Annotated in this window: 55 protein-coding genes, 3 tRNA genes and 2 pseudogenes; 37 read left to right on the top strand and 23 right to left on the bottom strand. The window is 71.4% G+C overall.

Translation table 11 applies throughout. The annotated features are described in order from the left end of the window. Positions 1-11: 11 nt before the first annotated feature. From ACWDR7_RS09445 to ACWDR7_RS09430, 4 genes are all read right to left on the bottom strand, one after another. Complete coding sequence (locus ACWDR7_RS09445) at positions 12-287, bottom strand: hypothetical protein (RefSeq protein ID WP_449854659.1); 276 nt, start codon at positions 285-287, stop codon at positions 12-14. Positions 288-581: 294 nt separating this feature from the next. Beyond that, positions 582-1,103 carry a Pycsar system effector family protein gene (locus tag ACWDR7_RS09440; RefSeq protein WP_449854658.1) on the bottom strand — a complete coding sequence of 174 codons (522 nt, stop codon included), beginning with the start codon at positions 1,101-1,103 and terminating at the stop codon, positions 582-584. Further along, positions 1,096-2,043 carry an adenylate/guanylate cyclase domain-containing protein gene (locus tag ACWDR7_RS09435; RefSeq protein ID WP_449854657.1) on the bottom strand — a complete coding sequence of 316 codons (948 nt, stop codon included), beginning with the start codon at positions 2,041-2,043 and terminating at the stop codon, positions 1,096-1,098. The genes ACWDR7_RS09440 and ACWDR7_RS09435 overlap by 8 nt, the downstream gene beginning before the upstream one ends. Positions 2,044-2,210: 167 nt before the next feature. Further along, positions 2,211-3,581, bottom strand: a complete 1,371-nt coding sequence (locus ACWDR7_RS09430) for a glucose-6-phosphate dehydrogenase (RefSeq protein ID WP_449854656.1) — start codon at positions 3,579-3,581, stop codon at positions 2,211-2,213. A gap of 124 nt (positions 3,582-3,705) precedes the next feature. Here ACWDR7_RS09430 and ACWDR7_RS09425 point away from each other — a divergent pair, with 124 nt between their 5' ends. Further along, positions 3,706-4,698, top strand: coding sequence for a DMT family transporter (locus ACWDR7_RS09425; protein ID WP_449854655.1), 993 nt, complete (start codon positions 3,706-3,708; stop codon positions 4,696-4,698). On the opposite strand, the gene ACWDR7_RS09420 is transcribed toward ACWDR7_RS09425, so the two are convergent. After that, a complete protein-coding gene (locus tag ACWDR7_RS09420; RefSeq protein WP_449854654.1) occupies positions 4,679-5,242 on the bottom strand; it encodes a nitroreductase family protein in 564 nt (187 codons plus the stop codon). The two genes, ACWDR7_RS09425 and ACWDR7_RS09420, sit on opposite strands and share 20 nt — an antisense overlap. Beyond that, positions 5,239-5,640, bottom strand: coding sequence for a peptide-methionine (R)-S-oxide reductase MsrB (msrB, locus tag ACWDR7_RS09415; protein ID WP_449854653.1), 402 nt, complete (start codon positions 5,638-5,640; stop codon positions 5,239-5,241). The genes ACWDR7_RS09420 and msrB overlap by 4 nt, the downstream gene beginning before the upstream one ends. Before the next feature lie 56 nt (positions 5,641-5,696). On the opposite strand from msrB, the gene ACWDR7_RS09410 reads away from it, so the two are divergent. From ACWDR7_RS09410 to groL, 5 genes are all read left to right on the top strand, one after another. Beyond that, positions 5,697-6,698 (top strand): DUF2332 family protein, encoded by a 1,002-nt coding sequence (locus ACWDR7_RS09410; RefSeq protein ID WP_449854652.1) that lies wholly within the window; start codon positions 5,697-5,699, stop codon positions 6,696-6,698. 60 nt (positions 6,699-6,758) lie between these two features. Continuing rightward, the gene (locus ACWDR7_RS09405; RefSeq protein WP_449854651.1) at positions 6,759-6,998 is read left to right on the top strand and encodes a DUF3263 domain-containing protein; all 240 of its coding nucleotides are present in this window, start codon (positions 6,759-6,761) and stop codon (positions 6,996-6,998) included. Positions 6,999-7,060: 62 nt separating this feature from the next. Continuing rightward, positions 7,061-7,600, top strand: coding sequence for a LytR C-terminal domain-containing protein (locus ACWDR7_RS09400; RefSeq protein ID WP_449854650.1), 540 nt, complete (start codon positions 7,061-7,063; stop codon positions 7,598-7,600). A gap of 107 nt (positions 7,601-7,707) precedes the next feature. Continuing rightward, complete coding sequence (locus tag ACWDR7_RS09395; protein ID WP_449854649.1) at positions 7,708-7,911, top strand: cold-shock protein; 204 nt, start codon at positions 7,708-7,710, stop codon at positions 7,909-7,911. 173 nt (positions 7,912-8,084) lie between these two features. After that, positions 8,085-9,704 (top strand): chaperonin GroEL, encoded by a 1,620-nt coding sequence (gene groL, locus ACWDR7_RS09390; protein WP_449854648.1) that lies wholly within the window; start codon positions 8,085-8,087, stop codon positions 9,702-9,704. A gap of 165 nt (positions 9,705-9,869) precedes the next feature. Here the strand turns inward: groL and ACWDR7_RS09385 are convergent, their stop codons facing one another. Next, positions 9,870-10,157 (bottom strand): WXG100 family type VII secretion target, encoded by a 288-nt coding sequence (locus ACWDR7_RS09385; protein ID WP_449854647.1) that lies wholly within the window; start codon positions 10,155-10,157, stop codon positions 9,870-9,872. A gap of 236 nt (positions 10,158-10,393) precedes the next feature. On the opposite strand from ACWDR7_RS09385, the gene ACWDR7_RS09380 reads away from it, so the two are divergent. Next, positions 10,394-11,053: a thymidine kinase gene (locus ACWDR7_RS09380; RefSeq protein ID WP_449854646.1), complete on the top strand. Its 660-nt coding sequence runs from the start codon at positions 10,394-10,396 to the stop codon at positions 11,051-11,053. Between the two features lie 39 nt (positions 11,054-11,092). Further along, positions 11,093-12,112 (top strand): UDP-glucose 4-epimerase GalE, encoded by a 1,020-nt coding sequence (galE, locus tag ACWDR7_RS09375; protein WP_449854645.1) that lies wholly within the window; start codon positions 11,093-11,095, stop codon positions 12,110-12,112. 38 nt (positions 12,113-12,150) lie between these two features. Here galE and ACWDR7_RS09370 read toward each other — a convergent pair whose 3' ends face one another. Further along, positions 12,151-12,924: an HAD-IIB family hydrolase gene (locus ACWDR7_RS09370; RefSeq protein ID WP_449854644.1), complete on the bottom strand. Its 774-nt coding sequence runs from the start codon at positions 12,922-12,924 to the stop codon at positions 12,151-12,153. A gap of 87 nt (positions 12,925-13,011) precedes the next feature. On the opposite strand from ACWDR7_RS09370, the gene ACWDR7_RS09365 reads away from it, so the two are divergent. The 4 genes and pseudogenes from ACWDR7_RS09365 (at position 13,012) to ACWDR7_RS09350 (ending at position 16,999) form a co-directional block, all read left to right on the top strand. Next, positions 13,012-13,085: transfer RNA gene (locus ACWDR7_RS09365), tRNA-Pro, on the top strand. 691 nt (positions 13,086-13,776) lie between these two features. Then, the gene (locus ACWDR7_RS09360; RefSeq protein WP_287271205.1) at positions 13,777-14,511 is read left to right on the top strand and encodes an NYN domain-containing protein; all 735 of its coding nucleotides are present in this window, start codon (positions 13,777-13,779) and stop codon (positions 14,509-14,511) included. Positions 14,512-14,514: 3 nt separating this feature from the next. After that, a pseudogene (locus ACWDR7_RS09355) lies at positions 14,515-14,922 on the top strand (TOTE conflict system archaeo-eukaryotic primase domain-containing protein); the annotation flags it as partial. Between the two features lie 22 nt (positions 14,923-14,944). Beyond that, complete coding sequence (locus ACWDR7_RS09350; RefSeq protein ID WP_449854643.1) at positions 14,945-16,999, top strand: TOTE conflict system archaeo-eukaryotic primase domain-containing protein; 2,055 nt, start codon at positions 14,945-14,947, stop codon at positions 16,997-16,999. 7 nt (positions 17,000-17,006) lie between these two features. Here ACWDR7_RS09350 and ACWDR7_RS09345 read toward each other — a convergent pair whose 3' ends face one another. The 3 genes from ACWDR7_RS09345 to ACWDR7_RS09335 form a co-directional block, all read right to left on the bottom strand. After that, entirely contained in the window at positions 17,007-17,207 is a 201-nt protein-coding gene (locus tag ACWDR7_RS09345) for a helix-turn-helix domain-containing protein (RefSeq protein ID WP_449854642.1), read from the bottom strand. A 362-nt stretch (positions 17,208-17,569) separates the two neighbouring features. Then, positions 17,570-18,493, bottom strand: a complete 924-nt coding sequence (locus ACWDR7_RS09340; RefSeq protein ID WP_449854641.1) for a metallophosphoesterase — start codon at positions 18,491-18,493, stop codon at positions 17,570-17,572. 17 nt (positions 18,494-18,510) lie between these two features. Beyond that, entirely contained in the window at positions 18,511-21,150 is a 2,640-nt protein-coding gene (locus ACWDR7_RS09335; protein WP_449854640.1) for a transglycosylase domain-containing protein, read from the bottom strand. Positions 21,151-21,274: 124 nt separating this feature from the next. Here ACWDR7_RS09335 and ACWDR7_RS09330 point away from each other — a divergent pair, with 124 nt between their 5' ends. Both ACWDR7_RS09330 and ACWDR7_RS09325 read left to right on the top strand, forming a co-directional pair. Then, positions 21,275-21,493, top strand: coding sequence for a hypothetical protein (locus ACWDR7_RS09330; protein WP_449854639.1), 219 nt, complete (start codon positions 21,275-21,277; stop codon positions 21,491-21,493). Next, positions 21,490-21,957, top strand: coding sequence for a RidA family protein (locus ACWDR7_RS09325; protein ID WP_449854638.1), 468 nt, complete (start codon positions 21,490-21,492; stop codon positions 21,955-21,957). The genes ACWDR7_RS09330 and ACWDR7_RS09325 overlap by 4 nt, the downstream gene beginning before the upstream one ends. Positions 21,958-22,035: 78 nt before the next feature. Here the strand turns inward: ACWDR7_RS09325 and ACWDR7_RS09320 are convergent. Further along, positions 22,036-22,320, bottom strand: a pseudogene (locus ACWDR7_RS09320) (AMP-binding enzyme); the annotation flags it as partial. A 206-nt stretch (positions 22,321-22,526) separates the two neighbouring features. Next, positions 22,527-24,512, bottom strand: coding sequence for a hypothetical protein (locus ACWDR7_RS09315; RefSeq protein WP_449854637.1), 1,986 nt, complete (start codon positions 24,510-24,512; stop codon positions 22,527-22,529). A gap of 106 nt (positions 24,513-24,618) precedes the next feature. Here ACWDR7_RS09315 and ACWDR7_RS09310 point away from each other — a divergent pair, with 106 nt between their 5' ends. After that, on the top strand, positions 24,619-25,236 hold the full coding sequence (locus ACWDR7_RS09310) for a TetR family transcriptional regulator (RefSeq protein ID WP_449854636.1): 618 nt from the start codon (positions 24,619-24,621) through the stop codon (positions 25,234-25,236). A gap of 45 nt (positions 25,237-25,281) precedes the next feature. On the opposite strand, the gene acs is transcribed toward ACWDR7_RS09310, so the two are convergent. Next, positions 25,282-27,252 carry an acetate--CoA ligase gene (acs, locus tag ACWDR7_RS09305; protein ID WP_449854635.1) on the bottom strand — a complete coding sequence of 657 codons (1,971 nt, stop codon included), beginning with the start codon at positions 27,250-27,252 and terminating at the stop codon, positions 25,282-25,284. A 210-nt stretch (positions 27,253-27,462) separates the two neighbouring features. On the opposite strand from acs, the gene ACWDR7_RS09300 reads away from it, so the two are divergent. The 12 genes from ACWDR7_RS09300 to ACWDR7_RS09245 all read left to right on the top strand — a co-directional run bounded on the left by ACWDR7_RS09300 (position 27,463) and on the right by ACWDR7_RS09245 (position 38,973). Then, positions 27,463-28,464, top strand: coding sequence for a TadA family conjugal transfer-associated ATPase (locus tag ACWDR7_RS09300; protein ID WP_449854634.1), 1,002 nt, complete (start codon positions 27,463-27,465; stop codon positions 28,462-28,464). After that, positions 28,452-29,426 (top strand): type II secretion system F family protein, encoded by a 975-nt coding sequence (locus tag ACWDR7_RS09295; protein WP_449854633.1) that lies wholly within the window; start codon positions 28,452-28,454, stop codon positions 29,424-29,426. Before ACWDR7_RS09300 ends, ACWDR7_RS09295 begins: the two co-directional genes overlap by 13 nt. 39 nt (positions 29,427-29,465) lie before the next feature. Then, positions 29,466-29,726 (top strand): DUF4244 domain-containing protein, encoded by a 261-nt coding sequence (locus ACWDR7_RS09290; protein ID WP_449854632.1) that lies wholly within the window; start codon positions 29,466-29,468, stop codon positions 29,724-29,726. 13 nt (positions 29,727-29,739) lie between these two features. Continuing rightward, complete coding sequence (locus ACWDR7_RS09285) at positions 29,740-30,147, top strand: TadE family type IV pilus minor pilin (RefSeq protein WP_449854631.1); 408 nt, start codon at positions 29,740-29,742, stop codon at positions 30,145-30,147. Next, on the top strand, positions 30,147-30,464 hold the full coding sequence (locus ACWDR7_RS09280; RefSeq protein ID WP_449854630.1) for an Rv3654c family TadE-like protein: 318 nt from the start codon (positions 30,147-30,149) through the stop codon (positions 30,462-30,464). The genes ACWDR7_RS09285 and ACWDR7_RS09280 overlap by 1 nt, the downstream gene beginning before the upstream one ends. Before the next feature lie 139 nt (positions 30,465-30,603). Then, positions 30,604-33,348 carry a type I DNA topoisomerase gene (gene topA, locus ACWDR7_RS09275; protein ID WP_449854629.1) on the top strand — a complete coding sequence of 915 codons (2,745 nt, stop codon included), beginning with the start codon at positions 30,604-30,606 and terminating at the stop codon, positions 33,346-33,348. Next, on the top strand, positions 33,345-33,992 hold the full coding sequence (gene tmk / locus ACWDR7_RS09270; protein ID WP_449854628.1) for a dTMP kinase: 648 nt from the start codon (positions 33,345-33,347) through the stop codon (positions 33,990-33,992). Before topA ends, tmk begins: the two co-directional genes overlap by 4 nt. Before the next feature lie 98 nt (positions 33,993-34,090). Beyond that, entirely contained in the window at positions 34,091-35,248 is a 1,158-nt protein-coding gene (locus ACWDR7_RS09265; RefSeq protein WP_449854627.1) for a DNA polymerase III subunit delta', read from the top strand. Continuing rightward, positions 35,245-36,783, top strand: a complete 1,539-nt coding sequence (locus ACWDR7_RS09260) for an alpha/beta hydrolase (RefSeq protein ID WP_449854626.1) — start codon at positions 35,245-35,247, stop codon at positions 36,781-36,783. Before ACWDR7_RS09265 ends, ACWDR7_RS09260 begins: the two co-directional genes overlap by 4 nt. A 102-nt stretch (positions 36,784-36,885) precedes the next feature. Continuing rightward, a tRNA-Thr gene (locus ACWDR7_RS09255) sits at positions 36,886-36,958 on the top strand. Between the two features lie 158 nt (positions 36,959-37,116). Further along, complete coding sequence (locus tag ACWDR7_RS09250; protein WP_449854625.1) at positions 37,117-38,241, top strand: fatty acid desaturase family protein; 1,125 nt, start codon at positions 37,117-37,119, stop codon at positions 38,239-38,241. Between the two features lie 87 nt (positions 38,242-38,328). Beyond that, on the top strand, positions 38,329-38,973 hold the full coding sequence (locus ACWDR7_RS09245; RefSeq protein WP_449854624.1) for an NAD(P)H-binding protein: 645 nt from the start codon (positions 38,329-38,331) through the stop codon (positions 38,971-38,973). Positions 38,974-38,996: 23 nt separating this feature from the next. Here ACWDR7_RS09245 and ACWDR7_RS09240 read toward each other — a convergent pair whose 3' ends face one another. Together ACWDR7_RS09240 and ACWDR7_RS09235 are read right to left on the bottom strand one after the other, a co-directional pair. Beyond that, the gene (locus ACWDR7_RS09240; protein WP_449854623.1) at positions 38,997-39,485 is read right to left on the bottom strand and encodes an FBP domain-containing protein; all 489 of its coding nucleotides are present in this window, start codon (positions 39,483-39,485) and stop codon (positions 38,997-38,999) included. A gap of 273 nt (positions 39,486-39,758) precedes the next feature. After that, entirely contained in the window at positions 39,759-40,613 is an 855-nt protein-coding gene (locus ACWDR7_RS09235; RefSeq protein ID WP_449854622.1) for an EamA family transporter, read from the bottom strand. An 81-nt stretch (positions 40,614-40,694) separates the two neighbouring features. Between ACWDR7_RS09235 and ACWDR7_RS09230 the strand changes: the two genes are divergently transcribed. Together ACWDR7_RS09230 and ACWDR7_RS09225 are read left to right on the top strand one after the other, a co-directional pair. Beyond that, complete coding sequence (locus ACWDR7_RS09230) at positions 40,695-41,273, top strand: isochorismatase family protein (protein WP_449854621.1); 579 nt, start codon at positions 40,695-40,697, stop codon at positions 41,271-41,273. A 61-nt stretch (positions 41,274-41,334) separates the two neighbouring features. After that, a tRNA-Lys gene (locus ACWDR7_RS09225) sits at positions 41,335-41,407 on the top strand. 247 nt (positions 41,408-41,654) lie between these two features. Here the strand turns inward: ACWDR7_RS09225 and ACWDR7_RS09220 are convergent. From ACWDR7_RS09220 to ACWDR7_RS09205, 4 genes are all read right to left on the bottom strand, one after another. Then, positions 41,655-42,383 carry a VIT1/CCC1 transporter family protein gene (locus ACWDR7_RS09220; RefSeq protein ID WP_449854620.1) on the bottom strand — a complete coding sequence of 243 codons (729 nt, stop codon included), beginning with the start codon at positions 42,381-42,383 and terminating at the stop codon, positions 41,655-41,657. Positions 42,384-42,407: 24 nt separating this feature from the next. Then, positions 42,408-44,336, bottom strand: a complete 1,929-nt coding sequence (locus tag ACWDR7_RS09215; RefSeq protein WP_449854619.1) for a heavy metal translocating P-type ATPase — start codon at positions 44,334-44,336, stop codon at positions 42,408-42,410. Positions 44,337-44,460: 124 nt separating this feature from the next. Next, positions 44,461-44,709, bottom strand: a complete 249-nt coding sequence (locus ACWDR7_RS09210; protein WP_449854661.1) for a chromate transporter — start codon at positions 44,707-44,709, stop codon at positions 44,461-44,463. Continuing rightward, a complete protein-coding gene (locus ACWDR7_RS09205) occupies positions 44,649-44,918 on the bottom strand; it encodes a chromate transporter (RefSeq protein WP_449854660.1) in 270 nt (89 codons plus the stop codon). Before ACWDR7_RS09205 ends, ACWDR7_RS09210 begins: the two co-directional genes overlap by 61 nt. A gap of 155 nt (positions 44,919-45,073) precedes the next feature. Between ACWDR7_RS09205 and ACWDR7_RS09200 the strand changes: the two genes are divergently transcribed. The 6 genes from ACWDR7_RS09200 to ACWDR7_RS09175 all read left to right on the top strand — a co-directional run bounded on the left by ACWDR7_RS09200 (position 45,074) and on the right by ACWDR7_RS09175 (position 49,023). Then, the gene (locus tag ACWDR7_RS09200; protein ID WP_449854618.1) at positions 45,074-45,370 is read left to right on the top strand and encodes a hypothetical protein; all 297 of its coding nucleotides are present in this window, start codon (positions 45,074-45,076) and stop codon (positions 45,368-45,370) included. Positions 45,371-45,499: 129 nt separating this feature from the next. Beyond that, complete coding sequence (locus ACWDR7_RS09195; RefSeq protein ID WP_449854617.1) at positions 45,500-46,228, top strand: hypothetical protein; 729 nt, start codon at positions 45,500-45,502, stop codon at positions 46,226-46,228. Positions 46,229-46,230: 2 nt separating this feature from the next. Then, complete coding sequence (locus tag ACWDR7_RS09190; RefSeq protein ID WP_449854616.1) at positions 46,231-46,644, top strand: phage holin family protein; 414 nt, start codon at positions 46,231-46,233, stop codon at positions 46,642-46,644. Beyond that, positions 46,641-47,204, top strand: coding sequence for a DUF3618 domain-containing protein (locus ACWDR7_RS09185; RefSeq protein ID WP_449854615.1), 564 nt, complete (start codon positions 46,641-46,643; stop codon positions 47,202-47,204). The genes ACWDR7_RS09190 and ACWDR7_RS09185 overlap by 4 nt, the downstream gene beginning before the upstream one ends. A 65-nt stretch (positions 47,205-47,269) precedes the next feature. Continuing rightward, on the top strand, positions 47,270-48,376 hold the full coding sequence (locus ACWDR7_RS09180) for a YihY/virulence factor BrkB family protein (RefSeq protein ID WP_449854614.1): 1,107 nt from the start codon (positions 47,270-47,272) through the stop codon (positions 48,374-48,376). Positions 48,377-48,414: 38 nt separating this feature from the next. After that, positions 48,415-49,023 carry a GyrI-like domain-containing protein gene (locus ACWDR7_RS09175; protein WP_449854613.1) on the top strand — a complete coding sequence of 203 codons (609 nt, stop codon included), beginning with the start codon at positions 48,415-48,417 and terminating at the stop codon, positions 49,021-49,023. Positions 49,024-49,106: 83 nt separating this feature from the next. Here ACWDR7_RS09175 and ACWDR7_RS09170 read toward each other — a convergent pair whose 3' ends face one another. From ACWDR7_RS09170 to ACWDR7_RS09160, 3 genes are read right to left on the bottom strand one after another with little or no spacing between them, the layout of a single operon-like run. Next, entirely contained in the window at positions 49,107-49,958 is an 852-nt protein-coding gene (locus ACWDR7_RS09170; protein WP_449854612.1) for an endo alpha-1,4 polygalactosaminidase, read from the bottom strand. Continuing rightward, complete coding sequence (locus ACWDR7_RS09165) at positions 49,955-50,581, bottom strand: rhomboid family intramembrane serine protease (protein ID WP_449854611.1); 627 nt, start codon at positions 50,579-50,581, stop codon at positions 49,955-49,957. Before ACWDR7_RS09165 ends, ACWDR7_RS09170 begins: the two co-directional genes overlap by 4 nt. A 4-nt stretch (positions 50,582-50,585) precedes the next feature. Further along, on the bottom strand, positions 50,586-52,235 hold the full coding sequence (locus ACWDR7_RS09160; RefSeq protein ID WP_449854610.1) for an ATP-binding cassette domain-containing protein: 1,650 nt from the start codon (positions 52,233-52,235) through the stop codon (positions 50,586-50,588). 247 nt (positions 52,236-52,482) lie between these two features. Between ACWDR7_RS09160 and ACWDR7_RS09155 the strand changes: the two genes are divergently transcribed. After that, the gene (locus ACWDR7_RS09155) at positions 52,483-53,586 is read left to right on the top strand and encodes a mechanosensitive ion channel family protein (RefSeq protein WP_449854609.1); all 1,104 of its coding nucleotides are present in this window, start codon (positions 52,483-52,485) and stop codon (positions 53,584-53,586) included. 41 nt (positions 53,587-53,627) lie between these two features. After that, positions 53,628-54,260 carry a DNA-directed RNA polymerase subunit beta gene (locus ACWDR7_RS09150; RefSeq protein ID WP_449854608.1) on the top strand — a complete coding sequence of 211 codons (633 nt, stop codon included), beginning with the start codon at positions 53,628-53,630 and terminating at the stop codon, positions 54,258-54,260. Positions 54,261-54,418 lie beyond the last annotated feature (158 nt).

Raw genomic sequence — 54,418 nt, 5'->3', positions numbered from 1 at the left:
CCTTGAACTCCTCAGTGAACTTCCTGCGATTCGTAGACATCTCTGCCTGTCGTTCCTTCCTGGTAACGACCGTCTACAAGAAGTGTCACACCCCACTCGTCGTATTCGTACGACCAGTGCGAACGGGTGTTGGCGAACAGCAGGCGGTCGTTGGTGGCCGCGAACCAGACGGACGGGGCGAGGAAACCACCGGTGTTCTGCAGAACGCCCCGCGTCGACGCCAGCACAGTCTCGCCTGGGAGGAGGTGATGCTCGAGCGATGCGCGCAAACGGGCGTCTGAGACCATGTGCTGAATATAGCGGCGCGAACGTAGTTTCTATCGGCACGTAGCGGCCCGCTCGGGCGCAGTGCGGCGCTGGGGCACTGCTCTGCGCGGTCCGCTGATCCCGTTACGGCAGCCCGGCATCCAGTCAAGATCGACCAGGACAGCGGTCCGGTGCTGCCCGCAATGCACGCAACGTGTCCAAAGCATGTAGAGCACTCCTTGCAATGCACCCGCGACTACGCTCGCCTTCGCGTTCGAGGCTGGGTGGTCTTCGACTCGAAGCGCGCCCGCGAGAAGGGCGTCGGCCCACAGATGTCAGACCCCGATGAGGGTCGCGAACAGCAGACTCGCGGCGCCGACGGCAGCCAGCCACATGCCGATCTTGATCCAGCGGTATTTCCTCCTGGCGATGCGGGCCGTGATTGGCACCTGGTCGTTCAGGAGGTCAGCGAGTGTGAGATGGCCGTTCCCGCTGGTGCGCTTGGTGTCACCGAAGAACGCCGGACCGTACGGCTTCGTGCCGCGCTTGCGCTTGGTGCTCGGGTAGATGGACACGGCCAGGGCAACAATCGACGCGAGCCCGACGAGGGCCCCGAACCACCAGGCGAACCCGGCAAGTGGTGGCAGAATCGCGGGGGTCCAGTCCCCAGCGATGAGCGCGGCCAGCACAGCACCGGCGACAATTCCCTCGGCGGCGAGGAGGGTGGAGGCTTTCGAGTCAGCCCGGCCGATCTCTTCGCGATTGGTTGCAAGAATCGCACGCAACGCCTCTACGTCAAAAGCTGCGGCGAGACCCTCGACTGCCCCTTCTGGGCCGGCAGGCTCGGTGTTAGCCACGGATGCCTCCAGGGCGCAGCGCTTCCCTGGCCTCGATGCGGTAACCCTCACGAGCTTTTGCCGCTCCGATCGCCTCGACCGAGCCGCTCGCGAGAAGGTTCCGTTTGCTGCGTTCCTGGTAAGCGATCTCGGTGCGGCGCCGTTCGCCGGCGAGGATTGTATTCAGGAACTGTTCGCCGTGGACATCGCACCAGTTGCTGCTCACCATCTGGCCGAATTTCTCGTCGTCCGGGATCTTGTCGATCGTCGCCGACGACCACAACATCTGTGGTCCGTTCTCGCTAGGCAAGCCATCATCGCAGCCGCATGAGAACGTGAGGTAGTCGTTGTCCTCGATCATGTCCCAGACGCTGCCGGTGACGAGGATTCGTCCGGGGACGGTCTGCTGCGCCGCTTTTGCAGCGTAGTTGACGGGCCGGCCGGCCCACACCGGCTCCTGGAAGTTCAGCTTTCTGGGCAGTCCGACGCGCTTGGCGAGTACGGGACCGCTGGCGACACCGACCTTGAACCCAGTGTCCGGAGCCTCAGGCCACTTGCTCCTGAGCTGCTCGGTGAAGTCGTCGGAGAACGTGCGGATAGTGATCGCCGCGCACAGGGCACGTTCGTAGGGGAGTCGTCCCCAGAACAGCCCGAAGCCACCGTCGCCCTGGATATCGACGAAGTCCGCCCCGATGCCGGTCAGAACCTTGACGACGCCGCTGACGCCTGCGTCGTAGATGCTGGCTGTGCTCGCTGGTGTGCGTCCTTTCTCGAGGTTCGTGGAAGATTTCAGATCGAACACGACCGCAACTACGTCACTCAACCTGTGCCAGGTCGGGCCAATCGGAAGCTTTTCGACGTCAAACGAGCCATCCTTGTCGACGACGGCAGGTTGCCTACTGAATGTTTCGGTGGTGCGAGCGTGCAGCGATTCCAGCAGTCCGAATAGTTCCACGACCATGTGCCCTCCCGTTCCCTGCCGTATCCCGGCACTCGATCATAGAGTCGGGTGCCGACATCTTCGGGGGGTAAGGAGGGCAGGACGTGGGTGACGACAAGACGTGGGACAGCGCGAGGGTCACCTGGACAGGAGGAGGGGTACGTCCGGCGCTCCCGCAGTCGGCACCGTCAGTCCCTGCTCGAGTCGGTGTCCCAGCCGGGGCCGGCTGAGCCCGCCGGGTACTCCTCGAGGGGCACGCGGCCGTCGCGCCAGGCCTTCAGGATCGGCTCGACGATCCGCCACGACTCCTCGGCCACGTCGCCGCGCACCGACAGCAGGGGGTCGCCGTCGAGGATGCCCTTGAGCACCTGGCCGTAGGGGAGCAGGTCGCCGGGCTTCTTCTCGGTCTCGAGCACGCTCTGCTCGAGCGTGAACGCGTCGCCGCTGCCGTTCATCGTCACCGCCAGCGCGACGTCGCCGGTCATGAGGTCCATCGTGATCTCGTCCGGGCGCGGCGTGCCCGTCAGGCCCTCGATCGGCTCGACGGGGCGCATCCGCACCGTCACGGTCGTGCGGTCCGCGGCGATCGCCTTGCCCGAGCGGAGGACGAAGGGCACGCCGCGCCACCGGGGCGTGTCGATCTCGCACGTGATCTGGGCGAGCGTCTCGGTCTCGCGGCTCGCGTCGACGCCCTCCTCGTCGGCGTACGACGGCAGCTCGCGCGATCCGACCTTCCCGGCGGTGTACCGCGCCCGCCGGCTGTCGGCGACCGGATCCGCGACGCGCGTGCTGCGCAGCACCTGCGCGATGTTCGAGCGCAGCTCTACCTCGTCCAGGCGGGGGATCGGCTCCATCGCGACGAGCGCCATCACCTCCAGCAGGTGGCTCTGCAGCATGTCGATGAGTGCGCCGGCCGCGTCGTAGTAGCCGCCGCGGCCCTCGAGGCCCAGCGTCTCGTCGAAGACGATCTCCACCCGCTCCACGCTCTCGCGCTGCCAGGCGCCCTCGAACATCCGGTTCGCGAAGCGCATGCCGAGGATGTTCAGCACCATCGACATGCCGAGGAAGTGGTCGATGCGGTAGATCTGCGTCTCCGGCACGAGCTGCGCCAGCAGCCGGTTGAGCCGGCGGGCGGAGGCCTGGTCCGTGCCGAACGGCTTCTCGAGCGCGAGCCTCGTGTCATCGGGCAGATCGACCTCGCGCAGCGCCTCGCAGGCGGAGATCGTCACGCTCGGCGGCAGCGCGAAGTAGATCACGGGGGTGTGGCGGCACTCCGCGAGCACGCGCCGCAGATCGTCGGCGCTCGTCGCGTCGGCGCGGATGTAGGTGGCCGACTCGAGGATGTCGGGCGGGCCGTCGCCGCCGCCCTCGACCTTCGCGAAGCTGTCGGCGATCAGCCGGCGCCAGTCGTCGTCGCTGCTCTCGCCGGTGCTCGCGCCGATCACCTGCACCTCGTAGTCGTGGCGCACCAGCAGGCTCGCCAGTCCCGGCAGCAGCAGCCGCTCGGTCAGATCGCCCCCGGCTCCCAGGATCACCATGCTCGCGCTCGGCCCGCCCATGCCCCGAGGCTAACCGCCGCCCGGTGCGCGCGTCGAGGGGTTGCCGGGGCGAGGGCCGAGGGGTTGCCGGGGCGAGGGTCGCCGACGCGGCAGGCGGGGCGGGATGCGGGCGTAGGCTTGATCGGTGACCGTCGCTCCTCCCGCCGCCCGCTCCTGGATGCCGGCGGTGCTCGCGATCGGAGGCGCCGTCGCGGTCGGCATGCTCGCCGCCCTGCAGGCGCGCATCAACGCGCAGCTGGGCGTCGCGCTCGACGACGGACTCGTCGCCGCCGTCATCTCCTTCGGCAGCGGGCTGGCGATCCTGCTCGTGCTCAGCGCGCTGCTGCCCGCCGGGCGCGCGGGCATCCGCTCGCTCCTCGCGGCCGTCCGATCGGGCGCCGCGCCGTGGTGGATGCTCATCGGCGGCGCCGCCGGCGCCCTCACCGTCGCGACGCAGGGCCTCACGGTCGCGATCATCGGCGTCTCGCTGTTCACGGTCGGCATGGTCGCGGGGCAGACGCTCATCGGGATCGTCGTGGACCGCATCGGCTACGGGCCCGCGGGCGTCACGGCGGTGACGATGCCGCGCGTGATCGGCGCGGCGCTCGCCCTCGTGGCCGTCGCGTTCTCGCTCGGCGGCGACGCGGTCTCGCGCGCCCCGCTGTGGATGCTCGTGCTGCCGCTGCTCGTGGGATTCGCCGTGGCATGGCAGCAGGCGACGAACGGCCGGCTGCGCGCGGCGGTCGGCTCGGCGCTCGCGGCCACGACCGTGAACTTCGTCGGGGGCACGGCGGTGCTGGCCGTGGCCGCCCTCGTGCACGTCGGGGTGGTGGGCGCCCCGGAGCCGCTGCCCGCCGCGCCGTGGCTCTATCTCGGCGGCGCGATCGGCTGCGTGTACATCTTCATGAGCGCCGCGCTCGTCGCGCGCACGGGGGTGCTGCTGTTCGGGCTCGCCTCGGTGCTGGGCCAGCTGCTGGGATCGGTCGTGCTCGACGCGATCTGGCCGCCCGAGGCGCCCGCCGCGGCGTGGCAGTCCGCCACGACCGTCGCGCTCGCGTCGATCGGCGTCGTGACCGCGGCGGTGCGCTGGCGCCGGCGCCACGCGGCCGGCGCGCCGGCTACTCCGGCAGCCGAGTGAGGAACGCCTCGGCGTCGATCGTCTTGCGGTGGCCGCCGCGCTCGCCCTCGGGCTTGCCGCCCACGTAGAGCCAGCCCAGCAGGCGCTCGTGCTTCTCGAGGCGATGCGCCTTCGCCACGGCCTTGCTGCGCGTGTAGTGGCCGGTGCGCCAGATGACGCCCCATCCGGCCTCGTCGAGCAGCAGGCTGAGCGTGTGGGCGACGCCGGAGGCCACGGCCTCCTGCTCCCACGCCGGCACCTTCTCGCTCGGGCGGATGCACGCGACGATCGCGATCAGCAGCGGCGCGCGCAGCGGCTTGGTCGAGGGCTCCCGCTCGTCCTGCGCCTTCGCGATCGCGCGGCCCAGTCGCTCGCGATCCGCGCCGCGCAGCTCGATGAGCCGCCACGGGCGCAGGCCGGAGTGATCCGCCACGCGCGAGGCCGCGGCCACGAGCTCCAGCAGCTCCGCGCGGGTGGGCGCCTCGTCCGTCACCTTGGAGTACGAGCGCCGGGCGCGCACCGCGTCGCGGGCGGGATGCGCCGAGTCGGCGCTGGCGGCGCTCACGACTCGGGCGTGAAGTCCAGGGCGATCGAGTTCATGCAGTAGCGGTCGCCGGTGGGGGTGCCGAAGCCGTCGGGGAAGACGTGCCCCAGGTGCGATCCGCACTTCGCGCAGCGCACCTCGGTGCGCACCATGCCGTGGCTCGTGTCCTCGAGCAGCTCCACGGCCTCGGGGCGCACCGACTCGTAGAAGCTCGGCCAGCCGCAGTGGGAGTCGAACTTCGTGCCGCTGACGAACAGCTCGTTGCCGCACGCCGCGCACGCGTAGATGCCCGCGCGCTCCTCATCCAGCAGCTCGCCCGTCCACGGGCGCTCGGTCGCCGCCCCGCGGAGCACCGCGTACTGCTCCTCGCCGAGCTCGGCGCGCCACTCGTCCTCGGACTTCTGCACTTCGTAGGCCATGCCTCAAGGGTACGCGGATCGGGGGTGCCGGGCGCGTGAGAGGCAGACTGTGACGCATGGATCCCGAGGTCGCCGCCGTGCAGGAGCGCTACGCCCGTTTCGCGCGGGATGAGGCCCCCGGCCGCAGCGCGCTGTACGCGCAGTGGGCGGCGGGCGTGGCCGCCGACGAGGCCGTGGCCGCGGTGCTCGCGCGGCTGGACCCGCCCCACCGCCAGCCGCCGCTCGTCTTCGCCGTGACGCGCATGCTCGGCGCCGCCGAGGGTGACTATGACGCGTGGGCGCGCTTCGTCCTCTCGCACGCGGATCGCGTGGTCGCCGAGTGCGCGACGCGCGGCATCCAGACGAACGAGCCGGGGCGGTGCGCGCCGCTGCTGTACGCGTTGCAGCGCGTACCGGGGCCGATCGCGCTGCTCGAGATCGGCGCGTCGGCCGGGCTGTGCCTCTACCCGGATCGCTACGCGTACCGCTTCCGCAGCGACGACGGATCGGTGCGCGAGGTGGGCAGCGGAGCCTCGGTCGTGCTCGACTGCGTGCTGCGCGGTGGGACGCCCGTGCCCGGGGCACTGCCGGAGATCGTGTGGCGGGCGGGCATCGACCCCGCGCCGCGCGATGCGGCCGACCCCGTCGACCGCGACTGGATGACCGGGCTCGTCTGGCCGGGCGAGCGCGGCAGGGCCGCGCGCATCGCGGCGGCCCTCGACATCGCGGCCGCCGACCCGCCCCTGCTCGTCGCGGGCGACGCCAGTGCGCCGGGCGCGCTCGAGGCGCTCGCGGCTCGGGCGCCCGCCGGCGCGACCCTCGTCGTGACGACCCCCGGCGTGCTGCCGCACGTGCCGCGCGCCGCGCGGGAGCGCCTCATCCGGCAGATCCGCGCGCTCGATGCCCGCTGGATCACGCTCGACGCTCCCGGCCTGCACGACGCGTGGACGCGCCGGCCCGATCCCGACGGCTGGGACGGGTTCGCGCTCGCTCTGGACGGGGAGATCCTCGCCGCCGCCGACCCGCTGGGCGCGTGGATCGAACGGCGCGCGATCCCGGAGGGCGCCCCGGCCGCCTGATCCGCGGGCCCGCCGGTGCGCCTCCCGGGCGATCCGAGCGCGCCGCCTAGCGTGGATGACGTGGCACTGACCGAGACCGACCGCGCGATCCTCGCCTTCGAGGCGGAGTGGACGAGGCATGCGGGTGCCAAGGAGGAGGCGATCCGCGCCACCCTCGGCATGACGCCCGCTCGCTACTACCAGCTGCTGGGTCGGCTCATCGACACCGCCGAGGCTCTCGAGCACGATCCGCTGCTCGTGAAGCGCCTGCGCCGCGTGCGCGACGAGCGGCTCGCGCGCCGCGCCGCCCTGCACGCCTGACGCGCGGAACCGGAGACCGCGGCACTCAGAACCGGCGTCGCGGCGCCGGGTAGCATCGTCGGGTGCCGAACGAGACGTACCCCCGTGATCGCTTCGACGACGTGCCGCGACAGCGCGACCGCGTCGGCGCGCACCGCGCGGAGAACCCGCGCCTGCGGGTGGGCGTGGCGCTGCTCTGGGCCGGTGTCAGCGCGGTCGTGCTCTTCTGCGTGGGGGTGGTGACGTTCCTCGCGCTGTCACAGCAGCAGCCGGACGTCGTGGCGGGCCCAGACCCCGTGCCCACGGTCGAAGCCGTCGTAGACCCCTCCTACCAGGTGCTCATCCTGAACGGGACGGCGTCGCAGGGCATCGAGGTGCGGGCCGAGGAGCAGCTCGTCGCGGCCGGCTGGAACGGCGACGACGTCTCGGCGAGCGCCTCCAGCGCGACGGACATCCCCGAGACCGTCGTGTACTACGCCGCGCCGGAGCACGAGGCGGCCGCGGCCGGCGTCGCGGAGGCGCTGGGCGGCGGACGCCTCGAGGAGAGCACCGCGTACGTCGCCGACGCGGAGACGAAGGTCGTCACGGTGGTGCTCGGCCTGGATCGTGTTTCCGCCGGGTAAACGTTCGGCATCGCGCATGTCAAACCTGCTCTGAACCCTCTCGCCCGCGTGTGGCGCGTGGCTACGCTGTCGCTGTCGATCCCCCGCAGCACCAGGAGAGTTCCAGCATGACCCAGGGCACCGTCAAGTGGTTCAACGCCGAGAAGGGGTACGGGTTCATCACCGTCGCCGACGGCAGCCAGGACGTCTTCGTCCACTACTCCAACATCGAGATGGGCGGTTTCCGCGTGCTCGAGGAGGGGCAGGCCGTCGAGTTCACCGTCGGAACCGGCCAGAAGGGCCCGCAGGCGGAGGCCGTCCGCCCCGTCTGACCCTCCCTCATCCCGCAACGCCCCGGACCCCTCGGTTCCGGGGCGTTCCCGCGCGCCGGGAGCCCGCGCCACGCGGCTTGCACTCCCTGGGGTCGAGTGCCAGAATGGCGTTAGCACTCGCAGGATTTGAGTGCTAAACCCATACGCCTACGTCCGGGAGGGACGACACACACATGGCAAAGATGATCGCTTTCGACGAGGAGGCCCGGCGCGGCCTCGAGCGCGGCCTCAACCAGCTGGCCGACGCCGTCAAGGTGACGCTCGGCCCGCGCGGTCGCAACGTCGTGCTCGAGAAGAAGTGGGGCGCTCCCACCATCACGAACGACGGCGTCTCGATCGCCAAGGAGATCGAGCTCGACGACCCGTACGAGAAGATCGGCGCGGAGCTCGTCAAGGAGGTCGCGAAGAAGACCGACGACGTCGCCGGTGACGGCACGACGACGGCGACCGTCCTCGCCCAGGCGCTCGTGCGCGAGGGCCTGCGCAACGTCGCGGCCGGTGCCGACCCGATCAGCCTGAAGCGCGGCATCGAGAAGGCCGTCAAGGCCGTCACGGACGAGCTGCTCGCGAACGCCAAGGAGGTCGAGTCGAAGGACCAGATCGCCGCCACCGCGTCGATCTCGGCCGCCGACCCGGAGATCGGCGCGCTCATCGCCGAGGCCATCGACAAGGTGGGCAAGGAGGGCGTCGTCACGGTCGAGGAGGCCCAGGCGTTCGGCACCGAGCTCGAGCTCACCGAGGGCATGCGCTTCGACAAGGGCTACCTGAACCCCTACTTCGTCACGGACCCGGAGCGCCAGGAGGCCGTCTTCGAGGACCCGTACATCCTCATCGCCAACCAGAAGATCTCGAACATCAAGGATCTGCTGCCGGTCGTCGACAAGGTGATCCAGTCGGGCAAGGAGCTCGTCATCATCGCCGAGGACGTCGAGGGCGAGGCCCTGGCCACGCTCGTGCTGAACAAGATCCGCGGCATCTTCAAGTCGGTCGCCGTGAAGGCCCCCGGCTTCGGCGACCGTCGCAAGGCCCAGCTGCAGGACATCGCGATCCTCACCGGCGGCCAGGTCATCACCGAGGAGGTCGGCCTCAAGCTCGAGAACACCGAGCTCGACCTGCTCGGCCGCGCGCGCAAGGTCATCGTCACGAAGGACGAGACGACCATCGTCGAGGGCGCGGGCGACGCGGGCCAGATCGAGGGCCGCGTGACCCAGATCCGTCGCGAGATCGAGAACACCGACAGCGACTACGACCGCGAGAAGCTGCAGGAGCGCCTCGCCAAGCTCGCCGGCGGCGTGGCCGTCATCAAGGCGGGTGCGGCCACCGAGGTGGAGCTCAAGGAGCGCAAGCACCGCATCGAGGACGCCGTGCGCAACGCGAAGGCGGCCGTCGAGGAGGGCATCGTCCCCGGTGGTGGCGTGGCCCTCATCCAGGCCGGCGCGACCGCGTTCGACAAGCTGCAGCTCCAGGGCGACGAGGCGACCGGTGCGGGCATCGTGCGCATCGCCATCGAGGCGCCGCTGAAGCAGATCGCGCTCAACGCCGGCCTCGAGCCGGGCGTCGTGGCCGCCAAGGTCGCCGAGCTCCCCGCCGGCCAGGGCCTCAACGCCGCCACGGGTGAGTACGTCGACATGTTCGGCGCGGGCATCATCGACCCGGCGAAGGTGACGCGCTCGGCGCTGCAGAACGCGGCGTCGATCGCCGGCCTGTTCCTCACCACCGAGGCCGTCGTCGCCGACAAGCCGGAGAAGAACCAGCCGGCGCCGGCCGACGCCGCGGGCGGCATGGACTTCTGATGCGACGGGACTCAATGCCGCGCAGCGGCGTTGAGTCCCGGCGGATCAACGCTGAGAGAAGGTGCCGCCAGGCGCCGGAGTCGAAGCGAGGTCCATCGGCTCGCCAGAGCTGACGTACACGAACGGCCCCTCCTCGGAGGGGCCGTTCGTCGTCTTCGGCGCGGGTCAGCGGAACATGGCCATCGCCGCGTGCTCGGTGTCGGCGTAGTGCGTGCCGGCGGCGCGCAGCGACTCGCCGAGCGCCGCGAGCGCCTGCTCCACCTGCGCCTGCACGGCGCGCCACTCCTCGGCGCTGGACTGGAAGGCCCCCGCGGCCATGCCGGTCCACGAGCCCTGCAGGTCGCGCAGCTGGGCCTGCAGGGTGGCGGTCTCTGCCTGCAGGCGGCCGACCGTGCCGCCGACGGCGGCGGCCTTCTCCATGACGATGTCGCTGTCGACGGTGTAGACGGGCATCCGATCCTCCTCGGGTCTTCGGTGATTCTGTGGGGCTCGTCGGTGGTGACGGGTCGGCATCGACGCTACGGGCGCGGGTCGCGACGCGGAGCGCGCGTGCCGGATCCGTGGACGGATGGCGCCCGACCGCCGCCTGTGGACGAGCCCGGTCGGTCGTCGCCGTGCACGCGGGGGAGTGAGCGCCTCCGCGGCGGCGGAGTGCCCGGCGGCGCGCCCCGCGCGCGTAGGCTTGTGCGGTGGCCAAACTGTACTTCCGATACGGCGCGATGAACTCCGGGAAGTCCACCGCGCTGCTGCAGGCGGCCTACAACTACGAGGAGCGCGGCCAGGCGGTGCTGCTGGCGAAGCCGGCGATCGACACGAAGGGCGCGGATCAGATCGAGTCTCGCCTGGGCGTGACGCGCACGGTCGACTTCCTGATCGCGCCGGACGCCGACGCGCGCGCCCTCTTCCGCACGCACCGCGAGCGGGTCCGCGCGGGGGTGGACGACGCGCTCATCCCCGGCCGCCCGCGTGACGTCGCGTGCCTCCTCGTGGACGAGGCGCAGTTCCTCACCTCGCCGCAGGTGGACGACCTGTTCCGCATCGCGGTGGAGGACGGCATCCCCGTCATGGCCTACGGGATCCGCACGGACTTCCGCACCGCCGCCTTCCCGGGATCCGCTCGCCTGCTGGAGATCGCGCACTCGCTGGAGGAGTTGAAGACGATCTGCCGCTGCGGACGCAAGGCGCTGTTCAACGGCCGCGTCGTGGGCGGGCGGTTCGTGTTCGACGGCGATCAGGTGGCGATCGACGCGGCCACGGCCGCCGTGCGCGACGACCACTTCGTCACCTACGAGTCGCTGTGCGGCGCCTGCTACCTGGAGGAGTCCGGGGGAGCGCTCGGCGCGCGCTGACGCGCGGGCGCACGCCGGCGACGGCCGTAGGCTGGGGGCATGCGAGTACTCCTTGCCGGCGGCGCCGGATACGTCGGGACCCACACTGCGATCGCCCTCCTCGAGGCCGGCCACGAGGCCGTGCTGCTCGACGACCTGACGAACACGAGCGGGATCGTCACGGACCGGATCCATCAGATCACGGGAAAGCGCGCACCGCTCGTGGCTGGCAGCGCCGCGCACGCGGACGACGTCGAGCGCGCCTTCGACGAACACGGTCCGTTCGACGCGATCATGCACTTCGCGGCCAAGAAGGCCGTGGGCGAGTCGGTGCAGAAGCCGCTGCTGTACTACCGCAACAACCTCGACACGACGTACACGCTCATGAAGGTGGGCCTCGAGCGCGGCATCACCTCGTTCATCTTCTCGAGCACCGGCACGGTCTACTCCGATCCGGCGGACCTGCCGTTCACCGAGGAGGCCACGCGCGACCTCGTGCACCTGTCGAACCCGTACTCGAAGTCGAAGCTCATGAACGAGGTCGTGCTCGCCGACGTGCAGCGCGTCAACCCCGAGCTGAACGTCACGCTGCTGCGCTACTTCAACCCGGTCGGCGCGCACGAGTCGGGCCTGGTGGGCGAGGACCCGAAGGGCATCCCCAACAACCTCATGCCGTTCGTGGCGCGCGTGGCCGTGGGATCGCTGCCCGAGATCAACGTGTACGGCAGCGATTACGACACCCCCGACGGCACGGGTCTGCGTGACTACATCCACGTGGTCGACCTGGCCGAGGGGCACGTCGCGGCGCTCGAGAAGGCGCAGCCCGGGCTGGTGGCCTACAACCTCGGCACGGGCAGGCCCGTGAGCGTGCTCGAGCTGATCGCCTCGTTCGAGAAGGCCGTGGGGCGCGAGCTGCCGAAGGTCATGGCCGAGCGCCGGGCGGGCGACCTCGCCGCCACCTACTGCGACCCGTCGAAGGCGCAGCGGGAGCTGGGCTGGGCGGCCACCCGCACGATCGACGACATGACGCGCGACGTGTGGAACTGGCAGCAGCGCAATCCGCGCGGCTACGACGGCTGACCCGTCGGGGCGGGCGCGGGACCCGGTGCCCCCCCGCGTCAGGCGCGCGGCGGCAGGGTCGGGATCAGGGCGTCCAGCTTGTCGGCGGTGTCCTGCCAGCCGGTGACCGAGACGCACGCGACCTCGCCCATCGCGAGCACGGGGTAGTCGTTGCCGTCCGGATCGAGGCGGTCGCCGTAGAAGAGCATGTCGGACAGCGCCACGCCGGTCTGCTCGGCGAGGCGGCGCATCCCGTATGCCTTGTCGATGCCCTTGCGCGTGATGTCGACCGACGTCGATCCGCCCGAGCGCACCTCCAGGTCGGGCACGCGGGCCGCGACGGCGTCGCGCAGGGCGGACTTCTTCGCGCCCGTCGGGTCCCACGCGCGCTTGGCGTCGACCGGCGCGGCCTGGCCGAGGGCCGAGAACGTGATCTGCGAGCCGCGATCCTCCAGGATCGGGCCCCACGTGTCGCTCTCCCAGTAGGCCAGGCGCCGGGCCTCCTCCTCGACGGCGACGAGCGCCCGCTGCTTCTCGTCCTCGGTGAGGTCCTGCGCGTACAGCACGGCGAAGTCGGTGCCGTCGTACCGGAAGTACTGCGTGCCGCAGGTCGGCAGCAGGTGGACGTGCTCGAGCGCGCCCGGCGCGTGCGGCAGGCGCTCGACCAGCTGCGAGCGGAACTGCCCGATCTGTCCGCCGGAGATCACGGCGACCTCGACGCGGTCTGCGAGCCGGATGAGCAGCTCGCCGATGCGCGCGTCGATGGGGCTCTTGGAGGGGGCCAGGGTGTCGTCGAGGTCGAAGGCGACGACCAGCGGGGTCTTCTCTGTCACCCCCCAAGCCTACGTGTCCGTTCGCGCCGGTTCGGGCACCGGTTCGTCGCAGCCCGCGGCATCAGGTAGACTTGCAGGGTTGCAAAACGGGGTGTGGCGCAGCTTGGTAGCGCGCTTCGTTCGGGACGAAGAGGCCGCAGGTTCAAATCCTGTCACCCCGACGGATACACGAGGAAGTCTCTCATCGGACGTCAGATAATGCCTGATGAGGGGCTTCTTCTTGCAACCTTGACTCTTGTGTTGAGGGTGAAGGACTCGTCGCCATCTCGGCAACAGTTCGGAGAGAAATACCTGGCTACGCCGTGAATTCAGGGTTCGTCTTGTTTTCTTTCCCGTGAGGTACCTTGTGGGAAGTCAACCAGGCGGATCGTCGTCGGGTTTCCCCGAGGTGCTTTCTGTCCAGGCGAGCAACAGCGCCTGCGCGAGAAGCTTCGCGTCGGGTTCGGGGCGGACGAGACTTCGGAGGCGGATCTCGTCTCGGCCGCGTCTGCCGCGCGTCGGCCCGCGCCGCGGGGACACGGGAGGCGCCGTTCGCCTGTCGTGATCGACGGCTTCCTGCGCGTCGAGGAACTCCTGGAAGGCGACGCTCGCTCGCCTCGGCAGGTCTCGATCGCGTGTGACGATTCGGCGGCGGTGTTCGGCCACGGCGCTCCTGCGCAGCGGCTTCGATGGGAGATAGAACGCGTGGAGTAGCCACTGCTTCGTCGGGGTCAGACGGGATAGCGCGGGCCCTCCTGTCGCCCAGTCGGAGCATAGAAGCAGGCGCCTTTCCCAGTAGGTGTCGTCATCGAGGTGTGGCATGTCGCACCGGTTCGCGTCTCGACGTCAGTGGTCGCTTCTATGCTCGTCCGTATGAGGGTCGGCGTCTACATCGACGGGTACAACCTGTACTACGGTGCGCGCGGGCTCTGCGGGCGGTCGACGCCGGGATGGCGCTGGCTGGATCTGCGAGGCATGGTCGAGAGTGTGATCGCCACCCGTTCGCACTGGGGAGAGGTGACGATCGAGAACGTCACCTACTGCACGGCCCGGATCAGCGGTGCGAGCAACCCCGAGGGGCAGCGGGAGCAGGACGTGTACCTGCGGGCTCTGGCGCACACGGGCTCGGCGACGAGGATCAGCTTCGGAACGTACGTCGCGCGCGTGTCGACGGCGCCGCTGGCCGTCAAAGGACGCAACAGCAAACCTGTTCTCGTCGAACCGGACTGGCCGATCATGATCCAGGACCACAGCGGCCAGGACGTCCCGGGCGCGACGTTCATGGCCTCCGTCGCCCGGCGCGAGGAGAAGGGCAGCGACGTGAACATCGCCTCCCATCTGCTGATCGACGTGCTCACCCGTAGGGTGGATGCGGCCGTCGTCATCAGCAATGACAGCGACCTCGCCTACCCGATCGGCGTCGCGCGCGAGCACGTTCCCGTCGGCCTGATCAACCCGACGAAAGGGGTCCGCGCGGGCAAGCTCGCAGGGACGCCGACCGAAGGCGCAGGCAACCACTGGTGGTACCGTCTTGAGCCCGATGACCTCTACGCGCATCAGCTCCCGAACGTGATCTCGTCCCGGATCACGAAGCCCGCACCATGGTGACGAGTGCTAACATGGGGTCATACCACCCGGCGCCTCTGGCGCCGGGTCTTTTCTTTGCGCATCACCGACGGTCCGGGGGCGCTCGGTAGCCTGGGAGCCGTGCGCCGTCCGGAGACCACCGCTGAGATCGATGCCCTGCGGACACGGATCGCGAGACTGGAGCGGGAACTTGCAGAAGCCCGCGAACAGCTGAGGGAGCTTCAGCGAGAGGAGCCGGTCGGCGCGCGCCCTCGCTCCGATCTGCTTCCTACCGTCACGGCGGCCTCGTCGAGCGCCGAGAAGCTCGCCTTGTTCCGAGCGCGCTTCACCGGCAGGAACGACGTCTACGCAACGCGCTGGACCAGCGCGCGCACGGGGAAGTCCGGCTGGAGCCCTGCCGTGCGCGGCGGCTTCTACACCGGCTCCGAGACCGCTGCTGACTACCGGCCACTCGATGAGCGCACGATCGAACGGCATCTGCGGGGCGCGGCTGCTCCCGGGGGAACGCGAGTTCCATATCGGTCTCTACCCGATGCTCGAAGGCGACCAGTGCAGGCTTCTCGTCTGCGATTTCGACGACGCAGAGTGGCGGCACGATGCCGCGGCCTTCGTCGCAGAGTGCGAGCAGGTTGGGATCCACGCGCTCACCGAGGTCTCCCGTTCCGGCGAAGGCGCGCATGTCTGGATCTTCTTCGAGGATGTGCTCCCCGCCATGACGGCTCGCGCAGCCGGGATGCGGCTCCTGCGCGCTGCGATGACCCGCAGGCCGGCGATGGACTTCCGCAGCTACGACCGCTTCTTTCCCTCGCAGGACACGCTGCCCGAACGATCCTCAGGGCGGGCGCGCCTGGGCAACCTCATCGCGTTGCCCTTGCAAGGCGACTGCCGCCGACGCGGGACGACCGTGTTCGTCGACCCCGACACATGGCGTCCGCACGAGGACCAATTCGCGGCACTCGCGTCGACGACGCCCGTCTCCGCAGAACGAATCAGGGAACTTGGAGCGACGAGCCACGCAGAGGCGCGCGTGGGGCCCGCCGAGTCGTTGGGCGCCAGGCCACGGCGAGCGAGCATTCGAGCGGCCGCGCGCGGAACCGCGCATAGGTCGCTGAAGCTTCGCCGCGATGCTCTGTTGCACGTCCCGACGGCACACCTTCCGGGCATTGTGATCACCGAGCTCAAGCACATGGCATCGGTGCCCAACCCCGAGTTCTATCGCAGGCAAGCACAGCGGTTCAGCACCTTCGGGACGCCACGCCTGGTCACCAGCTTCGAGCACGACGAGCACGAGCTGCGGCTACCACGGGGGCTTACCGACGAAACCGTGGCGCTCCTCGCGGATGCGGGATTCCAGGCAGCGATCGAGGCAACAGCGACGGCGCAGACACGTCTGGAGCTGACATTCACGGGGCAGCTGCGAGAGAAGCAACAGGAAGCCGTCGACGCGCTCCTCGCACATGACACCGGAGTGCTCGTTGCACCGCCCGGGGCGGGCAAGACGGTCATGGCCTGCGCGCTCATCGCCGAGCGCGCCAGGCCGACGGCGATCCTCGTGAACCGGGCCGAACTGCTCACACAGTGGCGTGAGCGTCTTCAGCAGTTCCTCGGCCTCACCGACAAGCAGATCGGACAGCTGGGAGCCGGGCGTCGGAAGCGGCGAGGTGTCGTGGACCTGATCACGATGCAGTCCGTCTCGCACCGGAACGCCGACCCTGCGGTGCTGGAAGAGTACGGGCAGATCATCGTCGACGAGTGCCATGCCGTCGCCGCTCCCGCGACCGAGGCCGCCCTGCGCAATGTCAGCGCACGCTACTGGGTCGGGCTGACAGCGACCCCCTACCGTGCCGATCAGATGAACGGCCTGATCACGATGCAGTGCGGGCCGGTGCGGCACGTGCTCGACTCTCAGGAGCGAGCGGAGCGCAAGCTGATCGTCCACGAGACGACCTTCCGCACGGACGAGCCCGGGACAGACGGACCGTCTATCCAAGCGATCTACTCGGAGCTCGCCGCCGATCCCGAACGCAACGCGATGATCGCCCGGCACATCAGTGAGGCGGTCGCCCAGGGGCGGACGTGCCTCGTCCTGACGAACAGGCTCGAGCATCTCGACGCGCTCGCAGATGCATTGAAGGGATGCGCGGCGCCAGTGGTCGGGCTCCATGGGCGCCTCCCCACCGCGGAACGCCGAAGCATTAGAGCGTCTCTCAACGAGATGGAAGCACGGCAGCAGCCATACGTGCTCCTCGCCATCGACAAGGTCGCCGGCGAAGGGCTCGATCTCCCGGCGCTCAACACGCTGTTCCTGGGAGTTCCGGTCTCCTTCAAGGGGCGAGTGATCCAGCAGATCGGACGCATCACCCGCGGGCATGATGCCAGTCACCTCCCCGCCACCGTTCATGACTACCGCGACATGTACGTACCGCTTCTGGAGCGCATGTACTCGCGACGACGGCGCATCATGGCGAAGGAGGGCTTCGTGACGGCCGGGCCCTCCGAAGAGGAGTAGGTGCCGTTCATCGACGAGGACGCAGTACCCGTCTGATCGTGGATTCGCTCACTCCGTACATCTCGATCAGCTCGCGTCGGGTCGCCCCGCTGGCGAACAGACGCCGAGCCTCGGCCTTCTGCTCCTCGCTCAGGGCTGCGCGCTTCGACTTGGCGGTGAGGTCGAACCCGGTGCGGCGGAGCGTGTCGCGGACGGTGTTGCGGCGCACGTTGTACCGATTGGCAAGCTCATGCGTGGATGCTCCGGCCGCATAGTCATCGATGATGAGCCTTGGGGCCGATCGATGCAGTGCGTTTTGCTGGGGGATTGGCCGGTCATCCGCTTCCCGCGTCGAGCCTCGCGCAGTGGCCAGGAGTTCGGCCAGTTCCGCGGTTCTCCGCCCTTGTTGGCAGTAGTTTCGCAGCAGCCCGACGTAAACGACTGAGGGACCCGCCGAAAGGCGGGTCCCTCAGTCGTTTGATCGCGGTGATGAAGGCGGGCCCCGCTCGCCGGAGGCTCCGCGCGATGCGAAGCAGCGCGTGGAGTGGCGAGTGGGCGCACCCCGAGGCTCCGCGCAGCGTGAAGCGGTGATCAGACGCGCGGAGCGAGGGTGAGGAGCGAGGCCTCCGGGCGGCACGCGAAGCGCACCGGCGCGTAGATCGAGTGGCCGAGCCCGGCGCTGACGTTCAGCGGGACGGAGCGCCCGTCGTGCGTCCACGTCGACAGCCCGCGCACCTGCGAGAGCGGCAGATCGCAGTTTCCCACGAGGGCGCCCACGAACGGCACACGCACCTGGCCGCCGTGCGTGTGGCCGGCGAACAGCATGTCGGCTCCCGCACCGGCCAGGGCGCTCAGGATGCGGCGGTAGGGCGCGTGCGTCACGCCGATGGTCGGACCGTCCCCGCCGAGGGCGGCGAGCGCGGCGAGGGTGTCGTCGACGCGATCGCTGCCGTGGTGGGCGTCGTCCGTTCCGGCGAACCGCAGGTCCGATCCGGCCACGGTCATGCGGACCGCGGTGTTGTCGATCCGCCGCCAGCCCAGCTCATCCGACAGATACGCGTCGAGCGCATCCGTGTCGAGCCGCGTGGGCTCGCTGTGCCGCCGCGACGGCCCGGCGAGGTACTGGAACGGGTTCTTCGGCGTGGGCGCATAGAGATCGTTCGAGCCGTGGACGAAGACGCCTGGCACGCCCGCGAACGGCGCGAACGCCGCTCGGATGCCGCGGAGACCGTCGGGGTGTCCCAGGTTGTCTCCGGTGTTGACGATCAGGTCCGGCCGCAGCCCGGCGAGCCGGGCGATCCAGTCCTGCTTGCGGCGCTGCCACGGCGCCATGTGCGCATCCGAGAGGTGCAGGACGCGGATGGGGCGGGCGTCGGGCTCCAGAATGCGCACGACGTGGTGACGCACCGTGTACAGGTGGCGCTCGATCCCGACGCCCCACGCGGCGGCGAGGGCGCCGGCGGCGGCACCGGCGCCCACGACGCCGGCGACGCCGCGGGTGAGGCGGCCGATCATGCGAGGAGTCCGATCATTCAATCGTCGTCGTTGCCGCCGCCGTTGTTGCCGCCGCCGTTGTTGCCGCCGCCGCAGTCGTCGGCCTGGTAGTCGACGGTCACGCGCGTGCCCGGTGCGACGAGCTCGTCCGCCGCGGGCGCGGTGCCGGTGGCCTTGCCGCTGCCGGCGCCCTTGGCCTCCGAGCAGGAACCCCGCGCGGGGTCGAGGCCGGCCGACTGCAGGGCGCCCAGCGCCGCCGCCATGGCCGCGCCCGCCACGTTCGGCACGCGCACGCCCTGCCCGTTGCTGGGGCTGATGGTCACGACGGTCCCCACGGCGACGCGTCCGGCGCCCGGCTCCTGCGTCTGCACGGTGCCGTCGGGCTGGTCGCCCGTGACGGGCTCGCCGACGTTCGCGTCGAAACCGGCGGCGCTCAGGATGCGCGTGGCCTCCTCGACCGTCTTGCCCGTGACATCGGGGAGGTCGGCCATCGGCGTCACGAGCAGGTTGCGGTCGGCCTCGGGGAACGGGTCGCCGCCGTACTTCGCGTTGGCCGCCGACTGCAGCGCCGGCGCGATCCTGTGGCGGATGTCCGACAGCCTGATGCCGTTCGCCCACTGGCGCGACATGCTCTTGCGCACCCACTGGCCGTTCTCCTGCACGGAGTCGACGTTGCCCACCCAGACGGCGGTCGCGACCTTGGTCGAGGACTCCACCATGAAGGTCTGGTCGTCCTCGTGCGTGCCGGTCTTGCCGATGAGCGGGACGCCGTCGCGGGTGTTCGATGTGTAGCCGGTGCCTCCGGGCTGCATGACGCCCTGCAGCACGTGCGCCGCCGTGGCGGCGACGTTCGGCTCGATGACCTTCTCGCAGTTGGGCTCGGGCACGGGCTGCTCGACGCCCCCGGAGTCGACGACGCGGTCGATCGCGATGGGCTCGCAGAGCACGCCGCCGTTGGCGACGGCGGCGTAGGCGGCCGCCATGTCCATCGGGGCGATGTTCTTCGACCCGAGCACGTCGTAGGGCACGTTCGTCTTGGTCACCGACTCGCCGTTCGCCAGCGTCACGCCCATCCGCTCGGCGACCTTGTTGATGTCGCAGATGTCGAGCTGCTCGGCCATCGCGAGGTAGCCCGTGTTGAGCGAGTCGCGCGTGAACGTCATGGGCGTGCCGTAGTACCCGCCGCTGCCGCCGTAGTTGCCGATCTGGCCCGTGTCCTTCGCGGACGGCGAGATCTGGCCGCAGGCCTTCATCCTCGAGAACGTGTGCTTGGTGCCGTTGAGGCGCTGGTTGACGGACTTGCCCTTCTCGAGCCAGTCGATCAGCGTGAAGAGCTTGTAGGACGACCCGACCTCGAAGCCGGTGGACGCCCCGTGCGCCGCGTCCGCGGCGTAGATGATGGACGTCTTGCCCGGCTCCTGGCTGTTCTCGGTGAACTCCGTGTTCTGCACCATCGCCAGGATCCGACCCGTCTGCGCCTCCATGGAGACGCCGGTCGCACCGAAGTTCATGCCGTCGATGTGGCTGGGCGCCCAGTCGCGCATCGCGTCCTCGCCGGCGCGCTGCACGCCCAGGTCGAGCGTCGTGTAGATGTCGAGGCCGCCGCGCTGCAGCTTCTGCGCGCGCTCCGTCGGCGACGCGCCGAAGGCCTCGTCGGTCAGGATGATCGACCGCACGTACTGGCAGAAGTAGGCGGATCCGCCGGCCGTCCGGCACCCCTGGTCGGTGGGCGTGATGGCGGGCACGATCGGCTCGGCCGCCGCCTGGTCGTGCTGCTCCTGCGTGATCTTGCCGTCCTCGAGGAGGCGCTTGAGCACATACAGCTGGCGGCCCTTGGTGAGCGAGTAGCCGTCGGCCTCGCTGTTGATCGGGTTGCCGTCCTCGTCGACGGTCGACCCGTCGCGCATGTCGATGCGGTAGATGTTCGGGTTCTGGACGATGCCGGCGAGCACCGCCGCCTGGCCGACCGTGACATCCTTGGCGCTCGTGTTGAAGTAGTAGCGCGCGGCGGCCTCGATCCCGTACGTCTGGCCGCCGAAGTTCGCGATGTTCAGGTACCCGAGCAGGATGTCGTCCTTCGAGTACTCCTTCTCGATCGCGATGGCGTAGCGCATCTCCTGCAGCTTGCGCTCATAGCCCTCCACGCCCTCGGAGTTGGTGTGCTTCATGAAGCACTCCCGCAGCTCCTCGTCGTCCGCGGCCTCCTGCTCGCACTGCTGGATGAGCACGTTCTTCACGTACTGCTGGCTGATGGACGATCCGCCCTGTGTGGTGCCGCCGGAGGCGTTGTTGAGCAGGGCGCGCGTGGTGCCGATGAGGTCGACGCCGCCGTGCTCGTAGTAGCGCGGGTCCTCGCTCGAGAGGATCGCGTCGTAGATGTGGCGCGAGACCTGGTCGTACTCGACCGGCTGGCGGTTCTGGTCGTAGAACGTCGCCAGCTGCACATCGTTGCCGGCCTCGTCCTTCGCGTAGATGGTGCTCGGCTCCATCGGACGATCCACCTTGAGGATGCCCGGCAGGTTCTCGAACAGGCTGATCGCGCTCGAGGCGGCGGCACCGCTCATCGCGATGGCGGGGGTGACGGCCGCGGTGACCAGCAGGCCCGCGACGGCGCTCAGGCCGACGAGGCCGAGCACGCCGCTGAGCACGCCGCTCGGCGTCCTTTTCGCGTTGGGCATATGGTGATGGTAAGCGAGTTCCCTGGGGGACGCCTCACATGCGGCGGCGGCACGCGGAGGGCCGCGCACATGGTTCGCGCGGACGCCGGGGACTCGCGATGCGCCGCTCGATGACGGGAGAGTCATGACCACGTGGGAGTACCTCACGACGCCGCTGCTGATCCACAACACGGCAGCGATCCTGAACAACTGGGGCAAGCAGGGCTGGGAGCTCGTGCAGGTCGTCCAGGGCCCGGAGGGCGGCCTCGTCGCCTATCTGAAGCGCCCGGTCGGATCGGGCGAGGCCAACGCCGGCCTCGGCGCGGCCGCGGAGGCGGCCAAGCAGTTCGAGGACGAGCGGTGACCGTCTCCGCGCGCCTGCGCGAGCTGGGCCTCGAGCTGCCCTCGGTCGTGCCGCCGGTGGCCGCCTACATCCCGGCCAGGGTGCACGGTGACCTCGCTTGGACCTCGGGTCAGCTGCCGATGGTGGCGGGCAGCCTGCCGGCCACGGGCAAGGTGGGCGAGGGCGACGGGCTCGTGCCCGCCGCCGAGGCGAAGGACCTGGCCCGTACCTGCGCGCTGAACGCGATCGCGGCCGCCGCGGCGGCCGTGGGCGGCGTCGACCGCCTGACCGGCGTGTTCAAGGTGACCGGCTTCGTCGCCTCCGATCCCGCGTTCACCGGTCAGCCCGGCGTCGTCAACGGCGCGAGCGAGCTGCTCGGCGAGATCTTCGGCGAGGCCGGGGCGCACAGCCGCTCCGCGGTCGGCGTCGCGGTGCTGCCGCTCGACGCGCCCGTCGAGGTCGAGGTGGCCTTCACCTTCGCGTGAGCGGTTAGTCCGCAAGTCTGTGCCAAGTCCGCGTGCTCGCCCGCCCGGAGTTGGCACAGACTTGCGGATATAGCGACGTCAGCGCACCTGGGCGCTGATGACGCTCATGACGGCGGTGTCGGCCAGCGTCGTCGTGTCGCCGACCTCGCGGCCCTCGGCGACGTCGCGCAGCAGGCGCCGCATGATCTTGCCGGAGCGGGTCTTGGGCAGCTCGCCCACGATGTAGACGTCGCGCGGCCGGGCGATCGGCCCGATCTGCTCGCCCACCCAGGCGCGCAGGTCGTTCGCCAGCCCCTCGGCGCTGTGCGCGCGCAGGAAGCTCTCCTTGAGGATGACGAAGGCCACCACCGCCTGGCCGGTTGTTGTCAAAGTACGCGTCAGCGATCGGTTCGTTGGGGTTGAGCGGAGAGGGGCGACGTTGTCATTCTCGTCGTCAGTCCCGATGCCCGGTCCGGTGAGGAGACCGCGACACGTCTCGCGGACGATGGGGAGCAACGCCAGCTCGAGCTCGAGCTCGCCCGAGACCGCCCGCGCCGATGGCGCCGGCGGCCTCCGCCCGTGTCACCGCATCAGACGCGCGTACGGCGCCGCGTCCGGAGCGATGAGCCGATCAGTGCGCCCGCTCCGAGCACGAGCAGTGCTGCCCCGACCCAGAGCGCCGGGCTCAACTCGCCTCCGGTCGCGGCGAGTTCATTGCGCTGCACGGTCACCGCGGCAACGACGGTGAGGCCGATGTCGTCGAAGCTGAGGATGAGGTGGTGCTCCCCGTTCGTGACGCCGGTGAGGTTGAAGCCGCCGGTGATGGCGGCGCGGTCCCACTGGACAGTGCCGAGCGATACCGGGGTCGATCGCATGTTGCCGATGATCGACGACCGCGAACCCTGCATCTTCGTCAGGAATGAGGACATCAGGTCGAACGCTTCACTGCGCTTGTCGGTCAAGCCGGCCAGTCGCAGCACATCCATCTGCTGAGTGTTCGTGACGGCGTCGAGTTCGATGCGCAGCGTTGCGACGAGGTCGGCAGCGGCCGTTCTCACCTCGGTGGAGTCCGACGTCGCCGAAAGGAGAACGTGCGACTCCACGGCCGGGCGTGCGGCCGCGATCGCAGTGGCCAGCGACTCATCAGTCGGCCCGGCGACGTATGCGTTCAGGGCCGTGATGGCCGCGTTGAGCGTGACCACGCGGGCGTTGCGTTTCTGCACATCCGTCACCTGAGAGGAAAGCTGCTGGTCGAGCAGCGGGACGCGCTGATCCTGGACAGCGCGCAGAGCCCCTTCGAGATCGAACGCGGTGAGCGAGATCTCGTTCACGGTCACGCCCGGCAGCCTGGAGACCACCGGCGACAGTAGCTGGGATGCGGCGGCCGCCTCGTTCGTAGACGGCCGCTCCGCGAGGCCGAGCGCGCGTCCCGAGCCGTTGAGGAGAGGGAATGTGACATTCGGCGTGCCCGCCGCGGCCGCGAGCAGGTCGGCAAGCTCGGGCTCTGAGATGCCGCTGAAAGCGCCGGTGAGGCCGACATCGTCCGGGCGCTGGAAGACCGCGATGTAGGCCTGCTGTACCGGGTCGGTGGAGGGCGTGGGTGTGGGTGTCGGGGTGTCTGTGGGGGTGGGTGTCGGTGTCGGGGTGTCTGTGGGGGTGGGCGTCGGTGTCGGGGTGGCGGTGGGCGTCGGTGTCGGGGTGGCGGTGGGCGTCGGTGTCGGGGTGGGCGTGGGCGTCGGTGTCGGGGTGGCGGTGGGCGTCGGTGTCGGGGTGGCGGTGGGCGTCGGTGTCGGGGTGGCGGTGGGTGTGGGTGTGGGTGTGGCTGTGGGTGAGGGGGTCGGTGCCGCGGTATCCGAGATGAGCGCGAAGGAGCGGGCCACATCGATGAGGCTGGGGCTCTCTTCGCCTCGGGGAAGCGCGAAGGCGGGATTGTCCGACGGCTGCGCATCCGCGAGCGTGAATCCCGTGGCCGGCTCGAAGCGGATGCTGTAATCGTCGGTGGATGTCGTCGGCAATGAGCCTGATCGGAATGTGCCGTCTGCGGCGACGGCGACGCGCTGCACTGCCGTGCCGCCACTGAGGATGGTGACGCTCGCGCCCGAGAGGTCGGCGAGAGGGGAGGCATCCGACGTCGCGGTCACCGCGCCGCTGATCTCACCGAAGGAGCCCTCCAGCGGGACGGTGACGGCATCTCCCCGCGTGGGGTTGAACTCCCTCCTCGCCGCGGGTTCGACGAGGTCGCCGACAGCACCGGGCCAGGATGCCTCGGCGATGAAGCTGGTGTCCGTCGCGGGTATGCGCACGGACACGGTTCCGTCTGCCGAGGTGGTGCCGGTGGCGATGACCTGGTCGAGCTCGTCGGTGGAGAGCACGGTCACGGTCGCGCCGCCGAGCGGAGCGGATGCCGTCCCGTCGGAGAGAGTCGTCGTGATGAGTATGTGGCCTGCTTCGGACTCCGCGGCGCTGGCGATCGCAGGCAGCCCCACCAAGACAAGGCCGGTGGCTACGGACAGCACACCTGCGGTGCGTAGCGGGGAGACCAGATTCCGACGTCGTCGTGCGACGTTGTGAGGCATGGCGATCCTTTCTGATGGTTCGTGGCTAAGTATGGACTCAGTCCAAACTTTTACGCAACCCAGGGAGATCGACCTAGGGTGGGATGAAGGGAGAGGAGGGACGGCGATGACGGAAGGGCTCCGCGAGAAGAAGATGCGCGTCGCGCGTCGGGCCATGGAGGAGGCCGCGGTCGGAATCGCCTATGAGGAAGGCGTTCACGCCGTGACGGTCGACCGCATCTGCGAAGTGGCGATGGTGTCGCGCAGCACGTTCTTCAACTACTTCCCCTCGCTCGAGCATGCGATCTTCGGATCCGCCCTGGTCTACGACCCTGTGCTCACCGAGCGCATTTTGAGCGCGCACCGAGACGACCTCGTGATCGCCGCCTCGCGGATCGTGATGGAGACCGTCCGCGGGCAGGGCGACGACGAACTCCTGCGCAAGCGGTTCGCGCTTTTCGCCCGGGAGCCGGGCACGACGACGACGGTGTCGTGGGCGGCCGGGACGAGCCGCGCCGGACTGCAGGACGTGATCGAGAACTGGCTCGATGCGCATCCGGCATCGGCTCGCCTGGCGGACGCCGATCACGCCACCGAGGCGCGGATGATCGTGAACTTCTCCATCACGCTCGGCGACGAGGTTATGCGGCTGGTGGGTGAGGACGGCGGGGACTTCCCGTTCGACCCCGCCGTGTTTCGCACGGTGCGCGAGCGGATGAGGGAGCTGAGCATACCCGCACGGTGAACGCCCCGCACCGCGATCAGCGGTGCGAGGCGTTCGGGACCGCCGCTACTTGACCTGCGCCGAGATGATGCTCATGACCGCGGTGTCGGCGAGCGTGGTGGTGTCTCCCACTTCACGGCCCTCGGCGACGTCGCGCAGCAGGCGTCGCATGATCTTGCCGGAGCGGGTCTTGGGCAGCTCGCCCACGATGTAGACGTCGCGCGGCCGGGCGATCGGCCCGATCTGCTCGCCCACCCAGGCGCGCAGGTCGTTCGCCAGCCCCTCGGCGCTGTGCGCGCGCAGGAAGCTCTCCTTGAGGATGACGAACGCCACCACCGCCTGGCCGGTCGTCGCGTCCGAGGCGCCCACGACCGCGGCCTCGGCCGTGGCCTCGTGCGCCACGAGCGCCGACTCGATCTCGGCGGTCGAGAGGCGGTGTCCCGAGACGTTCATGACGTCGTCGACGCGGCCCAGCAGCCAGATGTCCCCGTCGTCGTCGAGGCGCGCCCCGTCGCCGGCGAAGTAGTAGCCCTTGTCCTGGAACATCTTCCAGTACGTCTCGACGAAGCGATCCGGGTCGCCCCAGATGCCGCGCAGCATGCTGGGCCACGGCTCGGTGATGACGAGCAGCCCGCCGTTGCCCTCGCCGACCGGCTCGCCCTTCTCGTCGACGACGGCGGCCGAGATGCCGGGGAGGGGCACCTGCGCGGACCCGGGCTTGGTCTCCGTGATGCCGGGCAGCGCCGACACCATGATGGCGCCCGTCTCGGTCTGCCACCACGTGTCGACGATGGGCGTCTTGCCCGCGCCGATCACCTCGCGGTACCAGATCCACGCCTCGGGGTTGATGGGCTCGCCCACCGAGCCGAGCAGGCGCAGGCTCGACAGGTCGCGCGCCTGCGGGATCTGCCGGCCCTGCTTCATGAAGCCGCGGATCGCGGTGGGGGCGGTGTAGAAGATGGTCACCTTGTACTTCTCGATGACGTCCCACCACCGGCCGGGCTCCGGGAACTCGGGCGTGCCCTCGTAGAGCACCTGCGTGGCGCCGTTGGCCAGCGGGCCGTACACGACGTAGGAGTGACCCGTGATCCAGCCGATGTCGGCCGTGCACCAGTACACGTCGCTCTCGGGGTGCAGGTCGAACACGTTCCGGTGCGTGAACGCCGCCTGGGTGAGGTAGCCGCCCGAGGTGTGCAGGATGCCCTTCGGCTTCCCGGTGGTGCCCGAGGTGTAGAGGATGAACAGCGGCGACTCGGCGGGGAACGCCTGCGGCTCGTGCTCGGCGGCCGCCTGCGGCACGACGTCGTGGTACCAGATGTCGCGGCCCTCGACCCAGTCGACCTCGTTCTCGCCGCGGCGCACGACGAGCACGTGCTCGACGGTGGCCTGCGGGCCGAGACCGCCGCGATCCTCGAGGGCCTGATCGACGGCCGGCTTCAGGGGCGAGACCTTGCCCTTGCGCCAGCCGCCGTCGGCGGTGATGACGAGCTTCGCGCCCGCGTCGTCGATGCGCGAGCGCAGGCTGTCGGCGCTGAAGCCGCCGAAGACGACGGAGTGCACGGCGCCGATGCGGGCCACGGCGAGCATCGAGGCGACCGCCTCGGGGATCATCGGCAGGTAGAGCGCGACGCGGTCGCCCTCGCCGATGCCCAGGTCGGTGAGCACGTTCGCGAGGCGCTTGACCTCGTCGGTGAGCTCCGCGTAGGTGACGGCGCGGGAATCACCGGGCTCGCCCTCGAAGTGCAGGGCGACGCGGTCGCCGTTGCCCGCCTCCACGTGGCGGTCGAGGCAGTTGTAGGCGACGTTCAGCGCGCCGTCGGCGAACCACCTCGCGAACGGCGGGTTCGACCAGTCGAGCACCTGCGTGAACGGCGTGCTCCAGTGCAGCAGCTCGCGCGACTGCTCGGCCCAGAAGCCCTCGCGGTCGGTCTTGGCCCGCTCGTAGAGCTCGGGCTTCGCCACGGCGTTCGCGGCGAAGGCCGGATCGGGGGCGAAGCGGCGGTCCTCGTCGAGGAGGTGGTCGATCTGACTGCTCATGCAGCGCGCTCCTTTGCGGATATCGATCGCCGGCGGACGAAGCGCCGGGCGTGCGTCGTCGCACGTTGCTCCCGAATCTACGTCGGGCGTCGGACAGGGGCTACCTCCGAAAGTCGGTGGGCTCGCTCACAGGGCGCTTTCTCGCGCCGGCGGCGGATCGGCGCTGTGGAATCGGGGCGCGCGCGGGGCGGGCAGACCTAGCGTCGGGGCATGCCCGATCCGTTCGTCGTCCGCCCCCGTCGCCCCGCGGCCGCGGGGTCACGCCGCCTCCCGCCCGTCCCGGGAATCGGCGCGCTCGCGCCCTACCTCGAGGACCCGCGGGTCACCGATCTGTTCGTCAACGGCGCCCACGGTCTCTTCGCCGACCGCGGCGCCGGCGCGGAGCACGATCCGTCGTGGCGCGCCTCGGAGCGGGAGGTGCGCGACCTCGCGACGGCGCTGATCGCCGCGGGCGGCCGCCACGTCGACGACGGCACGCCGTGCGTCGACGTGCGGCTGTCCGGCGGCATCCGCGTGCACGCCGTGCTCCCGCCGGTCGCCCGCCGCGGGACCGCGCTGTCGATCCGGATCCCCGCGCTCGGCGAGGCGACGCTCGACGCGCTGAGCGCCGGGGGCGCGTTCCCCGACACCGTGCGGGCGTGGCTGGTGCGCATGGTGCACGCGCGCGAGAACCTGCTCGTGACCGGCGCGACGGGCACGGGCAAGACGACCCTGCTGGGCGCGCTGCTCTCGCACGCGCCCGAGCGCGAGCGCATCGTCACGATCGAGGACGTCGCGGAGCTGCGGATCGACCACCCGCATCACGTGTCCCTCGAGGCCCGCCAGGCGAATCTCGAGGGCGCGGGAGGGATCGGACTCGCGCGGCTCGTGCGCGAGTCGCTGCGGATGCGCCCCGACCGGATCGTCGTGGGGGAGTGCCGGGGCGAGGAGGTGCGGGAGCTGCTCACCGCGCTCAACACCGGGCACGACGGCGGGGCGGGCACCCTGCACGCGAGCGGTCTGGCCGAGGTGCCCGCGCGGCTGGAGGCCCTCGGCGCGCTCGCCGGGATGGACGACCACGCCGTCGCGAGGCAGGTCGCCAGCGCGATCGCCTGGGTGCTGCACCTGGAGCGCGGCCCGGACGGCGGCCGCCGCCTCGCGAGCGCCGGCCGCTTCCGCGTGGGCGGCGACGGGCGGCTCGCGATCGAGGAGGTGCGGCCGTGGCACGCGTGAGCGCGCAGGCGCCGGCCGCCGTCGCGGCGACGCTGCTGAAGGTGGCGGTCCTGCTCGAGGCCGGCACCGCTCCCGCTGCCGCCTGGCGGCACGTCGGCGAGGCGGGCGACGAGGCGGCGCGCCGCATCCACGAGCGGCTCGAGGCCGGAACGCCCGCGCCGCAGGCGATCGAGGAGCAGGGCGCCGACGCGCCGCGGGCGGGCCAGGCGCGCGGAGGCGAGGCGGCGGCCTGGCGGCAGGTGGCGGCCGCGTGGGAGATCGCCTCCACAGTCGGCGCGCCGCTGGCTCCCTCGCTGCGCGGGACGGCGCTCGCGCTGCGCGACGCCCAGGAGGCGATGGACGACGTGAGGATCGCGCTCGCCGAGCCGGCGGCGACCGCACGTCTCATGACGTGGCTCCCGCTGTTCGGCGTGGCGGTGGGCGCCGCGCTCGGCTTCGACACCCTCGGCGTGCTCGTCACGCATCCCATCGGCATCGCCTGCCTCGTCGCGGGTGTCGGCCTGCTGGTGCTCGCCCGCCTGTGGACCGCGCGCCTCGTGCGCGCGGCGCAGCCGCCGGCCGCCGTCCCCGGCATGCACGCGGAGCTCACGGCCATCGCGCTGGGCGGCGGGGCGTCGGTCGACCGCGCTCGCGGCCTCGTGCGCACGACCGCGGAGGAGACGGGAGCGCCAGCACCAGAGGAGGGCATCGGGGGCGACGGCGAGGGCGCCGCCGAGCGCGAGATCGACGGGGTGCTGGAGCTGTCGCGTCGCGCCGGCGTGCCCGCGGTCGATCTGCTGCGCGCCACGGCCGTGCAGCAGCGGCACGACGCGCGCACCGAGGGGCGGCTGCGCGCCGCCCGGCTCGGCGGGCGGCTGCTGCTGCCGCTGGGCGTGTGCACGCTGCCGGCCTTCCTCTGCCTCGGCGTGGCGCCGATGCTGCTGGCCGTGCTGTCGACCTCACCGCTTCCCGACCTCCCGTGAGCGTCCATCCATCCACCCCCATAAGAAGAAGGAGTCACCATGAACACCGCATCACCGCACACCGCCTCCGCACAGGGCGCCGAGATCCTCGCGTTCCCCGGCGGCGGCCCCCTGGCCCGCGGCGGAACCCGCGGTCTCGCCGCACTCGCCGCCGACGAGCGCGGAGCGTCCACGGCGGAGTACGCCATCGTCACCCTCGCCGCGGTGGCCTTCGCCGGGCTGCTCGTCGCCGTGCTCCGCTCCGGCGAGGTGCAGAGCATGCTCAGCGACATCATCCGCCGCGCCCTGAGCTCGGCCTGACCGGAGCCGGGCGATGAATCGGACGCAGCGGCGGCGCGCACGGGGCGCGTGGCGCGTTCTCCCGTGCCGCGACGCACCCGCGGTCCGGACGGGAGGGGAGGGCGAGCGCGGTTCGGTCACGGCCGAGCTCGCCCTCGCCCTTCCGGCGGTCGCGCTCATCGTGGCGCTCGGCATGACGGGGCTGCTCGCGGCCTCCACGCACGTGCGGCTGCAGGACGGCGCGGCCGATGCCGCCCGGCTCGTGTCCCGCGGGGAGCCGGGCCGCGCGGGCGAGGCGGTGGCGGCCGCCGTGCCGGGCGGCGGCAGCTCGGTCACGCACCGCGGCGACCTCGTGTGCGTCACGGCCTCGGCCGGCGTGCGCATCGCCTCGATCGAGGTGCCGCTGCGCGCGACGAGCTGCGCGCTCGCGGGAGGCCTGTGATGGCCGGGTCGATCGTCGCGGCCGCCGCGGTGGCCGGCACCTCCGCGCTCATGGTGGGGCTGCTGGCCGTCGGCGGCGCGGGCGTGGCGAGCCAGCGGATCGCGGGGGTCGCCGACGCGGCGGCCCTCGCCGCGGCGGATGCCGCCAGCGGCGCGGTCTCCGGCGACCCGTGCGGCCGCGCCGCAGAGGTGGCCGAGGCGCAGGGCGCGGCCGTGGCGGAGTGCGCCGTCGACGACATGGTCGTGACCGTCGCCGTCGAGGGTCGCTACGCGGGGCTGGTGGTGGCCGGGCGGGCGCGGGCGGGGCCTCCGCCGTGAGTCGCGCGGCGCGGCGCGTCGACGCCCGGCCGGGCCGGGCCGCGCCCGAGCGGTGGCGGGCCATGCCGGAAGCGGCGGGCGGCCGAAAGTGTTGCACAGATGGCGGTGTGTATGGTGTGCAACGAAGAAAGGACGCCCCTTGGCATCAGGCAAGAAGCTCGTCATCGTCGAGTCGCCGACGAAGATGAAGTCGATCCAGAGCTACCTCGGCGACGACTACGAGGTGCTCAGCTCCGTCGGTCACATCCGCGACCTCGCGGACAAGCGCGACATCCCCGAGAAGGATCGCGCCGCCTACGGCAAGTACTCGATCGACATCGAGAACGGCTTCGAGCCCTACTACGTCGTCAGCGACCGGAAGACGAAGACCGTCGCCGAGCTCAAGCGCGCCGTGAAGGGCGCGTCCGAGGTCCTGCTCGCCACCGATGAGGACCGCGAGGGCGAGGCCATCGCGTGGCACCTGCTCGAGACGCTCAAGCCCAAGGTGCCCGTCAAGCGCATGGTCTTCCACGAGATCACGAAGGAGGCCATCCAGAAGGCCGTCGAGAACACCCGCGAGCTCGACACCGCGCTCGTCGACGCGCAGGAGACCCGCCGCGTGCTCGACCGCCTCTACGGCTGGGACGTCTCGCCGGTGCTGTGGCGCAAGGTCGGCAGCGGCCGCGACGGCCAGACTCTCAGCGCTGGGCGCGTGCAGTCCGCCGCCATGCGCATGGTCGTGGACCGCGAGCGCGAGCGCATGGCGTTCGTCGCCGCCGACTACTGGAGCATCCAGGCCATCGCCGCGCGCGCAGCCGAGGGCTTCGCCGTGAAGGTCGTGCGCATCGACGGCTCGCCCATCGCCGTCGGCCGCGACTTCGACGACCTCGGTGCCCTCAAGCGCGCCGTCGTCGTGCTCGGCGAGAAGGAGGCCACCGAGCTGGCCGCCGCGCTCGACAGCGCCGGCTCGGCCACCGTGACCAAGGTCGAGGCCAAGCCCGGCACCCGCCGACCCTACGCGCCGTTCACGACGTCGACGCTGCAGCAGGAGGCCGGCCGCAAGCTCGGCATGACCGCGAAGACCACGATGTCGGTCGCGCAGAGCCTGTACGAGCGCGGATACATCACCTATATGCGCACCGACTCGACCAACCTCAGCGCGCAGGCCGTGCAGGCGGCGCGCGAGCAGGCCGTGAGCCTGTACGGCGACAAGGCCGTGCCGCTCAAGCCGCGCGTGTACGCGTCGAAGAGCCGCAACGCCCAGGAGGCGCACGAGGCCATCCGCCCGTCTGGCGACCGGTTCCGCACCCCGAGCGAGGTGTCCGGGCAGCTCGGACGCGATGAGCAGCGCATGTACGACCTCATCTGGAAGCGCACGATCGCCAGCCAGATGTCCGACGCGAAGTTCGAGACGACGACCGTCACTCTCGAGGCCCAGGCCGACGGCAAGCGCGTCGAGCTGACCGCGGCCGGCACCGTGTACACCTTCAAGGGCTTCCTGGAGGCGTACGAGGAGGGTCGCGACGAGAAGCGCGGCGACGCCGACCAGGTCGAGGACCAGTCGCTGCCGCAGGTGGCGGAGGGCGACGCGCTCGACCTGCGCGAGGCCACGCCGAAGGGGCACCAGACGAGCCCCAAGCCGCGCTACACCGAGGCGAGCCTCGTCAAGGCGCTCGAGGAGCGCGGCATCGGCCGTCCCTCCACCTTCGCGAGCATCATCGGCGTGATCCTCGACCGCGGCTACGTGGTCAAGCGCGGTCAGGCGCTCGTGCCCACGTGGCTCGCCTTCAGCGTCACGCGCCTGCTCGAGCAGCACTTCGCCGAGCTCGTCGACTACGACTTCACGGCCGAGCTCGAGGACGACCTCGACGCTATCGCCCGCGGCGAGCAGCGCCGCGCCGACTGGCTCAAGGCGTTCTACTTCGGCGGCGACGGCCACCCCGGCCTGCGCAACATCGTCGACGACCTCGGCGAGATCGACGCACGCGAGATCAACGCCACCAAGCTCACCGACACCGCCACGCTGCGCTTCGGCCGCTACGGGCCGTACCTCGAGGTCGTCGATCCCGAGAACCCCGAGGCCAAGCCCCGCATCATCAACGTGCCCGAGGAGCTCGCGCCGGATGAGCTGACGCCCGCCAAGGTGCAGGAGCTGATCGACGCCCCCGTCGCCGGCAACCGCGTGCTCGGCGAGAACCCGGTAGGCGGCAAGCTCGTCGTCGTGAAGGACGGCCGCTTCGGTCCCTACCTCGAGGAGGAGGACCCGGTCGATCCGGACGCCGCCGACGCCGAGACGGGCGAGGTCGCGGATGAGAAGCCGAAGAAGCGCACGGCCAAGAAGGACGAGCCCAAGCCGCGCCGCGCGTCGCTGTTCAAGAGCATGTCGCCCGAGACGATCGACCTCGACACGGCGCTCAAGCTGCTCGACCTGCCGCGCGTGGTGGGCACCGATCCCGAGTCGGGCGAGCCCATCACGGCGCAGAACGGCCGCTACGGCCCGTACCTGAAGAAGGGCTCCGACTCGCGCTCGCTCGAGACCGAGGATCAGATCTTCGACATCACGCTCGAGCAGGCCCTCGAGATCTACGAGAAGCCGAAGTACGGCGCCCGCCGCGCGGCCAGCGCGCTCAAGGAGTTCGACGCCGACCCCGTCAGCGGCAAGCCGCTGCGGGTGCGCGACGGCCGGTTCGGCCCGTACGTGACCGACGGCGAGACGAACGCCACGATCCCGCGGGGCGAGTCGGTGGACGACATCACGTTCGAGCGGGCGGTCGAGCTGATCGCCGAGAAGCGCGCGAAGGGACCGGCGAAGAAGCGCACGACCGGCAGGTCGAGCACGACCGCCAAGTCGACCCCCACCCGCAAGACGACCACGACGCGCAAGAGCGCCCCCAAGAAGAAGTGAGCGCGACCGAGGCGTCCGGCTCGCGGAAGCGGGGCCTGTGGATCACGCTCGAGGGCGGCGACGGCTCGGGCAAGACCACCCAGGCGGCGCTGCTGCAGGAGTGGCTCGAGCATCGCGGGCGCACCGTCGTGCGCACCCGCGAGCCCGGGGGCACCGAGGTGGGGCGGCTGATCCGCGAGATCGTGCTGCACCACAGGGGTGAGGTCGGCGCGCGGGCCGAGGCGCTGCTGTTCGCGGCGGATCGCGCACACCACGTCGCCGCGCTCGTGCGGCCGGCGCTCGAGCGCGGCGATGACGTCATCCAGGATCGCTACCTCGACTCCTCGGTGGCCTACCAGGGCGCGGGGCGCGTGCTCGGCGCCGACGAGGTGCGCGACCTGTCGCTGTGGGCGACCGAAGGTGCCCTGCCCGACCTCACGGTGCTGCTCGACCTCGACCCGGCCGCCGCGCGTGCCCGGCTCGACGCCGACGACAAGCCGTTCGACCGGCTCGAGGCCGAGAAGGACGAGTTCCACGCGAGGGTGCGGGAGGCGTACCTCGCGCTCGCCGCGGCCGAGCCGGAGCGCTTCCTCGTGCTCGACGCCTCCCTGCCGGCGGAGGAGCTGGCGGCGCGCATCCGCGAGCGCGTGGAGCGCGCCCTCTGATCCACCGGGCAGGGCCGATCCGCACGGCACCCCATCCGTCCGGCGGCGTCGCACCCCATCCGTCCGGCGGCGTCGCACCCCGCCGTTAGGCTGAGAGCATGACCGCCGTCGCCGCCCCCGCGCTGCCCTGGGGGGATGTGTGGGGCCAGGACGACGCGGTCGCGACCCTCTCCGCCGCGGCGCACGATCCGTCGAGCCTCGCCCATGCGTGGCTGCTCACCGGCCCGCCCGGATCCGGCCGCTCCACGCTCGCGCACGCGTTCGCGGCCGCGCTCATCGCCGAGGGGCCCGACGACACGGCGACCATGCGGCAGGTGATCGCGGGCACGCACCCCGACCTCCTCGCGCTGCGCACCGAGGGCGTCATCATCACGATCGCGCAGGCGCGCGCACTCGTGGAGCGCTCCTACTTCGCGCCCTCGCTCGGGCGCTACCGCGTCATCGTCATGGAGGACGCGGATCGCATGACGGAGCGCACCTCGAACGTGCTGCTGAAGGCGCTCGAGGAACCGCCCGAGCGCACCATCTGGATCCTGTGCGCCCCGAGCGACGCCGACCTGCTGCCCACGATCCGCTCGCGCGTGCGCACGCTGCGGCTGCGCGAGCCCGATGTCGACGACGTCGCCCGGCTGCTCGTCGCGCGCACGGGCGTGGACGAGGCGGCCGCCGAGCAGGCGGCGCGGCACGCGCAGCGGCACATCGGCATGGCGCAGCGACTGGCCACCGACGAGGCCTCCCGCCGTCGCCGCGAGGAGACGCTGCGCGCGGTGCTGCGGGTGCGCAGCATCGGCGACGTCGTCGAGGTCGCCGGCGAGATCGTGCATGCGGCGACGGACGACGCCAAGGCGCTGACAGCCGAGCGCGACGAGGCCGAGCGGGCCTCGCTGCTGCGCACGGTGGGCGTGCCGGAGGGATCGCGCGTGCCGCCGGCCGTGCGGTCGCAGCTGTCCGCGCTCGAGGACGAGCAGAAGCGGCGCGCCACGCGCAGCCTGCGCGACGGGCTCGACCGCGTGCTCACCGACCTGCAATCCCTCTTCCGCGACGTGATCATGCTGCAGTTCGGTCGCCACGACGGGATCATCAACGTCGAGCTGCTCGACGAGCTCCGCGCGCTCGCCGAGGCGTGGCAGCCCGAGCGCACCCTTCTCGTGCTCGACCACCTGGCCGAGACGCGCGCGGCGATCGAGCAGAACGCGCAGCCGGCCCTCGCCCTCGAGAGCCTGCTCGTCACCGTCGTGAGCGGGGCGCGGGCATGACCCGTCGGCACCGCGGCACGGGTCGCGCGCGGGCCGCCCTCGCCGGCCTCGCCCTCGCCGCCCTCGCGCTCGCGGGGTGCACGGCGCTCGAGCCGCGCCCGGAGGATCCCGCGCCGGTGACGGACGGCGTGCCCGACGAGCTGCTGCCGTTCTACGACCAGCCCCCGCAGTGGGAGTCGTGCGGCGAGCGCCTCCAGTGCGCCACGGTGAGCGCGCCGCTGGACTGGCACGATCCGGATCGCGGAGAGATCGAGCTCGCGCTCGTCCGCCACCTCGCCACCCAGGGCGGCGCGCCGGAGGGGGCGCTGCTGGCGAACCCGGGCGGACCGGGCGCGAGCGGCGTCGACCTCGTGCGCACCGGCCTCGAGTCGTCCTTCGGCGAGGCGCTCGTGGAGGCCTACGACATCGTCGGCTTCGACCCGCGCGGCGTGGGCGAGTCGACCGCCGTGCGCTGCTACGACGACGCGCAGATGGACGAGTTCCTCTACGGCATCCCCGAGGCGCCCCGCGGCACGGCGGAGTGGGAGGCCGAGCTGACGGCGCGCTCGGCGGACTACGCCGAGGCCTGCGCGGCGAACTCGGGCGAGCTGCTGCCGTTCGTGACGACGGAGCAGGCGGCGCGCGATCTCGACCTGCTGCGGGCGGTGCTGGGGCAGGAGCAGCTGACGTACCTCGGATTCTCGTACGGCACCTTCCTGGGCGCCACGTACGCCGAGCTGTTCCCCGAGCGCGCCGGGCGCCTCGTGCTCGACGGCGCCATCGATCCGTCGGTCTCGGGCGATGAGGTCGGCACGGTGCAGGCGGTCGGCTTCGAGGCCGCGCTGCGCACCTACCTGGAGTGGTGCCTCGACAGTAGGCAGTGCCCGTTCGCGGGCTCGGTCGACAACGCCCTCGCCGATCTGGCGGCGCTGCTCGCCGAGGTCGACGCGCGCCCCCTGCCTGCGCAGGACGGGCGCCTGCTCGGCGCCGACACCCTCGTGACGGCGATCGTGGCGGCGCTGTACGCCGAGGCGAACTGGCCGTACCTGGACGACGCCCTCGTCGGCGTGCTCGAGGGCGACCCGACCGACGCGTTCTTCCTCGCCGACTTCTACAACGGACGCGGCGAGGACGGGCGGTACCTCGACAACAGCACCGACGCCTTCAACGCCTACAACTGCATGGACTACCCCGCCACGACGCCCGAGCAGCAGGAGGCGGGGCAGGCGCGTCTGGAGGAGCTGGCGCCCACGATCGCCCCGTACTGGACGGGCCCCGACCTGTGCGCGCAGTGGCCGTACCCGCCCACCGGCACCCGGACCGCGCTGACGGCGGAGGGCGCCGATCCGATCCTCGTCGTCGGCACGACGGGCGACCCCGCCACGCCGTACGAGTGGGCGCAGTCGCTGGCGGATCAGCTCTCCAGCGGCGTGCTCGTCACGTACGAGGGGGAGGGGCACACGGCCTACAACGGCACGAGCGCGTGCGTCAACGACGCCGTGGAGCAGTTCCTGCTCGAGGGCGCGGTGCCCGAGGGCGGGCTCACCTGCGAGTGAGTTCCGCGCGCGGCCGGGCCGGCGACTCGTGACGGCGGGGCCGATTCGTCGCCGCCTCGCCGATCCGGTATGCTTGTTCCTCGTGCCGCGCAGCGCGCACACGCCGCCTTAGCTCAGTCGGCAGAGCGATTCACTCGTAATGAATAGGTCGTCGGTTCGATTCCGACAGGCGGCTCGGCAGGACCCCCGGACTCCACTCCGGGGGTCTTTTCCATTTGCCGTGAGTATGCCCCGCCCCGTATGCCTCGTCGCGTAGCGTGGCACGCAGCGATCGGCGACCGCCTTTGGCTCAACAGGTCGCCGTGCGGCCGCCCGAACGATGGGAAGCCGATCATGGCCACCACCGCTCCGTTCATCTCGACCTCCTCGCAGGCCCGGCTCGGCCCCGTCCGCCAGACCTATGCCGGGCCCGAGAGCTTCCCGCCGATCACGCACTCCTATTCCAAGGTGTCGCAGGTCGTGCGCGAGACCGGCCTGCTGCGCCGCGCGCGCTGGTTCTACGCGCTCGTCGGCTCCGCCCTCGCCGTCGGCTTCGGCGGCGCCATCACCGGATTCGTGCTGCTGGGCGACAGCTGGTTCCAGCTGCTCATCGCCGCCGCGCTCGGCATCCTCTTCACCCAGGTCGCGTTCATCGCGCACGAGGCTGCGCACCGGCAGGTGTTCACGAGCGGCAAGGCGAACGACCGGCTCGCCCGCGTGCTCGCCGCCGGCGTCGTCGGCATCAGCCTCTCGTGGTGGGACAACAAGCACTCCCGCCACCACGCCAACCCGAACCGCGTCGGCAAGGACCCCGACATCGACGTCGACACCGTGTCGTTCCTCGACGAGGACGCCGCGCAGGCGCGCGGCCTGCGCCGCGCGATCACCCGCCGTCAGGGCTGGCTCTTCTTCCCCCTGCTCACGCTCGAGGGGCTCAACCTGCACTGGCTCGGCCTGCGGCACCTGCTCTCGCGCGGCCCCGTCAAGGGCCGCTGGATCGAGCTCGGCCTCATCACCCTGCGCTTCGCCGTCGTGCTCGTGCCGCTGTTCCTCATGCTGCCGCTGGGCATGGCATTCGCCTTCCTCGGCGTGCAGCTGGCCGTGTTCGGCGTCTACATGGGCGCCTCGTTCGCGCCCAACCACAAGGGCATGCCGGTGATCGCGCCCGACGCGAAGCTCGACTTCCTCTCCAAGCAGGTGCGCACCTCGCGGAACATCCGCGGCGGCTGGTGGGCCACGGCGCTCATGGGCGGCCTGAACTACCAGGTGGAGCATCACCTGTTCCCCAACATGGCGCGCCCGTACCTGGCCCGGGCCAGCGAGATCGTGCGCGACTACTGCGCCACGCACGGCGTGCCCTACACCGAGACGAGCCTGCTGCGCTCGTACGCGATCGTCGTGGAGTACCTCAACCGCGTGGGTCTCGCGGCGCGCGATCCCTTCGACTGCCCCGCCGCCGCGCAGCTGCGTCGCGCCTGACCCGCTCGCGCGCCTGACACCTCCGGCGCCGGGGGCGTGGATCCGACGTAGCGTGGAGGGACGGATCCCGTCGAGCAGGAGGCACACATGGCACGCATCGTCGTCATCGGAGGGCACGGGAAGGTCGCGCTGCGCCTGGCCCCGCTGCTGAGCGCGCGCGGGGACGCGGTGACGGGCGTCATCCGCAATCCCGATCACGTTGCCGAGGTCGCCGCCGCCGGCGCCGCGCCGCTCGTCGCCGACATCGAGACCATGGACGTCGACGCCATCGCCGAGGTGCTCGCCGGGCACGACGCCGTCGTGTGGTCGGCCGGCGCCGGCGGGGGAGACCCCGAGCGCACCTACGCGGTCGACCGCGACGCCGCGATCCGCTCGATGGAGGCGGCGGCGCAGGCGGGCGTGCGTCGCTACGTGATGGTGTCGTACCTGGGCGCGGGGCCCGATCACGGCACCCCGCCCGACAGCTCGTTCTTCGCCTACGCCGAGGCGAAGGCCGCCGCCGACGAGCACCTGCGCGGCACCGACCTGGACTGGACGATCCTCGGCCCCGGGCCGCTCACGCTCGACGAGCCCACCGGGCGCATCGAGGTGCGCGAGCCCGGCAGCGGCAGGGTCAGCCGCGCCGATGTGGCGGCGGTGATCGCCGCGGCGCTCGCCGAGCCCGCGACGATCCGCCGCACCATCGGGTTCGGGAACGGCGACGTGCCGATCGCCGGGGCGCTCCGGGCCTGAGCCGCGGAGCGCCCCGGCGCCGGTCACGCGCCCGCGGCGGCCTCGCGCACGAAGCGCGCGACGTTGGCGCGCAGCGCCTCGATCCGCGCCTGCCGTGCGGCCTCGACGTCGAAGCCGACGTAGGCCAGGGGCGGGCGCTTGCGCGCGTTGACGTTGCACTCGAACGCGGCGCACACGAGGGTGCCGATCGCGTCGCCGCGGCGGCCGGCGGCACCCGCCCGGCGCGTGCTGAAGAGCACGACGTCGTTGGGCAGGTGCACGTCGGCGCACCACGAGCACTGCGTGCGCTGGCGCGGGGTGGCCTCGGCCTGCTTCAGCAGCAGGCCGACCGGCTCGTCGTCGACGATCGCGACGACGTAGCCGACGAGGGGCAGCTTGGGGTCGCGCCAGCCGAGGAAGTCGATCCGGTCCCAGTCGATGCGGTCGAGGTCGGGCAGGGTGATGCTCTTGCGCTCGCGGACGGTGACGTTCGCGAACGACGCCCGGATGCGGGCGGCGTCGAGGGGAAGCATGAGACAGCTCTCTTCGTGTGTGAGGAGGATGAGGACGCGCGGAACCGGAGGGATCGCGCGGATGAGGCGGGCGGGCGCGGCGAAAGCCGGCGCCGCACCGTGAAGGAACGGGCCGTCAGACTCTCGCGGTCGCCGACGCAGAGCGCGTCGACGGCCTCCTCACTCCCCGAGGGGATCCTGTCTCGAACACGCGTCCATCCTACGCCGCCCGTCGTGGGCACCGGTGGGCGGACGCTCAGCCGCGCGGCGGCCGGTCAGGCGAGCGGCGGCCGGTCAGGCGAGCGCGAACAGGGCCGCGGCACCCAGCGCGAGCACGAGGCCGATGCCCTGCGCGGGCGAGAGGCGCTCGCGCAGCACGAGGGCGGCCAGCAGCACCGTGCCGGCCGGGTAGAGGGCCTGCAGCACCCCGACGACGGCGAGGTCGCCCGTGCGCAGCGCGACGAGGATGAGCACGTTCGCCGCCGCGTCGCACACGCCGGCCGCCAGCGCGATCCTGACCCCGTGGCCGCCGGGCGCGGCCCCGCCGCCGCGGCGGCGCAGCGCGAGCACGCCGATCCCCGCGGCGCACAGCGCGGCCAGCACGACGCGGCTGGCGACGAGCGGCGTGAGCCCCGAGGCGGCGGAGGTCTGATCGAGCGCGATGACGAAGGCGCCGAACGCGACGCCGGCGACGATCGTGAGCGCGAGCGGCACCGGGCGGGGACGCGCGGCGTGCTCCCCGCGGGCGCGCGCGATGAGCACGACGGCCGCCAGGGCGCACGCGGCGCCGACCCAGGCGAGCGGCCCGGGCGACTCGCCCTCCACGAGCACCGCCCACGCCGACGGCACGACGGCCGAGAGCACGGCCGCGAGGGGCGAGAGGATGATCATGGGCCCGGCCGCGAACGCGGCGTACAGGCACACGAGGCCGACGGCGTAGAGCGCGCCGACGGCCGCGCCCAGGGCGGTGTCTCGCGCCGACCACGCGCCGCCGATGAGCAGCTGGGCGGGCAGCAGCACGACGAGCGCCGCCACGCCGGTGAGGAACGTCACGCGCACGGCGGCCGTGCGCTTGGCCGCGAGGCCGCCGAGGAAGTCCGCGCCGCCCCAGATCATGGCGCCGACGAGGGCGAGGGCGGCGGCGATCACGACGCTCAGTCTCCCACGCGGTGCGGGTGGCGCCGGCCCGGCGTACGCTGGCGGGAAAGCGGATCGAGGAGGCGGATCGGGATGAGCAGGGCGCTGCTGGTCGTGGACGTGCAGAACGACTTCACCGAGGGCGGTGCGCTCGGCGTGGACGGCGGCGACGCCGTGGCCGAGGGCATCACGCGGCTGCTCGCCGAGCGGGCGGAGGAGTACGCGCTGATCATCGCCTCGCGCGACTGGCACGACGCCGACAGCGACAACGGCGGGCACATCGCCGAGCAGCCCGACTTCGTCGACACGTGGCCCGTGCACTGCGTCGCCGGCACGCCCGGCGCGGAGTACGACCCGCTGCTCGAGACGGCGGCCGTCACTCACCACGTCAAGAAGGGCCAGGGCAAGCCCGCGTACTCGATGTTCGAGGGGGTCACCGACGAGGGCGCCACGGTCGGCGATCTGCTCACGGAGCACGGCATCGTCGAGGTCGACGTCGTCGGCATCGCCACCGACCACTGTGTGCGCGCCTCGGCCCTCGACGCGATCTCGCACGGCCAGCGCGTGCGCATCCTCACCGACCTCGTCGCGGGCGTCGCGCCCGAGCCGAGCGAGGCGGCGCTCGCCGAGATCGTGCACGCCGGCGGCGAGCTCGCCGCCGCGCGCGGCTGACGACGGGCCCCGTCCCGCCCGACCCCGCGGAGGGCCGCCCGCCACCGCGTAGAGTTGAGGCGGGCCTATAGCTCAGTCGGTAGAGCAGCGGACTTTTAATCCGTAGGTCGAGGGTTCGAGCCCCTCTGGGCCCACCGCACGCACAAGGCTCGAACCCTTGCCAATGGAAACGTTGGCAGAGGTTCGGGCCTTGTTCATGTCTGCGGCCCAGGTCAGCGCGTTAGCGTTGACCTGCGGATCGAGGAGCATTTCGAAGGGCCGGTGCGCGTGACGGGCGCCGACGACGGCTACAGGAATCTACTGCACCCCGTGGGCCTGATGATGCTGGCCGGAGCTTGAACGCCACCTTCACGGTCAGCTGGGTTCAGCGGTCGTCTCCGCTCAGCCAACAGCGACGCCGAAGAGCAGGCCGATGAGGTAAGTCGCAATCATCGTCGCTGAGCCCATCACCACGTTCCGGAGGATGGCCCGGCCGCGCGGGGCCCCGCCGAGCGCGGCGCTGATCCAGCCGGTGAGGAACAAGCCGATCACCACTGCAACCGCGGCGATCCAGACGCGATTCTCGCCGAATGGCAAAAGGATCATTACGAGCGGGATGAGCGCTCCCAGCGCGAACGAGACGAATGACGAGACAGCCGCCGCCCAGGGGCTGGTGAACTCTTCGGGGTCGATTCCAAGTTCAACCTCTGCATGGGCTGCGAGGGCGTCCTTCGCGGTGAGCTCGACCGCGACCTGATGCGCGAGGTCGTCCGAGAGCCCACGCTGACGGTAGAAGCCGGCGAGTTCTTCGAGTTCTTCCTGAGGTATGGTCTCGAGTTCCCATTTCTCCTTGGCGATCAGCGCCTTCTCGGTATCGCGCTGGGTGCTCACCGAAACGTACTCGCCTCCGGCCATCGAGAATGCGCCAGCGACCAATGCGGCGATTCCTGCCGTGGCGATCGCGAGAACGTTGTTCGGGGTAGCCGCTGCGACACCGATCACGACGCCAGCGGTCGAGACGATGCCGTCGTTCGCTCCCAGTACCCCGGCGCGCAGCCAGTTGAGTCGCTGGCCGGTGCCCCGGTCGTGAGGTTCGCCGGGATGGGCTTGGGGTGCTGTTTTTCTAGCCATGGCTCGGTGCCTCCATAGTGATTCTCAGTGGGTTCGCTGGCTCTCTCGGCCTGTCAGCGGTGTGCGCTGTGCGCCGTCTGCGTTGGCTCGCGACGCCTTGAGTTTGCGCTCGGCGCGCGGGCCGACGGCGCGCAGCGCGCCCAGGATCGCGACGAGGTCGACGACTTCTTGGAGCCAGGCCCCGATCAACGCGGGAAGGAACCCGAACGCTGCGACGAGCATGAGACCCACGCTGATGATGATGCCGAGCCAGATGCTCTGGAGAGCGATCCGCACCGTGTCCTTTCCCACGCGTACCGCCAGGGGGAGGGAAGCGAGGGTGTCGTACCGGTTCACAATGTCGGCGGACTCGCTCGCGGCGGTCGCGCCCCGAGCCCCCATCGCGAAACCGATATCGGCAGCGGCGAGCACCGGGGCGTCGTTGAGGCCGTCGCCGACCATGATGAGCGGCCTGGGCTGCACCGTGCTCACGATGCGTACTTTGTCGGAGGGCCGGCACTCGGCGTGCACCTCGTCGATGCCGAGGCTCGCGGCGATCGGCTCGGCAGTGGTCGCCACGTCGCCGGTGACCATGAGCGTGCGTTCGATCCCGAGCCCGTGCAGCTCGTGGAGCGCCTGCGCAGCCTCGTCCCGCGTCTGGTCGCGCATCACGATCGCGCCCGCGAAGCGGTCGTCGACGGCGACGTAGATCGCGAGCTCCCCGGGCTCCAGCGGGGCGAGCGCGAGGGTCGGGGCGAACTCGCGGAGCCAGGAGGGCTTGCCTACCCGTACCGTCGCCACCGCACCGTTTGTGCTGTCGGACGCGAACTGCGCGGCGACGCCGTTGGTGGCGATCTCCTCGGCTCCGAGCATTTCCAGCAGCGGATATCCGTGCTGCTTGGCCGCCGCGACGACCGATTCTGCGAGCACGTGGGACGAGTGCACCTCGGCCGATGCGGCGAACCGGAGCACGCTCATCTCGTCGAAGCCGGGCTCAGCAAGGATGCGTTCGAGCACGGGCCGCCCGGTCGTGATGGTGCCGGTCTTGTCGAACGCCGCGGAGCGTACCCGCGAGAGCTGTTCGAGAGTGCCGCCGCCCTTCACGATAAGCCCGAAGCGCGCAGCCCGGCTCATGCCGCCGAGGAACGCGACCGGTGCGGCGATCAGCAGGGGGCACGGCGTTGCGACCACCAGCACCTCGGCGAATCTGACCGCCTCCCCGCTGGCCACCCATGCAACGCCCGCGATGACGAGCGAGAGTACCGTGAACGGCACCGCATAGCGATCGGCGAGCCGCACCACTTTCGCCTTGCTGCCCGCGGCCTGCTCGACCAGACGCACGATCTGCTGGTACTCGCTGTCTGAGGCGAGCGCGACAGCCCGCATCGTGACCGCACTCGCACCGTTCACCACTCCGCTGGAGACGCGCTCGCCCGCCACGCGCTCGACCGGCAGGCTCTCACCCGTGAGCGAGGATTCATCGAGCACAGCATGCTCTGACACGAGCACCGCGTCGACCGGTACGAGCGCGCCGGGCCGTACAAGCAGCAGATCGCCGACCTCGACGGCTTCGACCGGCACGTCCTCGGCGACCGCCTCGAGGGTTGAGCGGCCCGCCGGGGCGGCCTCGTCGCGCAGCAGCCTGGTGGCCTGCTGCGGGGCTTTGCGCAGCAGCGCGGTGAGCTCGCGCTTGGAGCGGTTCTCAGCGTAGTCTTCGAGGGCCGCGCCGCCGGTGAGCATGAGCACGACCACGAGCGCGGCCCACGGCTCACCGACGAGCACAGCCGCAGTGATCGCGGTGACCGCGAGGATGTCGAGCCCGGCGTGGCCTTTGAGGAGCTGGCGGATCATGCCGACCGCCTCCCACGCTGCGATCGCCAGCGCATACGCGCCGACGAGCCACGGGGCGGTTTCTCGGGCAGGGGTGGTGAGCAGGATCAGGCCGACCATCGCGATCAGCAGGGTCGCGAACACCAGCGGATACGCCTTGGCTGCGGCAGAAACTCGTCTCACGCTGCAAGCTTCCCAGATCGCGGGCGTCGGCGCATCGCAGGCGGGCCTTGCCTCAGCATGCTTCGGTCTCGGCCGAGGGCGTGGTTCAGAGCAGCAGCGCCCCCAGCCCAGCGGCTCCCAGCACCACCGCCCAGGCGGGAGCCTTCCACGCGGTCAGTGCGACGAATGCCACTGCGACGATTACGAGAGAGTGCGGTCCGGTGACGCCCTCGGTGAACACCGGATCGTACAGGGCCGCCGCGAGCAGGCCGACGACTCCCGCATTCACGCCCTTCAGCGCTCGCTGCACCCTCGGGGCTCGGCGCAGCCGATTCCAGAGCGGCAGTACGCCGATGATGAGGAGGGCCGAGGGGAGGAAGATCGCGACGAGGGCGATCGATGCTCCGAGCGCCCCGAGGGGCCGCTCGTCGTGACCGCGCCAAGGAAAGCGGAGAACGTGAACAACGGACCAGGCACCGCCTGCGCGGCTCCGTACCCGGCCAGGAACGCGCCGGGCTCTACGAGCCCTGTCTGCACCGTCTCCGCCTGCAGGAGCGGCAGCACGACATGGCCGCCCCCGAACACGAACGAGCCCGCACGGTAGAAGAGGTCGAACAGACTGAGTGCCGCATGTCCTGTCGCTGTTGCGAGGATCGGGAGGGTCACCAGCAGCAGGGCGAACGCGATCAGGCAGCCGATCGAGACTGCCGCCGACCCTCGTGCTCGGCGTGCTGATCCTGTACGCCACGCTCCTGCTCGACAACACCCTGCTCGTGTGGATCGTCGTGCCCGACGAGCTCATCGAGTCGGAGCTCGGCCACGCCGACACCCTCGCATCGACGCTCGCGATGGCGTGGGCGTTCACGACCATGGGCATGCTGGCCGGAGCGCTCGGATCGAGCCTGGAGTCGGACGAGGCGATGCGCCAGGCGGCGTACGGCCGGCGCGAGAGCCACCGGCTGCAGACGCTCGAGTCGGAGCCGGCGCCGGACGAGGGGCCCGCCAGGGGAGCGTGACGTCGCGCCCGTCGAGACCCTGCCCCTGCCACGAATCCGCGCCCAGGTCAACTGGGGAGCGAAACCCGGAGCGATCGCGTTTCATCGTTGGCGAACCCACTGTCCGAAATCGGTGAGGAAGGGAAGCCAATGTCGCAGAGCTATATACCAGGTGCGGGGCCCGGAGCGGAGTCGGAGCAGGGGAGCAGGACCGACGCCGCCAAGCAGGAGGCCGCCGAGCTGAAGGACACCGCCCAGGCCGAGGCGGGGCACGTCGTCGAGACGGCCAAGCAGGAGGCCTCGGCTGTCGGCCAGGAGGTCAAGACGCAGGTCAAGGACGTCTACCGCCAGACCACGCAGGAGCTGCGGGAGCAGGCGGCGACGCAGCAGCAGCGCGTGGCCGAGGGCCTGCGCTCGCTCGGGCAGCAGTTCGGATCGATGGCGCAGGGCTCGCAGGAGCAGGGCATGGCCGTCGACCTCGTGCAGCAGGCGTCGCAGCGGCTCACCGACGTGTCGAGCTGGCTGGGGGATCGCGATCCCGGATCGCTGCTGAACGAGGTGAAGTCGTTCGCGCGGCGCAAGCCGGGGGTGTTCATCGTCGGCGCCGCCATCGCCGGCATCGCCGCCGGGCGCCTCACGCGCGCGCTCGCCGAGGACGCCCGCGAGCAGCACGGCTCCGACGGCACCGGAACCACCGGTGGCGGCGGGGCGGTCCCGCCGCCTCCGCCCGCGGCGCCGGCCTCCGCGGTCGCGGCGGCCCCCGTGGCCGAGCCGGGAGCGGCCGGTCCGACGGGCACCGGCCTCACGGCGGAGCCGACCCCCGCCTACGAGCGCACGCGCGCCGGCTGGGACGGCACGCGTCCGTCCGAGGGGGTGTGACGGTGACCGATCCGACCCCGTCCGAGGAGAAGGCCGCCACGACCTCGCTCGGCGACCTCCTGAGCGAGGTCACCGGCGACATCTCGGCCCTGTTCCGCAAGGAGGTCGAGCTCGCAAAGGCGGAGCTGAAGCAGTCCGCGACGCAGGCGGGCGCCGGCGCCGGCATGTTCGCCGGCGCCGGCTACGCCGCGATGATGGCCGTGTTCTTCCTGAGCGTGGCGCTCTGGTGGGCGCTCGGCGTGCTCATGGGGCTCGGCTGGTCGGCGGTGGTCGTGGCGCTCATCTGGGCCGTCGTCGCCCTCGTGCTGTTCCTGATGGGACGCAGCCGCCTGAAGCAGGTCAAGGGGGCGCCGCAGACCGTGGAGTCCCTGCAGCAGATCCCCGACGCGATCAAGAGGAATGAGGAGAACCGATGACTGATTCACCCGATGCCATCCGTGCCGACATCGACCGCACGCGCGACGAGCTCGGCCGCGACGTCGACGCCCTGGCCGACAAGGTCAGCCCGTCGAAGGCGATGCACCGGCAGACCGACAAGGTGAAGGGTGCCTTCACCTCCGTGCGAGAGCGGATCATGGGCGCCGCCGACGACGCCGCGTCCTCGATGCAGGGCGCGGGATCGGGCGTCTCGGACGCCGCGCACCGCGTCACGGCGAAGGCCGAGGGCAATCCGCTCGCCGTGGGCCTGATCGCCTTCGGCGTGGGGTTGCTCGCGTCGTCGCTGCTGCCCAGCTCCGAGAAGGAGAAGGAGCTCGGCGCGAAGGTGAAGGAGCAGGCCCAGCCGCTCATGGATGAGGCCAAGGGTGTGGCGCAGGAGATGGGCGAGCACCTGAAGGAGCCCGCGCAGGAGGCCGCGACCGCCGTGAAGGAGACGGCCGAGAACGCGGTCACGAACGTCCGTGACGAGGCGCAGGGGGCGGCGGAGTCGGTGAACGACCGAGTGCAGCAGAGCCGCCAGAACCTCACCGAGAGCTGATAGACGCGACACCGGGGGCGGTCGCGCACGGCGCGGCCGCCCCCTCCCACTCACGAGGAGCGAACATGGCCCGATCGACCGCCTCTCCGGAGCGCGCCCGGACGGACGCGCCGAGCCCGGAGCATCCCGACAAGCCCGATTCGCTGGCCGAGATCACCAAGCCGTCGTGGATGTACGTGCTCCGCAAGTCGGTGCGCGAGTTCTCGACGGACGAGTGCATGGACCTGGCCGCGAGCCTGACGTACTACGCAACCCTGGCGCTGTTTCCCGCCCTCATGGCGGTGTTCTCGCTGCTCGGCGTGATCGGGCAGGGGCAGCAGGCCGCCGACGCGCTGCTCGGCATCGTCGCGTCCGTCGCGCCCGGCGACACGGTCGAGACGCTGCGCGGCCCGATCGAGGAGATCGCGGCGTCGCCGGCGGCCGGGTTCGCCCTGATCAGCGGTGTCGTCCTCGCCGTCTGGTCGGCGTCCGGCTACGTCGGCGCGTTCACGCGCGCCATGAACCGGATCTACGAGATCGAGGAGGGGCGCCCCTTCTGGAAGCTGAAGCCGACCCAGCTCATGGTCACCCTCATCGCGATCCTGCTCGTCGTCGTCGCGGGCCTGCTGCTCGTGGTGTCGGGGCCGATCGCCCAGTCCGTCGGCGAGGCGATCGGCATCGGCGAGGTCGGGGTCACGGTCTGGCAGATCGCGAAGTGGCCCGTGCTCGCGTTCATCGTCGTGCTGATGGTGGCGGTGCTCTACTACTTCACGCCCAACGCGAAGCAGCCGCGGTTCCGCTGGATCAGCGCCGGCGCCGTCATCGCGATCGTCGTGCTCGCGATCGCGTCGGTCGGGTTCGGCATCTACGTGGCGAACTTCTCCAACTACGAGCGCACCTACGGCTCGTTCGCCGGCGTGATCATCTTCCTGCTGTGGCTGTGGATCACGAACATCGCGCTGCTGTTCGGCGCGGAGTTCGACGCCGAGCTGGAGCGCGGGCGCGAGCTGCAGGCGGGCACGGCGGCGGAGGAGCGGATCCAGCTGCCGCCGCGCGACACGCGCAAGATCGACAAGGCGCAGGAGGCCGAGCGCAAGGACGTCGAGGCCGGGCGGCGGATCCGGATCGAGCACGGCCCCGACGGCGAGGGCAGCGACGATGGCGACGGCCGCGGCGACGACGTGCGCCGATAGCGATCCCCGCCCCGCCGACGCGGTGGCACGATGGGCGCATGGCGGACAAGGTCGATCTCGCGAAGACGCTCGACTCCTATCGCGCCCGCCGCGGCGAGTTCCGCGTCGTCGACGTGCCGGCGATGCGGTATCTCGCGATCGACGGATCCGGTGATCCCAACACCTCGCCGCGGTACCGGGAGGCGCTCGAGACCCTCTATCCCGTGGCGTACGCGGCGAAGTTCGCCAGCAAGGCGGCCGGGCGCGACTACGTCGTGCCCCCGCTGGAGGGGCTGTGGTGGGCCGACGACATGGCGTCGTTCACGACGGCGCGCGACAAGTCCCGCTGGCACTGGACGATGCTGCTCCTGCTGCCGGACTGGATCGACGACGCGGCGGTCGATGCGGCGGTCGCGCGAGCGGCGGCGAAGCGCCCGCCACGGCTGGACGAGCTGCGGGTGCAGGGGCTCGAGGAGGGGCGATGCGTGCAGACGCTCCACGTCGGCTCCTTCGACGACGAGGCCCCGGTGCTCGCGCGGCTGCACGACGAGGTGATCCCGGGGCTGGGCCTGCGCATGACGGGCCGCCACCACGAGATCTACCTGAGCGACCCGCGCCGCACCGCGCCCGAGCGCCTGCGCACGATCCTCCGCCAGCCGGTCGGCTGAGGGCGGCGCGGACCGCCGGCATCCCGCCGAACGCGACCGAGATCGGACGGGCCGGCGGCCGCGGCGCGCGCGTCCAGGCGGCGTCAGCAGGCCTCGTAGCGGTGCCCGGGGGCGTGCTGCCCGACGAGCCCGCGGTCGCGGAGGATCGTGAGCGGCGCGCGGTCGGGCAGCGCGCACACGTCGGCGAAGGTCAGCCCCGCCTCGCCGAGCGCGTCGGGGTACTCGATCTGCAGCACGTGCGGGCCGTACACCGCGGCGTAGGCGTCGCACTCGGCGTAGGCGCCGCACTCCTCGACCACCGCGAAGTCGAAGCCGATCTCCCGCGCCTCGCCGGCCGCCTCGGCGGCGTTCTTCTGCGCGATCGCGAGGTCGCGCGCGTGCGCCGCGTCGGCATACGCCGCGGCCAGCCGCAGCGCCCCGTCGCGATCGACGCCGGGGAACCGCGTCCACGTGTCGAGGTTGTCGATCTCCACCGCGTCGAAGCCCGCCGCGGCGCACCCCTCGATGACGGGGAGGATCTCCTCGAGGATGCCCGCGCGCTGCGCTGCCGTCGAGGGATCGAGCACGCGCTCGTCCGGCCACTCCGGATCGGCGACGGCGCGGCCGGCGTCGTCGCGCAGCAGGAGCGACTCGTCCCACGACGCGCCCGGCTGGGTCTGGAACCCGTTGACGTAGCAGACGCTGTAGGCGCCGGCGAGGGGCGCGGCCGTGGCGTCGCGGACGACGACGTCGATCGGCGAGCCGTCGGGCAGCGCGTCGTCCGTGCCGCCCAGCTGGTAGTCGAACGCGCCGGAGGTCGGGGGCAGCGCGGGGCCGTCGCCCCCGGCGGAGGCGGCGCACCCCGCGAGGAGCCCGACGAGCATCGCCGCCGCGAGCAGGGCGACGGCGCGGCGGCGACGCGCGGCGGGAGCTGCCGGCGGGCGACCGGGCGTCACGGTGCCGACGTGGGTGCCGGCGTGGGCGTGCGCCGTGGCCGCGTGGCGATCGCCGCGACGCCGCCGCCGACGGCTCCGAACAGGTGCGCCTGCCACGAGATGCCCTGCGCCGCGCCGAAGATGCCCGTGAGCATCGTGCTGCCGTACAGCGCCGCGACCGCCAGGGCGATGAGGGCGTAGAGGATGCCGTGGCCGAGCGAGCGCGCCACGAACGCCCGCACGAGCAGGTATCCGAAGTAGCCGAACACGAGGCCGGAGGCGCCCACGGTGAGGGTGCCCGGCGCGTTGACGATCCACGTGCCGAGCCCGCCGACGACGGCGACGATCGCGGTGACGCCCCAGAACCGCCCGACGCCGTCGAGCGCGACGAGCAGGCCGAGGATCGCGAACGGCACCGAGTTCGACGCGAGGTGCGCCGCGTCGGCGTGCAGCCCGGGGGAGAGCAGCACGCCGTCGAGCCCGTCGAGCGCCCACGACTCGATGCCGTACTCGGCGTTCCAGCTGCCGGGCAGCACGGCGTCGAGCCACCGGACGGCCCACATCACGGCGAGGAGGATCAGCGGCTGGGCCACGCGGGCGAGCAGGCCGCCGCCGGAGCGGGCGGGGGCCGGGGTCGTCGTCATGCGTTCATCGTCGCACCTCGATCCGCGGCCAATCGCCGAGATCTCGCAGGAGTTGCCGATCGTGCGTGGCGACGACCACGGCGGCCGGGGTCGCGCGGAGCGCCGTGGTGAGCTCGTCGACCAGGGCGATCGAGAGATGGTTGGTCGGCTCGTCCAGCAGCAGCACGTCCGGGCGCTCCGCGAGCCGCAGCGCGAGCTCCAGGCGCCGTCGCTGCCCCTGCGACAGGCGCGTCACCGGGGTGCGCAGTGCCTCGCGCGGAAGCAGCCCCAGCGATCCGAGTGCGATGGCGTCGCGCTCGGCGATCGTGCGGGTCGACAGCAGCCGCCCGACGTGCCGTTCATATGCCTCGCGAGCGGTCAGGGATTCGTCCGGCAGGGACGTCTCCTGCGCGACGAGGGCGATCCTGCCCGTCCTCCTGATCGCGCCGTCCGCGGGGATCGTGCCCGCCAGCGCGCCGAGGAGCGTCGACTTGCCAGCGCCGTTCGGGCCCACGACGAGCACGCGGTCGCGTGCCGAGAGCTCGAGATCGACGGCTCGCTCCAGACGTTCCGGGACGCGGACGTCCGCGGCGCGCAGGAGCACACCCGCGCGGGGTCGCAGCTCGGGGAAGGCGAGCACCGCGGGCGGAGGCGGCACCGTGACCCGATGGCGCTCGAGGGCCTCCTGATCGCGGCGAAGAGCCTGCACCACCCCGGGCGCGTGGGACTGGCGCTGGTGCTTCCCGGTGCCCTTGGGTGGGCGCCATCCGGTTTCGAGACGATCCTGGGCCGTCCGCACCGCGTCCTCGAGCCGCGCGTGCTCCCGCCGCTGGTCGGCGTGCTCCTGCTCCCAGCGCTCGCGCTCGCGACGACGGCCCTCCGTCCACCCGTCGTAGCCGCCGCCGTACAGTCGGGGGCGGCCGTCGCGGCTGGGGTCGAGGTCGAGGAACTCCGCCGCCGTGTCGCGCAGCAGCGCCCGGTCGTGGCTGACCAGGACGACGCCGCCGCGGTGGGCGCGGATGCGATCGGTGAGGAAGGCGAGCCCGTCGGCGTCGAGGTGGTTGGTGGGCTCGTCCAGCAGCAGCAGATCGTGCTCGGCGCCGAGGAGGCAGGCCAGGCGCACGCGATACCGCTGGCCGACCGAGAGCGAAGCGAGGGGGCGCGACCGGTCGGTGCACGCGCTCAGCGACTCGAGCGCGACGTCGACCCTGCGGTCGGCGTCCCACGCGTCGAATCGGATCGCCGCGTCCAACGCGCGGGCGTACCGATCGTCCGCTCCGTCGTCGCCGTCGGCGAGAGCCGACGTCGCGGCGTCGAGGGCCTGCAGTGCCGCGCGGGCGCCGCGCAGCGCCTCATCGACGATGTCGCCGATGATCGCGCCGCCGGCCGCATCGAGCTCCTGCTCGGCGAGCCCGATCGTGCCGACGCGCGTCACCGTGCCGGCATCGGGCGTGAGCAGGCCGGCGCACACGTGCAGCAGGCTCGTCTTGCCGCGGCCGTTCTCGCCGACGATCGCGAGTCGCGAACGTGCCGACACGGTGAACGAGGCCTGGTCCAGGATGCGGTCGCCGCCGCGGATCAGGGTGATGCCGGAGACGACGATCTGCGCCGTCTCGCCGGCGGGGAGGGGAAGGGATTCGAAGGACCCGGAGGATCCGGGGTGAAGAGGGGACAAGGTTTCTCCGTCGCTCGCAGGGAGCCGGGAGGGTCGTCCAGGGGCATGACGATCACCGCCCGGCAGATGCCGGGACGGCGGAGCAGGTCGTGGGAGGGCGCCGCCGTCAGCGGGCGGTGCGGATCCTCATCGACGCGATGCCTGTGTACCTCATGCCTCCATGATCGCACCACGCGGCTGAGCGCCGGCCCGAGGTGCCTGGGCGGCGCCTGGACAGCGCGGGCGGCGCCGCGGTTACCGTGGGGACATGGACGCTGAACTCGACGACGTCGTGGACACCGTGGCGGCCAACCCGTGGACGTCCTGGCTGGCGGTGGGGATCGCGGTGGCCGGATCGATCGCGCTTGCGCTGATCCTCGCCTTCGTCTTCAGCCGCGTGACGGCCGCGCTCGAGCGCCGGCATCGCGTGTTCGTCGAGCTGCGCGCCCGCTTCACCCGGCCGCTGTTCTGGATCGTCGCGGTCCTCGGCCTGTGGGCGACGGTGCCGCGCTTCATTCCGCAGGACCTCGAGGCGCTCGCCGGCGGGGTGGAGTACGGGCTGCGGCTGTGCGTGATCGGCGTCGTCGGCTGGATCATCGCGAAGGTGCTCATCTTCCTCGTCGACGGCGCCATGGTGCGGCAGGACCACGTCGTGGTGGACGAGTTCACCGCGCGGCGCCGGCGCACGCAGATCCGGATGATCCGCCGCCTCGTCATCGCCGTCGTCGCCGTGCTCACCGTCGCGGCCATGCTGCTGACGATCCCGGGAGCGGAGACGTTCGGGGCGTCGCTGCTCGCCTCGGCCGGCGTCGCGTCGATCGTCGCGGGCCTCGCCGCCCAGTCGACGCTCGGCAACCTCATCGCCGGCATGCAGCTGGCGTTCTCGAACGCGCTCAAAGTGGGCGACACGGTCGAGGTGGGCGGCGAGTTCGGCACGGTCGAGGAGATCACGCTGACGTACGTCGTCGTGCAGATCTGGGACGATCGGCGCCTCGTGCTGCCCTCGACCTACTTCACGACCACGCCCTACACGAACTGGACGCGCAACCAGACCGCCCTCACCGGCACGGTGTTCGTCGAGGCCGACTACACGGTCGACGTCGACGCCGTGCGCGCCGAGCTCATGCTCATCCTCGACGCCGCCCCGGAGTGGGATCGCCGCAGCGCGGCGCTCATCATGTCGGACGCGGTGGGCGGGGTCGCGCAGCTGCGCGCGACGATGACGGCCGCGAACGCCGACGACCTGTGGAACCTGCGGTGCCACGTGCGCGAGAAGCTCGTGTCGTTCATCGCCACGCAGCGCCCGGACGAGCTGCCCCGGCGGCGCTCGCTCGTGGCGGGCTGGGGCGACGAGCGCGGCGCCGACGCGTGAACGCGGCCCCGCGGGGCGCCCGCCGGTCGTAGCCTGGATGGATGAGCAGCGACGAGTTCCACAAGCCGGTGAAGCGGCCGTCGGAGACGTTCGACCGGCTGTTCGCCGCCGAGGACCCGGCCGAGGTCTCGCGCGCGGCGCACTCCACCGCGCAGGCGCTGCTCGCGCGCGTGCGGCACGAGGCCGACGATCGCGTCATCGATCGGCTCATCTCGTTCACCGACCGCCACGGCATCGACGACATCGCGGAGCTGTGGTCGCGCTCGCCCGCGCGCACCCTGCCCGGATCGCTGTGGCGGCTGTACCTGCTGCAGCTGTCGATCCACGACGATCCGCAGACGGCGTCGCTGATCTACGAGCGCGGGCGCACGGAGCTCGCGTCCGCGGATCCGGTGGTGGCGGGCGCTCCCATGCCGGCGGGCCCGGCCGAGCTCGTGGCGCTCATCGACACGATCCTGCGCGGCGCCTTCACGGGCGACTTCGCCGGAGCGCTCGAGCGGGCGGCCGCCTTCTGCCGCGTGCAGGCCTCGGGTGCCACGCACCTCGCCGACGACTACGAGCCGAGCGAGCCGGAGCGCGCCAGCGCCCTCACGTCGCGCGCCCTGCGCCTGTCGACCTACGCGGGCGACCTCACGACGGCCGCGCGCCTGTGGCGCCGGGAAGCGCTGGCTTGATTTTCTGAGTCTGCGCCGCTCGGGCACCGCTTCGCGGTGCCGCTCGCGTGCTCGCGTCGGCGCTCCCGTGCTCGGCGCGCTCTGCTGTGTTCTGCTCGCGCTCGCCGCCGCCCGGTCACTCATGCACCGCCCGCGACTGCTCGCGAGGGTTCCGATCG

It is taken from the genome of Microbacterium sp. NPDC003461 (assembly GCF_053588335.1).
Note: the sequence above shows the minus strand (reverse complement) of the source record. Positions and strands in the feature narration are given on the sequence as shown.

Coding starts and splice junctions, on each gene's coding strand:
- acs (WP_449854635.1), bottom strand. CDS start 27,252: ATGAGCAGTCAGATCGACCACCTCCTCGACGAGGACCGCCGCTTCGCC.
- ACWDR7_RS09340 (WP_449854641.1), bottom strand. CDS start 18,493: ATGATCGGCCGCCTCACCCGCGGCGTCGCCGGCGTCGTGGGCGCCGGT.
- ACWDR7_RS09330 (WP_449854639.1), top strand. CDS start 21,275: ATGACCACGTGGGAGTACCTCACGACGCCGCTGCTGATCCACAACACG.
- ACWDR7_RS09245 (WP_449854624.1), top strand. CDS start 38,329: ATGGCACGCATCGTCGTCATCGGAGGGCACGGGAAGGTCGCGCTGCGC.
- ACWDR7_RS09230 (WP_449854621.1), top strand. CDS start 40,695: ATGAGCAGGGCGCTGCTGGTCGTGGACGTGCAGAACGACTTCACCGAG.
- ACWDR7_RS09240 (WP_449854623.1), bottom strand. CDS start 39,485: ATGCTTCCCCTCGACGCCGCCCGCATCCGGGCGTCGTTCGCGAACGTC.
- ACWDR7_RS09315 (WP_449854637.1), bottom strand. CDS start 24,512: ATGCCTCACAACGTCGCACGACGACGTCGGAATCTGGTCTCCCCGCTA.
- ACWDR7_RS09150 (WP_449854608.1), top strand. CDS start 53,628: ATGAGCAGCGACGAGTTCCACAAGCCGGTGAAGCGGCCGTCGGAGACG.
- ACWDR7_RS09185 (WP_449854615.1), top strand. CDS start 46,641: ATGACTGATTCACCCGATGCCATCCGTGCCGACATCGACCGCACGCGC.
- ACWDR7_RS09165 (WP_449854611.1), bottom strand. CDS start 50,581: ATGACGACGACCCCGGCCCCCGCCCGCTCCGGCGGCGGCCTGCTCGCC.
- ACWDR7_RS09285 (WP_449854631.1), top strand. CDS start 29,740: ATGAATCGGACGCAGCGGCGGCGCGCACGGGGCGCGTGGCGCGTTCTC.
- ACWDR7_RS09435 (WP_449854657.1), bottom strand. CDS start 2,043: ATGGTCGTGGAACTATTCGGACTGCTGGAATCGCTGCACGCTCGCACC.
- ACWDR7_RS09180 (WP_449854614.1), top strand. CDS start 47,270: ATGGCCCGATCGACCGCCTCTCCGGAGCGCGCCCGGACGGACGCGCCG.
- ACWDR7_RS09445 (WP_449854659.1), bottom strand. CDS start 287: ATGGTCTCAGACGCCCGTTTGCGCGCATCGCTCGAGCATCACCTCCTC.
- ACWDR7_RS09155 (WP_449854609.1), top strand. CDS start 52,483: ATGGACGCTGAACTCGACGACGTCGTGGACACCGTGGCGGCCAACCCG.
- ACWDR7_RS09335 (WP_449854640.1), bottom strand. CDS start 21,150: ATGCCCAACGCGAAAAGGACGCCGAGCGGCGTGCTCAGCGGCGTGCTC.
- ACWDR7_RS09260 (WP_449854626.1), top strand. CDS start 35,245: ATGACCCGTCGGCACCGCGGCACGGGTCGCGCGCGGGCCGCCCTCGCC.
- ACWDR7_RS09280 (WP_449854630.1), top strand. CDS start 30,147: ATGGCCGGGTCGATCGTCGCGGCCGCCGCGGTGGCCGGCACCTCCGCG.
- ACWDR7_RS09300 (WP_449854634.1), top strand. CDS start 27,463: ATGCCCGATCCGTTCGTCGTCCGCCCCCGTCGCCCCGCGGCCGCGGGG.
- ACWDR7_RS09175 (WP_449854613.1), top strand. CDS start 48,415: ATGGCGGACAAGGTCGATCTCGCGAAGACGCTCGACTCCTATCGCGCC.
- ACWDR7_RS09195 (WP_449854617.1), top strand. CDS start 45,500: ATGTCGCAGAGCTATATACCAGGTGCGGGGCCCGGAGCGGAGTCGGAG.
- ACWDR7_RS09265 (WP_449854627.1), top strand. CDS start 34,091: ATGACCGCCGTCGCCGCCCCCGCGCTGCCCTGGGGGGATGTGTGGGGC.
- ACWDR7_RS09410 (WP_449854652.1), top strand. CDS start 5,697: ATGGATCCCGAGGTCGCCGCCGTGCAGGAGCGCTACGCCCGTTTCGCG.
- galE (WP_449854645.1), top strand. CDS start 11,093: ATGCGAGTACTCCTTGCCGGCGGCGCCGGATACGTCGGGACCCACACT.
- ACWDR7_RS09310 (WP_449854636.1), top strand. CDS start 24,619: ATGACGGAAGGGCTCCGCGAGAAGAAGATGCGCGTCGCGCGTCGGGCC.
- ACWDR7_RS09430 (WP_449854656.1), bottom strand. CDS start 3,581: ATGGGCGGGCCGAGCGCGAGCATGGTGATCCTGGGAGCCGGGGGCGAT.
- ACWDR7_RS09385 (WP_449854647.1), bottom strand. CDS start 10,157: ATGCCCGTCTACACCGTCGACAGCGACATCGTCATGGAGAAGGCCGCC.
- ACWDR7_RS09360 (WP_287271205.1), top strand. CDS start 13,777: ATGAGGGTCGGCGTCTACATCGACGGGTACAACCTGTACTACGGTGCG.
- ACWDR7_RS09350 (WP_449854643.1), top strand. CDS start 14,945: ATGAGCGCACGATCGAACGGCATCTGCGGGGCGCGGCTGCTCCCGGGG.
- ACWDR7_RS09395 (WP_449854649.1), top strand. CDS start 7,708: ATGACCCAGGGCACCGTCAAGTGGTTCAACGCCGAGAAGGGGTACGGG.
- ACWDR7_RS09290 (WP_449854632.1), top strand. CDS start 29,466: ATGAACACCGCATCACCGCACACCGCCTCCGCACAGGGCGCCGAGATC.
- groL (WP_449854648.1), top strand. CDS start 8,085: ATGGCAAAGATGATCGCTTTCGACGAGGAGGCCCGGCGCGGCCTCGAG.
- msrB (WP_449854653.1), bottom strand. CDS start 5,640: ATGGCCTACGAAGTGCAGAAGTCCGAGGACGAGTGGCGCGCCGAGCTC.
- ACWDR7_RS09250 (WP_449854625.1), top strand. CDS start 37,117: ATGGCCACCACCGCTCCGTTCATCTCGACCTCCTCGCAGGCCCGGCTC.
- ACWDR7_RS09220 (WP_449854620.1), bottom strand. CDS start 42,383: ATGGCTAGAAAAACAGCACCCCAAGCCCATCCCGGCGAACCTCACGAC.